This window comes from Stutzerimonas stutzeri (genome assembly GCF_024448985.1).
GTDB lineage: Bacteria > Pseudomonadota > Gammaproteobacteria > Pseudomonadales > Pseudomonadaceae > Stutzerimonas > Stutzerimonas stutzeri_AP.
In genome coordinates this window covers 114,726-170,129 of the sequence record NZ_JAMOII010000005.1, presented here as the reverse complement: position 1 = coordinate 170,129, position 55,404 = coordinate 114,726, and the positions used below count along the sequence as shown (strand labels likewise).

The following is a 55,404-nucleotide window of genomic DNA, read 5'->3' as shown; positions in this document are numbered from 1 at the left end:
AGGCGCAGGAAATAAAGCGTTTTGAAGAATACCTCTCCTACCGCGCCGGCTTCCGTCTGGCGACAGCAATTGCATTACCGTCTCAAAGAGGGTGCGTTGATCGCGCTCGGTGCGTTGTGTGCTTACCTTTGGATGGCTCTGCTGACCTACGATCCGTCCGATCCCGGCTGGACGCATACCAGCAATGTCCAGCAGGTTCAGAATGCGGCCGGTCGCGCCGGCGCCTGGTTCGCCGACGTGCTGTTCATGGCGCTTGGCTATTTCGCGTTCCTGTTTCCCTTGTTACTGGGCATCAAGACCTGGCAGGTATTTCGTGCGCGCCATCAGCCATGGAGCTGGAACGGCTGGTTATTTTCATGGCGGCTGATCGGACTCGTCTTTCTTATTCTGTCCGGCTCGGCGCTGGCCTACATCCATTTCCAGTTCGCCAACAGTCTGCCTGCGTCGGCGGGCGGCGCATTGGGTGAGAGCCTGGGGCAGCTTGCCGAGGCTACGCTTAACGTGCAGGGCAGCACCTTGCTGTTACTGGCGTTCTTCTTGTTCGGTCTTACGGTATTTACCGATCTGTCCTGGTTCAAGGTGATGGATCTGACCGGCAAGATTACGCTCGACTTGATCGAGCTGATTCAGAGCCTTTTTAGCCGCTGGTGGTCTGCGCGCAACGAGCGCAAGCAGATCGTTGCGCAACTGCGCGAAGCCGATGATGTAGTCAACGAAGTGGCCGGTTCGCTACCCGATCGTCGCGAGCGCGCCAAGGTGAAGGAGCGTTTGCTGGAACGTGAGGAGTCGCTGAGCAAGCACATGAGCGAGCGGGAAAAGCGTCCGGCTCCGGTGATTCCGCCTCCCACGCCACCGAAGCCGGTTGAGCAGAGCAAGCGCGTGCTGAAGGAGAAACAATCCAATCTCTTCGTCGATCCGCTGATCGAGGGCAGCCTGCCACCGATTTCCCTGCTCGATGCCGCCGAGAAGCAGCAGAAGCAGTATTCCCCTGAGTCACTGGAAGCCATGTCCCGGCTGCTGGAGATCAAACTGAAGGAGTTCGGCGTCGAGGTCATCGTCGAGTCCGTGCATCCGGGCCCGGTGATTACCCGCTTCGAGATCCAGCCAGCCGCCGGGGTCAAGGTCAGCCGTATTTCCAATCTGGCCAAGGACCTGGCGCGCTCGCTGGCGGTGATCAGTGTTCGCGTGGTCGAGGTGATTCCCGGCAAGACCACCGTTGGCATCGAGATTCCCAACGAGGATCGGCAGATCGTTCGCTTCTCCGAAGTGCTGTCGTCAGCGCCTTATGACGACGCGAAGTCGCCGGTGACCATTGCCCTGGGCCACGATATCGGCGGCAAGCCGGTGATCGCCGACTTGGCCAAGATGCCGCACCTGCTGGTGGCGGGCACGACCGGTTCGGGTAAGTCGGTGGGCGTCAACGCTATGATTCTCTCGATCCTGTTCAAGTCCGGGCCGGAAGATGCGCGGCTGATCATGATCGATCCCAAGATGCTGGAATTGTCCATCTACGAAGGTATTCCGCACCTGCTTTGCCCGGTTGTGACCGACATGAAGGAAGCGGCCAACGCGCTGCGCTGGAGCGTCGCCGAGATGGAGCGTCGCTATAAGCTGATGGCGGCCATGGGCGTGCGCAACCTGGCAGGCTTCAACCGCAAGGTAAAGGAAGCGGAGGAGGCCGGCACGCCGCTGACCGACCCGCTATACCGCCGCGAGAGCATGGAAGACGAAGCGCCGCTACTGAAAAAACTGCCGACCATCGTGGTGGTGGTGGACGAATTTGCCGACATGATGATGATCGTCGGCAAGAAGGTCGAAGAACTGATCGCGCGTATCGCGCAGAAGGCGCGAGCGGCTGGTATCCATCTGATTCTTGCCACACAGCGGCCGTCAGTGGACGTGATCACCGGTCTGATCAAGGCCAACATCCCAACCCGTATGGCATTCCAGGTCTCCAGCAAGATTGACTCGCGGACCATTCTTGACCAGGGCGGCGCCGAGCAGCTCCTGGGGCACGGTGACATGCTCTATCTGCCGCCTGGCACCGGTCTGCCGATTCGCGTACATGGCGCCTTCGTGTCCGACGATGAAGTGCACCGCGTGGTCGAAGCCTGGAAGGCGCGTGGCGCGCCCGATTACATCGAGGAGATTCTGGTCGGTGCCGAAGAATCGGGTAGCGGCTTCGATGGTGGTGGCGAGAGCGGCAGTGGCGAAGGCAGCGAGGAAGATCCGCTGTACGACGAGGCCGTGCGCTTCGTTACTGAAAGCCGCCGCGCGTCGATCTCCGCGGTGCAGCGCAAGCTGAAGATCGGCTACAACCGCGCCGCCCGGATGATCGAAGCCATGGAAGTGGCCGGCGTCGTGACCTCCATGAACACCAACGGCTCGCGCGAAGTGCTCGCGCCGCCACCTATGCGCGACTGAGTCGCACCGAGGAGTTATGCAATTGATTCGTTTGCTGTTCGCCTCCGCTCTGCTGTTCGCTCTGGTTCCGGCCCAGGCCGATCAGGCCGCCTCCGTCCAGCGACTCACCGGCCTGCTGCAGAAGGCCGAGACCCTGACGGGTCGCTTTTCGCAGTTGTCCCTCGACGGCACCGGCACCCAACTGCAGGAAACATCCGGCGAAATGGCACTGAAGCGGCCTGGCCAGTTCCGCTGGAAAACCGACGAGCCGATGGCGCAATTGCTGGTTTCCAATGGCAAGAAGGTCTGGCTGTACGACCCGGATCTGGAGCAGGTCACCATTCAGACCCTGGATCAGCGCCTGACCCATACGCCGGCGCTGCTGCTGTCTGGAGACGTTTCGGCCATCAGCGAGAACTTCCAGGTCTCGCACAAGGAAGCCGGCGAGGTCGTCGATTTCACGCTCGAGCCGAAAGCCAAGGACACGCTATTCGATAACCTTCGCCTGTCATTTCGCAATGGCGTGATCAACGACATGCAGATGGTCGACGGTGTCGGGCAGCGCACCAACATCCTCTTCCATGGCGTCAAGCTGAACGAGTCGCTCAAGGCGGACCTGTTCACCTTCGAGATTCCCGAAGGCACCGATGTCATATCCGAGTGAGTCGTAGAGCCGTCGATGGATCTGTTCAGCCGCGCCCCCGTCGCCCAACCGTTAGCCGCACGCCTGCGTGCTGCCAGCCTCGATGAATACGTCGGGCAGGAACATTTGCTGGCGCGCGGCAAGCCGCTGCGCGAGGCGCTGGAGCAGGGCGCGCTGCACTCGATGATCTTCTGGGGCCCGCCGGGCGTGGGCAAGACCACGCTGGCGCAACTGCTGGCCAAGGTGTCCGACGCGCATTTCGAAACCGTCTCGGCGGTTCTGGCCGGGGTAAAGGAGATCCGCCAGGCGGTCGAGATCGCCAAGCAGCAGGCGGCCCAGTACGGTCGCCGCACGATTCTCTTCGTCGATGAAGTACATCGCTTCAACAAATCCCAGCAGGACGCGTTTCTGCCTTATGTCGAGGACGGCACGCTGATTTTCATCGGTGCGACCACCGAGAACCCGTCCTTCGAACTGAACAACGCCTTGCTGTCCCGCGCGCGGGTCTATGTGCTGAAAAGCCTCGACGAAGCCTCCTTGCGCAAGCTGGTCGAGCGCGCGCTGAGCGAATCGAAAGGCCTGGGTGACCTGCATCTGCGCCTGCCCGAAGAGAGTTTCCAGATGCTGGTGGCCGCAGCTGATGGCGATGGCCGCCGATTGCTGAACCTGCTGGAGAACGCCTCGGACCTGGCCGAAGAGGGCGGCGAGATCAGCGTCGAGCTGTTGCAGGATCTGCTGGGCGACAGTCGCCGGCGTTTCGACAAGGGTGGCGAAGCCTTCTACGACCAGATTTCCGCGCTGCACAAGTCGGTACGTGGCTCCAACCCGGATGCGGCGCTGTACTGGTTCGCGCGGATGCTCGACGGTGGTTGCGATCCGCTCTATATCGCGCGACGCGTGGTACGCATGGCCAGCGAGGAAATCGGCAACGCCGATCCGCGGGCGGTCGGGCTGTGTCTTTCCGCCTGGGACGTCCAGGAACGCCTGGGCAGCCCCGAGGGCGAGTTAGCGGTTGCGCAGGCGATCGTCTATCTCGCCTGCGCGCCGAAAAGCAACGCGGTCTACACGGCCTTCAAGGCCGCCAAGCGCGACGTGGCGGAAAACGGCTCGCAGGAGGTCCCGCTGCACCTGCGCAATGCGCCGACCCGCCTGATGAAGGAACTGGGTTACGGAAACGAATACCGCTACGCCCATGACGAGCCGGATGCCTACGCGGCCGGCGAGGACTACTTTCCCGAGGCGATGGAGCCGCGCCAGTACTATCATCCGGTGCCGCGAGGACTGGAGAGCAAGATTCGCGACAAGCTGGAACATCTGGCCCGGCTCGATCGCGAAAGCCCACGGCAACGGAGAAAGACATGATCCGCCTGATGCTGGCCGTCGCCGCGGGCGGGGTGATCGGTACGCTGCTGCGCTTTGCCCTGTCGACCTGGGTATCGACGCACTGGCCGCGACATTTCTATCTGGCGACGCTTGCGGTCAACCTGCTGGGCTGCCTGCTGATCGGCTACCTGTACGCGCTGTTTCTCATGCGCCCGGACGTGTCGCCGGAACTGCGCGGTGGCTTGATCCTCGGCTTTCTAGGGGCGTTCACCACTTTTTCCAGTTTCTCTCTCGACGGCTTGCGGATGCTCGAGAGCGGCCAGCTTGCCACGGCCTTCGGCTACATCGGCCTGAGTGTGCTCGGCGGCTTGCTGGCGACCTGGGCAGGCCTGGCCCTCGGCAGGTTATGAAGCTGGCCGCTATCGCAGTAAACTCCGCTTCCTCTTCGCCTTTCCTCAAAGCTTTCACAGACGAGACTCACCATGCTTGATTCGAAACTGCTACGCACACAGCTGCAAGACGTTGCCGATCGCCTGGCTACCCGCGGTTATCAGCTGGACGTGGCGCGTATCGAGGCGCTGGAAGCACAGCGCAAGACCGTGCAGACCCGCACCGAGCAGCTGCAGGCCGAGCGCAACGCTCGCTCCAAATCCATCGGCCAGGCCAAGCAGCGCGGCGAAGACATCGCGCCGCTGCTCGCCGACGTCGACCGCATGGCTTCCGAGCTGGACGCCGGCAAGCAGGAGCTCGAAGGCATCCAGGCCGAACTGGACCAGTTGATGCTGACGCTGCCGAACCTGCCGCACGAGTCGGTGCCGGTGGGCAAGGACGAGGACGAGAACGTCGAGGTACGTCGCTGGGGCACGCCGAAAAGCTTCGATTTTCCCGTCCAGGATCACGTCGCGCTCGGCGAGCAACACGGCTGGCTGGATTTCGAGACCGCCGCCAAGCTCTCCGGTGCGCGCTTCGCCCTGATGCGCGGGCCGATCGCCCGCCTGCACCGTGCGCTGGCGCAGTTCATGATCGACCTGCACTCCCGCGAGCATGGCTACGAGGAGGCCTACACGCCTTATCTGGTCCAGGCGCCGGCGCTGCAGGGCACCGGCCAGCTACCCAAGTTCGAGGAAGATCTGTTCAAGATCACCCGCGAAGGCGAGGCCGATTTCTATCTGATTCCGACGGCGGAAGTGTCGCTGACCAACATCGTCGCTGGCGAGATTCTCGATGCCAAGCAGCTGCCCCTGAAGTTCGTCGCCCATACGCCGTGCTTTCGCAGCGAAGCCGGTGCGTCCGGCCGCGATACGCGCGGGATGATCCGCCAGCATCAGTTCGACAAGGTCGAAATGGTGCAGATCGTCGAGCCGGGCCAGTCCTTCGAGGCGCTGGAAAGCCTGACGGCGAACGCCGAGAAAGTGCTGCAGCTGCTGGAACTGCCTTATCGGGTGCTGGCGTTGTGCACCGGCGACATGGGCTTCGGGGCGACCAAGACTTACGACCTGGAAGTCTGGGTGCCGAGCCAGGACAAGTACCGCGAGATTTCTTCCTGTTCCAACTGCGGCGACTTCCAGGCACGCCGTATGCAAGCACGTTACCGGAATCCGGAAACCGGCAAGCCCGAACTGGTGCATACGCTCAACGGTTCCGGCCTCGCGGTGGGTCGTACCCTGGTGGCAGTGCTGGAAAACTACCAGCAGGCGGACGGCAGCGTGCGTGTGCCGGAGGTGCTGAAGCCGTACATGGCCGGTATCGAAGTGATCGGCTGAAAGGGTTCTGGAGCGTTTCCGGTGCGGTAAATTGCCCCGTCAGGTGCCGCTTCAGGGCTCGATCCGGACTCCTTGATTCCCGACAAGGGCCACCATCGGCGTAACGGCTGAGATGGCCCTTACCTTTCATGGACACCAGGACTCGCTGATGGATTTCTTGCCGCTGTTCCACAACCTCAAGGGCCGCTTGGTGCTGATCGTCGGCGGCGGCGATATCGCACTGCGCAAGGCGCGGCTGTTATCCGAAGCGGGCGCGGTGTTGCGTGTGGTGGCGCCCCAGATCGAGGCACAGCTGGCCAAATTGTTGCAACAGAGCGGCGGGCATTCCTTCAAGCGTGGTTATGCGAGCGACGATCTCGCTGGCTGCGTCCTGGCGGTAGCCGCCACCGATGACGAGCCGCTCAACGCGCAGGTGTCACGGGATGCAAAGGCACTCGGCATTCCGGTGAATGTGGTGGACTCCCCCGAACTGTGCACGGTGATTTTCCCGGCCATCGTCGACCGCTCGCCACTGATGATTGCTGTCTCCAGTAGCGGCGACGCACCGGTGCTGGCGCGCCTGGTTCGCGCACGGATCGAAACCTGGATTCCCTCGGCATACGGACAGCTGGCCGGGTTGGCGAAGAAATTCCGTGCCCAGGTCAAGGCGTCGTTGCCAGACGTGCAGCAGCGTCGGGTGTTCTGGGAGGATGTTTTTCAGGGAGCCATCGCCGAGCGCGCGCTCGCCGGGCAGGAGCAGGAGGCCGAGCGGTTACTGCAGGCCAAACTGTCAGGCGCCGCCCCGCGAAGCCTGGGCGAGGTCTATCTGGTTGGCGCCGGCCCTGGCGATCCCGATCTGCTCACTTTTCGCGCTCTGCGCCTGATGCAACAGGCGGACGTGGTGCTCTACGACAGGCTGGTGGCACCCGCGATTCTCGACATGTGCCGGCGTGATGCCGATCGAATCTACGTGGGCAAGCAGCGCGCCGATCATGCTGTCCCGCAGGAGCAGATCAACCAGCAGCTGGTAACGCTGGCCAGACAGGGCAAGCGGGTGCTGCGATTGAAGGGCGGAGATCCCTTCATCTTCGGTCGTGGTGGGGAAGAGATCGAGGAACTGGCGGCCAACGGCATTCCCTTCCAGGTGGTGCCGGGCATCACCGCTGCCAGTGGTTGTGCCGCCTATTCCGGTATACCGCTGACCCATCGCGATTACGCGCAATCGGTCCGTTTCGCCACCGGGCATCTCAAGGACGGCAGTTGCGATCTGCCCTGGGCCGACCTAGTCGCGCCAAGCCAGACCCTGGTGTTCTACATGGGCCTGGTCGGCTTGCCGGTGATCTGCCAGCAACTGATCGCCCATGGCCGTGGCGCTGACACGCCAGCGGCGCTGATCCAGCAGGGCACCACCAGCAAGCAGCGGGTATTTACCGGAACGCTGGCCGATCTGCCCGAGCTTGTCGCGAGCCAGCAGGTGCAGGCACCGACCTTGGTCATCGTCGGTGAGGTCGTGACGCTTCGCGACAAGCTGGCGTGGTTCGAGGGAATGGCCGAGCGGGGGTAATTCAACGCGACCAGATGCCCTTACCGGGCAGTCGCGCACGATCATGCGCGCGGTCCAGCGCCAACTGCGGCCCCTTCGGAACGATGCCGTTGGCGTTGATGTGGCGATGGCTTGCGTAGTAATGGCTCTTGATGTGGGTGAAATCGACGGTTTCGGCGATGCCAGGCCATTGATAGAGTTCGCGCAGCCAGTTCGACAGGTTCGGGTAATCCTCGATCCGCCGCAGGTTGCACTTGAAGTGGCCGTGATAGACGACGTCGAAGCGGATGACGGTGGTGAAGAGCCGCCAGTCAGCTTCAGTGAGAAATTCGCCGGTCAGGTAGCGTCGCTCCGCCAGGCGCTGTTCCAGCCAGTCCAGTTCGCTGAAGAGTTCGTCGAAAGCCGCTTCGTAGGCTTTCTGCGTGGTGGCGAATCCGGCACGGTAGACGCCGTTGTTGACCCTGGGGTAGATCCGCGCGTTGAGGTCGTCGATTTCCGCGCGCAGTGGTTCGGGGCAAAGATCCAGCTTCGAGCCGGTCAATCCGTCGAAGGCACTGTTGAAGATGCGGATCAGCTCGGATGATTCGTTGTTGACGACGCGCTGCTGCTGGCGATCCCAGAGCACCGGTACCGTCACGCGGCCGGTGTAGTTGTCATCATCGATGGTGTAGCGCTGGTGGAGGTACTGCAGCCCATCGAGCGCATCACCGCTAGAACCGGTGCTCTTGTCGAAGGTCCAGCCATGCTCGGCCATCAGCCAACTGACTACAGATACGTCGATCAGCGGCTCGAGCTGCTTGAGCTTGCGGTAGATCAGTGTGCGGTGGGCCCAGGGACAGGCGAGCGAAACATAGAGGTGATAGCGCCCGGCTTCGGCCTTGACCGCCGGCCGACCATCGGGACCGGGCGAGCCGTCCGCGGTCACCCAGTCGCGACGTTGCGCCTGTTCGCGCTGGAATTCGCCGTCATCGCTGTTTTCGTACCACCTATCCTGCCACTGACCATCGACCAGAAGTCCCATGACTGCCTCCTCGTTATGAACGTTAGGGGCACTCTAGGGGACAAGGTTCGATGGATGGGGCCTAATGACGGGACAAATCCATCGTTCAGTTCGATGAATTCCGGTGCTGCCAATACTGCCTTGCCAGCGCGAATGCCTGTTCCCGTGATTGGCCCAGGCCGCGCAGGGCCAGCGCCATGGTCGCCACGACGGCCAGCTCACCATAGGCGTCCTCGGCGCCGTCCCATACGGCCAGCAGATGCTGCGGGTCCAGTTGTGCGGGCTTTACGTGACGCTGTGGCGACAGGGCAGGCCAGTCCTCATCCCAGCTGGCGCCGGTTTCGGTGCCGTATAGATGAGCGATGCCGTCGGGGTTGACTTCGATTTCCCCGCCTTCGCCCTTGATGACGATCGCGGTGTCGCCCAGCAGGCGGCTGGCTTCGCGGTGATTGGCCTGGTAGCCAGGGTGGAAGATGCTCTGCAGGCCGCAGCGGGCGCCGAGTGGGTTGAGAATGCGCGCCAGCGAGTGAATCGGCGAGCGCAGTCCGAGCACGTTGCGCTGTTCGATCATTCGCTGCAGCAGAGGCATCCAGGCACGCAACGGCATGAAGGCCACCTCGCCGCGATCCAGCGTGGCGGCGACCGTTTCCCAGTCTTCGCAGCGGGCCATGCCGAGCAGGTCGAGCAATTGCTCGGTATACATGCGCCCCGCGGTGTGGGCGCCGCCGCCATGCATCAGGATGCGAACGCCATTCTGTGCCAGGCATTTCGCGGCAAGCAGGTACCAGGGCAGGTGGCGTTTCTTGCCGGCATAGGTCGGCCAGTCGATGTCCACGGCAAGGGTGGGCGCCTGGATGCGTTCGCGAACGGCTTCGGTGAAACCGGCGAGTTCTTCGGCGCTTTCCTCCTTGTGACGCAGCAGCATCAGGAAGGCACCGAGCTGGGTGTCCTCGACCTTGCCGTCGAGCAGCATACCCATGGCTTCGCGGGCTTCCTCGCGGGTCAGATCGCGTGCGCCGCGCTTGCCCTTGCCGAGAATCCGCACGAAGACGGCGAAGGGGTGTTCTGCTGGCGTGACGATGCTCATATGCAGTTGCTCGGTTTCGGCAGGCCAGCCAGCTTGGCGGCGAGCTTGGCCGGCGTGCCTTTGAATAGACGGTTGAGGTGCATGCTGTTGCCCTTGTCGGGGCCGAGTTTCAAGGCGGTGTATTTGATCAGCGGGCGCGTTGCGGGTGACAGCTGGAACTCATCATGAAAAGCACGTAGCAGACGCAGGATTTCCCAGTGCTCGTCTTCTAACTTCAGGTCTTCCAGCAGGGCGAGGGCCTCGGCCACCGGCTCGCTCCAGTCGTTCAGGTCAGCCAGATAGCCTTCCTGGTCGATTTCGATGGGTCGGCCGTCGACGATCAAGGTGTTCATAACCAGGCATTGGTCCGGTCATAGCGACAGCAGAGCTCGACGAAGCCGGCATAGTCGATCGCTTGCAATCGTTCGGGTAGCGCCGCCAGGCCGCGCGCGACGACATCTTCCTCCAGGGCGAACAGCGCGATGCTGCCAGGCATCGAGTCCAGGGCTTGTCGCTGGGCCGCGCCGGCCTGCAGCGCATAAACGGCATCGCCACTGAGCAGCAAGGCATCCTCCGCGGCCAGCAGTTGTAGGCAGCTGGCCAGGCGGTTGTCGGCGAAAGGGGAGTGCGAAAGCAGGTGCAAGGTGGCCATTAGAGCGTTATCACCTGGTCGTAGCGGTTGATGAGGGCGCGCAGGGCGGCGTCGTCCAGGACTTCTACCGGTAGCGACAACGCGTTCTGGTCCAGGCCGCGTTCCTGGAGGCTGCGCTGGGCTGCGTACAGCGAGTCGACGCCAAACATGGGCAATGCCTGCAGGTTGGCAGTGAGATCTTTCTGCTGCAGTTGCGCTGATTGCTGCGCCTGCACCAGCTGGAACGCGCCATCATCGAGAAACAGCATGCCCAGGGGTAGCTCGAAGGCGCCTCCGGCCAGCGCGATATCCAGCGCTTCGCGCGCCGATGGGCCGGACCAGGGCGATTGTCGAGTAATGATCAGCATGGAGCGCGCCATCAGTGGCCTCCGAAGCAGACGAGGCGGTCGGCTTGTTGCGCCGCTTCGTGCAGCTGGCCCAGGCCGGAAAGCTCCCAAGCGGGTGAGAGATTGGCAGCGGGCCGCATATGGCGTTTGGCTTCCTGTGCGTCAAGCACGCCACGGCGCAGGCCGGCGGCGATGCAGACGACGCCGTCGAGCGCATGGCTACGAACAAAACACTCCCATTCACCGACCAGGTCGAGCTCATCCTGTGCGGTCACGATATTGGCCGACGCACTGTGCACGCCGTCTTGATAGAGAAACAACCGGGTGATTTCGTGCCCACCGGCAAGCACGGCCTCGGCGAAGCGCAATGCGCGCCGCGAAGCGGGGGAGTGAGCTGGTGAAAACAGAGCGATAACGAATTTCATGGCGCACCTTGCTAGCTGAGCGACATGATACGCCAGCTGCAGAAACGAAAAAGCCCGCCGAAGCGGGCTCGTTCACTGACTAGCGATCAGTCGTCGCCGCCCATGATACCCATCAGCTGCAGCAGGCTGATGAACAGGTTGTACAGCGAAACGTACAGACCGATGGTGGCCATGATGTAGTTGCGCTCGCCGCCATGGATGATGGCGCTGGTCTGGTAGAGGATGCAGACCGAGGAGAACAATACGAAGCCGGCGCTGATCGCCAGTTGCAAGCCGCTGATCTGGAAGAAGAAGCTTGCGACCATCGCGCCCAGCAGGACGAAGAAGCCGGCGGTGATGAAACCGCTGAGGAAACTCATGTCTTTGCGGGTTATCAGCACGAAGGCGGACAGACCGAAGAACACCAGCGCCGTCATCGATAGCGCCGAGGCGATCAGCTCACCCCCGTTGGCGGTACCCAGATACATGTTGAGAATCGGGCCGAGCGTATAACCCATGAACCCGGTCAGCGCGAAAGTTGAAAGCAGACCCCAGGCTGAATTGCGCAGCTTCGCTGTGAGGAAGAACAGGCCGTAGAAGCCGATCAACACCACGAAGATGTTCGGGTAGGCCGCATTGGCCTGCATGGCCATGTAGGCGACTAGGCCACTGAAGCCGAGGGTCAAAGCCAGAAGGCTATAAGTGTTGCGCAAGACGCGGCTGACTTCCCGTTGTTCAACCTGCGTGTGCGTAGATGCGTACTGTTGCTTGAGCATTGCGACACTCCTGTAGATGTCTTCAGCCTGAGGCGAATTGACTCGGATCATAGCAGAGCTTTTGTTGCAGCCTAACAACAGAGTTTGACAGTGTGTTTCGTTCCGGTACTATTGCGCCCGCTCTCTGCGGAGGAGTGGCAGAGCGGTTGAATGCAACGGTCTTGAAAACCGTCGAAGGGGAAACTCTTCCGTGAGTTCGAATCTCACCTCCTCCGCCATATCTAACGTGAAGGCCCCATTTCTGGGGCCTTCAGCGTTTCTGGGAAGACGAAACACCTGTGTGAGTGCTCCATCTTCTTCCCATGCGCGACAGAGCATCAGGCTATGCGTCCTCACCGGCTTTTTGACATTGGTGCGGTAGGAATTCCGAATGTCCATATGGGGTTGCGGCGGGATGCGCGACAAATGTGACCCGCCATAGCGATATGCCGTCTAGATCGGACTGTAGAGAGGTAACCATGCGCGATCCTTTTGAAGAATCCTTGCGTGACATGCTTAACGCTCAGACCGCACATGATGACGACGCTTGTCTGGATCGCGTGTTGAAAACCGCCAACCGCCAGGTTGGCGCCGGCGACCTGTTCGGTCTGATGGGCCATTGTCTGCAGGCCGTGCTGATTGCTTTCAGCAGCGGTGCACCACACGCCTCGACTGTCGCGCGTCGCCGTTCTTCGTCTCATTCTTCTTTCGATAGGGCTGACTGATCATGGAACTCGATCCCTGGAGCCAGAGCTTGCTGGGTGCGATGAGCGCGCTTTGGGCTCCTATTGCTGCATTCATACCGCGTTTGTTTGGTGCGTTATTGGTCGTAGCTGTCGGTTTTGTGGTTGCCAAGTTGTTGGACACCTTGCTATCCAAGGTTCTGGCGAAAGTGGGTGTGGATCGACTCGTTGCTGGCACCGGAGTAACCAAGTTGCTCGGGCGTGCCGGGATACGCCTGCCGATATCGGCCCTGATCGGAAAGATTGTTTATTGGTTCGTGCTGTTGATATTCCTGGTGTCGGCTGCCGAATCTCTGGGCCTCGCTCGTGTTTCCGCGACACTCGATATGCTCGCGCTGTACGTCCCGAAGGTCTTCGGCGCAGGAGTGATCCTCCTTGTCGGTGTGCTACTGGCCCAGTTGGTCAATGGCCTGGTTCGTGGCGCTGCAGAGGGTGTTGGTCTCGAGTATGCCAGCGGTCTCGCGCGGATCGCTCAGGGACTGGTGATCATCATCATCATTTCGGTCGCAATTGGTCAGCTTGAAGTCAAAACCGAGCTGCTCAATTATGTAATCGCGATTGCTCTGATCTCCGTTGGTTTGGCTGCCGCGCTGGCGCTGGGTCTCGGTAGCCGTGAGCTGGTCAGCCAGATCCTTGCCGGCATTTATGTACGCGAACTCTACGAAGTCGGCCAGCGGGTGCGTCTTGAAGGGTCGCAGCTTGAAGGCGAAATAGAAGAAATCGGCACAGCCAAGACATTACTGCTCACCGATGAAGGTGAGTTGGTCTCGGTCGCAAATAGAGTGCTGCTAGAACAGCGCGTAAGCAGCCGTTAGGCCCGGTAATCTGGTAAAGTGCGCCGCCCCTTTTCGATGTCTACCGTGAACGGCGGCCACGACTTTTGCCGGTTCGAAGCGTCTTGACTAAAACCCACCCATCTACCACGAGCTACGATCCGCGCCAGCTTTCCGATGAAGAGCTGGTGCAGCGTGCCCATGCGGAACTGTTCCATATAACGCGCGCCTACGAAGAGCTGATGCGGCGCTATCAACGCACGCTGTTCAATGTATGTGCTCGTTACTTGGGAAACGACCGAGACGCGGATGATGTTTGTCAGGAAGTAATGCTCAAGGTTTTGTACGGCTTGAAGAACTTCGAGGGCAAGTCAAAGTTCAAGACCTGGCTATATAGCATTACCTATAACGAGTGCATTACGCAGTATCGAAAAGAGAGGCGCAAGCGGCGCTTACTTGATGCGCTAAGCCTCGATCCGGTCGAAGAGGCGTCTGAGGAAAAGGCGCCGAATATCGAGGAAAAGGCGGGGCTAGACAAGTGGCTGGTTCATGTGAACCAAATTGATCGGGAGATTCTGGTTCTGCGCTTCGTGGCGGAACTCGAGTTTCAAGAGATCGCCGACATCATGCATATGGGTTTAAGCGCAACGAAGATGCGTTACAAGCGCGCATTGGATAAACTGCGCGAAAAATTTTCGGGAATTGCTGAAACTTAACGGCAACAGGCTGTCTTAGTGAGTAGCGAACAGCTTGGGCCTAGAGACAGCCGGTTTCCTTAGATTGTTCTGATACTCACCACCAGATGGGGATTTACGGATGAAACTTAAAAACACCTTGGGCGTTGTAATTAGCTCTATGGTCGCAGCCACTTCTCTTAGCGCGTTTGCCCAAGGGCAGGGTGCAGTAGAGGTAGAAGCATTCGGCAAACATTATTTTACCGATAGCTCGCGCGACGTTCAGCGTGACGGCGAGCTGTACGGAGCAGGTGTCAGCTACTTCCTGACCGACGATGTTTCGCTTGGCCTGTCCTATGGTGAATACCATGACCTGACGTCCAAGGATCCTGTGGGTGCGGGCGGTCACAAGAACATCAAGGGTAGCCTGACTTCTCTCGATGCTGCTTACCACTTCGGCCAGCCGGGTGTCGGCCTGCGTCCTTACGTTTCGGCAGGCGCCGCGCATCAGAGCATCGGCCAAGCCAACCGTGGCGGTCGTGATCGCAGCACTTTCGCCAATATCGGTACCGGTGTTAAGTACTACTTCACTGAAAACTTCTTTGCCAAGGCAAGCGTAGATGGGATGTACAACATCGATGCTGACGAAGGTGAGTGGATGGCCGGCGTAGGTGTTGGTCTGAACTTTGGTGGCGGTGCGCAGCAACAGGTTGCCCAAGTCGAGCCTACTCCTGAGCCCGCACCGGCTCCGATCGTCGACAACGAGCCAGAGCCGGAACCAGAGCTGGTTCGCGTTGAGCTCGACGTCAAGTTCGATTTTGACCGGGCCCGTGTGCGCGAAGAAAGCTACAGCGATATCAAGAACCTGGCTGACTTCATGCAGCAGTACCCGCAGACCAGCACGACCGTTGAAGGTCACACTGACTCCGTCGGTACCGATCAGTACAACCAGCGTCTGTCCGAGCGTCGTGCTCAGGCTGTTCGCGAGGTCCTGGTCAATCAATACGGTGTAGAGAGCCAGCGTGTTGACTCGGTTGGTTATGGTGAGACTCGTCCGGTTGCCGATAACAGCACCGAAGAAGGTCGTCAGATCAACCGCCGTGTAGAAGCCGAAGTCGAAGCACAGGTTCGTTAATTCGTAGCTGATTTCGAAGAAACCCGGTAGTACCGAAAGGCCGTTCACTCTAGTGGAACGGCCTTTTCGGTTTTGTCAGACGGGTATTTGCTCATCACCGTCCTTTGGTCCTGAGCCTTGAGCGGTGATTCAAGCAGCACGCTGGCTTCTCGCTCCTGCGCCGCTCATCTCGGGCAACCATCGCGATAATTATGGTGCTCGCTCATAGCAAAATCGCAGATCCTCCGGTATTGCCATCACTGTGTTCGTCCCAACTGCTCGCCGAGCCTTTTGAGCTTCAGCAACGAGCGGCAGGTGATTGGCTTCCAATGCTAGGCCGCAACGACGGCGCGTCACGTCTCGCTTCATCCTATCCAATTCTTGAAAAGCCGGTAACGTCGCGCGCGCCGGTCACTGTACGACTGTGCTTTAACAAGGAGCCGATCTGTCCGTGAGTTCAGTGCCGGCCTGGAAGACCGTGTCTATATGGCCAGACCGGAGCGTACTCACTCGCCAAGCCGGGCCACAATATCGGTGATCCCTTCGGCTCGACCAGATGGCCGAGGCGCGACCGGGAAACTGCACCGCTAAACAAAACGCTCACTGTGCTTATTGTCCTCGCTGCGGCTATCTAGAATGGCTGCTCAAATGCCCGCACCACGGTCTTTCTCATGCCTTCGCATCGCTCATCGTTGCTGCTCGTGGGTGCGTTCATCGCGCTCTATCTGGTTTGGGGCTCTACCTATTTCGTGATCAAGATAGGTGTGCAATCTTGGCCGCCTATGCTTCTCGCCGGGCTGCGTTTCGTCATTGCTGGTGGGCTTATGTTTGCCTGGCTGCGGTGGCGTGGTGTGCCTGTGCCGACCGGCAAAGAGTGGCGGTCATGCGCCATCGTCGGTTTCCTACTGCTCAGCTGTGGCAACGGTGGTGTGACCATTGCCGAGCATCTGGGCGTAGCCTCGGCAGTGGCTGCGCTTGCGATTGCAACGGTGCCACTATTTGCGTTGTTGTTCGGGTTGATCTGGGGCCAGCGCACCACTGGACTGGAGTGGGGTGGCATCCTGCTCGGGCTGATTGGGATCGGCCTGCTCAATCTCGGTCATAACCTTCAAGCCAGTCCCTTGGGGGCGATGCTGGTACTGATCGCGGCGGCAAGCTGGGCGTTCGGCTCGATGTGGAGTCGGCATCTCAGCCTGCCGGGCGGTGCGATGGCGAGCGCTGCGCAGATGCTTGTCGGCGGAGTGGTATTGCTTCTCGGCAGCGCCGCGAGCGGTGAGCGCATGCAGCAGGCACCTGATTTATCCGGCTGGCTTGCGCTTGCCTATCTGACGCTGTTTGGCTCCATCGTCGCGTTCAGCGCTTATCTCTACCTGCTCAAGCATGTACGACCCGCCGCAGCTACCAGCTACGCCTATGTCAATCCGGTGGTTGCGGTACTGCTGGGCATCACCTTTGCCGGCGAGCGGATCGGTGCAGAAGAGTGGTTGGCGATGACGGTCATCGTAAGTGCCGTCGTGCTGATTGGATTGCCGCAATGGCGCCGACCGAGGGTTGCAGCGAGCGTGAAGTCTGCCTGACGCGCTGGTGTCACACCAGCGCGCAACGGTTGTATGATGAGTTCGCTTTTCTGTGACTGAGTCTTCCGTGCCACTGTCTGGATAGCACTCACTCATCCGGCTTTGTCACCCAACTCGTGTTTCATCACCTCGACAGGCGAATCGATGCCAGCTGAGAAATCACCCGCCAACGACACGTTTTTCATCCTGTCGCTGGTCGTCTTCAACTTCATTTCCTTCATTTCGATCGGCATCCCACTCGCATCGCTGCCGGCCTATATCCACGAAAACCTAGGCTTTAGCACTGCCGTCGCGGGCATCGTCATCGGTGCTCAGTACCTCACTACTTTGCTCTGCCGTCCCTTGGCTGGACGCCTTGCGGATGAGCGAGGCGCGAAGAAAACCGTGCTGATCGGGATGGCGTCCGGGCTTGTAAGTGGTGTGCTGCTGCTTATTTCGGCGTTGCTCGAATCCTGGCCGGTGGTGGGTATCGGCGTGATGGTCATGAGCCGGCTGGTCCTGGGCTTCACGCAAAGTCTGATCGGCATTTCCGCGATCAGCTGGGGCATCACCCGTCTCGGACCGCAAAGCACGGCACGCATGATTTCCTGGAACGGCATTGCCGCTTATGGCGGCGTCGGTATCGGTGCGCCGCTGGGTGTGTTTCTTGCTCAATCGCTGGGGCTGTGGAGTCTGGGGGCGGTGACCATGCTGTTGGCTGCGCTCGGCTTGGCGCTGGCCTGGCGACGGGACGATGCGCCGCTCAATCCGGGGGTGCGGCTACCGTTTGGCAAGGTGTTGTGGAAGGTCGCGCCGCCTGGCATCAGTCTGGCGTTGGCCACCATCGGCTACGGGACGTTAACGGCTTTCATTGCGCTGTATTACAACGCGCGTGGCTGGGATGGGGCCGCCTGGTGCTTGACGGCCTTCGCCTTCGCCTTCATCGGGACACGGCTGCTATTTCCCAATCTGATCAACCGAGTGGGCGGCTATTCCGTCGCGGTGATCTGTTTAGCCGTAGAGATTCTTGGCCTGGTCATGCTTTGGCTCGCCGAGGCGCCGGGCGTTGCACTCGCCGGGTCGGCGCTGACCGGGTGTGGCCTGTCTTTGCTCTATCCGGCGTTGGGCGTAGGTGTGGTGTCGCGTGTTGGGGTCGCTAACCGTAGTTCGGGGCTCAGTGTGTTCGCCATGTTCTTCGATCTGGCGCTGGGGTTGTCCGGCGCGATCATGGGGGCGTTGGCAATTTACATCGGTATGCAGAGCATCTTTCTCGGTGCAGCTGCCGTGGCAGTCGCCAGCCTGGGGATCGTATGGCTATTGCTGAAGCAGGAGCGCAGGGCAGAGGTCAGCTAGTGCCGGCTTCTCACGGCTCGCTGGCGGATGCCGTCGATACAGCGTCGTGTTCAAGCTGCCCCAGGGCGATGGCTCCGAGATCGGCTTGCAGCTTACTCATGTAGTGCAAAAAGTTGACGCTGTCATCGAAGCTGAAGCCCTTCAACCCCTGCTCATAGAACTCCTGGATGCGTACCTGTAGTGCATCCCAATAGGTCCGGCCTTGGGCCGTCAGCCTGACCAGTCGTGCGCGTCCATCGTCCGGATGTGGCACGCGTTGCACATGTTGATCGCGCTCCATGCGCTTGAGCACTCCATCCAGGCTCTGACGGCTGACCACTAGATACTCGGTGAGCTGGTTGAATGAGATGCCGTCTTCGTAACCTGGTCGCGACAAAGCCCCTAACACGGCCCATTGCACGGTGCTAATGCCCATCTCTTTCTGCACCTGTCGCTGCAACACGTTGCCGGTTTGAAACAACCGGAAGAAAAGCCGGTTGGGAATGCTCTTGGTTTCAATCGCGGTCATTTCGTTTCCTTGCGACCCATGGAAGAACGCGGCAATGCGCATTTCGGCATGAGGCGGGGTTATCGGGGCAAGTATTCGCGGGCGATGATATTTTTCATGATCTGCGCCGTGCCGTCACCAATCTGTAGCCCCAGCACGTCACGCATGCGCTGAGCGAAGGGCAGATCCTCGCCCCATCCGGTGTGGCCGTGGGCGAGCATGCACTGTTTGACCACATCGAAAGCCAGCTTCGGTGCCCACCATTTGTTCATTGCGGCTTCCGCATTGTGCCGTTGGCCGGAGTCCTTCAGCCATAACGCGTAGAAACATTGCAGGCGAGCCGCTTGCACGTAGGTCTGGTACTCGGCGAGCGGGTGAGTCAGTCCCTGAAACGCTCCCAATTGCTGGCCGAACGCCTGTCTCTCGGTGAGCCACTGCCAGGTTTCGTCCAGCGATTGCTGAGCCACTGCGAGGCATTGCAGGCCAATCAAAGCTCGGCTGTAGTCGAAACCCTGCATGACCTGCTTGAAACCTTTGCCCTCGTCACCCAGCCGATGGCCGGCGGGCACTTCGACGTTGTCGAAGAAGATCGAGCCACGTCCGATAGCGCGCTGGCCAGCATCTTCGAAGCGGGTGGTGCTCACGCCAGGGAGATTCATCGGCACGAGAAAGGCGCTGATACCGTTGGCACGTGACTCCTGGCTGCCGGTGCGGGCGAAAACCACTGCGACGTCCGCCTGGTCGGCCATGGAAATGGAGGTTTTTTCGCCGTTCAGGATATAGGTGTCGCCCCTGTTTTCGGCTTTCATGCGCAAGCTTGCCGCGTCGGAGCCACCGCTGGGTTCGGTCAGCGCAATGCAGACGATCCTGCGCCCGGCAGTGATTTCGGTCAGCCATTCGCCCGCCAGCTCGGGGCTGGCGTGCTGGCTGATGATTTGGCCGTTGAGCGAGGCCAGCAGCGGGATATAGCCGACATTGAAGTCGCCACGGGAAACTTCTTCGACGATGATTCCTGCGGTCACGCAGTCCAGCCCGCTGCCGCCGTACTGCTCCGGCAGCTCGCCGCCGAGAAGACCCATGTCGCCCATCTGCTGGATGACTTCACGCCCGATGACGCCAGCCTGGTCGCGTTTGCGATAGCCGGGAGCAAGCACCTCGGCGCTGAAGCGAGCGACGCTTTCGCGGATGGCGTTCTGTTGTTCGTTGAAGGCGAAATTCATGGTGATCTCCGGGGCTGCCGTTCTGTCAGTTAGCTGCCCCGGCGCGATGCTGGGGCGCACCGCGTTACTTGTAGAACTTACGGAAGTCCGGCTTGCGCTTTTCCTTGAACGCGGCGGTACCTTCCTTTGCCTCGTCGGTGTCGTAATACAGACTCAGCGCCTGCATGCCGAGCCCGCCGATACCGGCGATGTTTTCACTATCAGCATTGAACGAGCGCTTGGCGATGGAGAGAGCGGTGGGGCTCTTCTCGAGGATCTCGTCGCACCATTTCTGCACTTCGGCATCAAGCTCTTTGTGCGGCACCACGGCATTCACCAGCCCCCATCCCAGCGCCTGCTGAGCGCTGTATTTGCGGCACAGATACCAGATCTCTCGCGCGCGCTTTTCACCGACGACGCGCGCCAGATAGGCGGTGCCGAATCCTGGATCGACTGAGCCGACCTTGGGCCCGACCTGGCCAAAAATAGCCTGATCCGAGGCAATGCTGAGATCGCAGATCACGTGCAACACATGTCCACCACCAATGGCGAAGCCGTTGACCCGCGCGATGACAGGCTTGGGCACTTCACGAATCAGGCGCTGTAATTCCTCGACCGGCAGGCCTATCAGCCCGCGGCCGTCGTACTGGCCCGCATGAGCGCTCTGGTCGCCACCGGTGCAGAACGCCTTGTCGCCAGCGCCTGTGAAGACGATGACGCCAACGGACTTGTTCCAACCCGCACGGTTGAAGGCGTCGATCAACTCCATGCACGTCTGACCGCGAAAGGCGTTGTAGCGGTCTGGGCGATTGATCGTGATGGTCGCGACGCCGTCGTTTTCGGTGTAGAGAATGTCTTCGTAATTCATGATGAGTCTCCTGTTTAGCCGGCCATGGTCAATCCGCCGGACACGGAAATGACCTGTCCGGTGATGAAATCGGCATCGTCACTGGCAAGCAGACAGACGATGCCTGGATAGTCTTCTGGCTGGCCGAGGCGACGCTTGGGTACGGCGTTCTTGAAGGCTTCAAGCAGTTTTTCCGGGTTGTTTGAAGTTGCTGCCACGCTTTTCAGGAGCGCCGTGTCGGTGGGGCCGGGGCAGACCACGTTGAGATTGATATTCTTGCTTGCCAGCTCGCGGGCAAGAGTCTTCGACAGGCCGATCAGACCGGCCTTGCAGGCGGCGTAGACAGCCTCGCCGGAGGAGCCGACACGGGCGGCATCGGAGGCGATGTTGATGACCTTGCCGCCGCCGGCTTCGAGCATCTTCGGTAGCACCACGTGGTGCATGTTGAGCGCGCCGGTCAGGTTGACGTCGATCAGTTGCTGCCATGAACCGGGTTCGGTCTTGAGGAAGGGCATGAAACGGTCGAAGCCGGCGTTGTTGATCAATATGGTCGGCACACCCAGCTCGCTTTCCACACGGTTCACCGTCTCGACGATGGCGGCGTAATCGGTGATGTCGGCGGCGTAGGCCTTGGCCTGGCCAGCCGCTTCGACAATCAGTTCGGCGGTCGTCTGAGCAGCCGCTGCGTCGCGGTCTAGCACCGCGACACGGCTGCCCTCAGCGGCGAAACGCAGGCACAGGGCACGGCCAATTCCGCCGCCGCCGCCGGTGATGATCACGGTTTTTTCACGTAGGCCTTTCATGTGCGTACTCCAGTTAAACGCGTGTCAGGTCAGGCAGGTTTTGCCGCAGGGAAGGCAGATGTTCTTAGCCTGTTCGCGCAGTTTGAATTTCTGGATTTTTCCCGAAGGTGTGCGCGGCAATGCCGGGAGCACTTCCAGGTATTCGGGCAGGTAGTTGCGGGTGAGTTTTTGCTCGAGGAGAAAACTGACCACGTCCTGCAGGCTCAATGATTGATGGCCTTCATGCAGCGTGACGTAGGCACAAAGGCGTTCGCCCAGACGGTCATCGGGACAACCGACCAGCGCCACGGCGGAAATGGCCGGGTGCTTGTAGAGGAGGTTTTCGATCTCTACCACTGGCACGTTTTCGCCGCCTCGGATGACGACGTCCTTGGTACGACCGGTGATGCGGATGTAGCCATGTGCGTCCATGCGCGCAAGATCGCCGGTGGGAAACCAGCCGTGCTCATCTACGTTGTAAAGGTCCGGGCGTTTCAGATAGCCGATGAACAGACTGGCGCCCCGCACCAGGAGATTGCCTTCCGTGCCGTGCGGCACCGGTTCGCCGCGCTCGTCGACGACGCGCACCTCCATGTAAGGGAGCGCCACGCCATCGGTGCCGATGGCACGTTCCGGCTCGTCTTCCGGGTGCGTCATGGTCACCGCGCCGTTCTCGGTCATGCCCCATGCGGAGACGATCCGGGCATTGATGGCGGCGCCGGCTCGTTCAACCAGTGCGCTCGGAATCGGTGCGCCAGCGGAGACGAAGATGCGCAGCGAAGCCAATTCGTCCTGATGCTTAGGTGCGATCTCAATCAGATCGGCCAGAAAAGGCGTAGAGGCCATGGTGAAGGTCGGGCGCTCTGCCTTGGCGACCTGGACGGCATAAGCCGAATCCCATACGTCCTGCAGCACGCATGCGCCGTTCAGGTAGATGGGCATCATCAGGCCGTACAGAAAGCCGGTCTGATGGGCCATCGGTGAGGCCATGAAGACGATGTCCGCGTTGCTCAGATGCAGGCGATCGGCATAGGGGCGGATGTTGCTCCACAGCGTATTGCTGCTATGCAGGACGCCCTTCGGCTCGCCCGTGGTGCCAGAGGTGTAGAGCAGCTGCACGACATCATCGCCGTGCGGCCGTCGCTCGGCGAATAGCGCCTGGGTATCGAGTTCTTCTTCCCAGGCGCGATCCAGCAAAACCCGTTGGAAGCAGCGGTCCTCATCGTTGCTATCGATTACCAGCACATGCTCGAGCGCGGGAAGGTCGTCGCGCAGGCCGTCCACCATCGCCGCATAGTCGAAGCTGCGGAACGACTGCGGGATTACCAGCACGCGGCTCTGGGCGTAGCTGAGCATGAAGCGCAGCTCTCGTTCGCGAAAGATCGGCATCAGCGGATTGAGCACAGCGCCGATGCGCACGCAGGCAAGGTGCAGCGCGGTCATCTGCCACCAGTTCGGAAGCTGGCAGGACACCACTTCTCCCTTGTTCACGCCAAGCGAAGCCAGGCCGGCAGCCATGCGAGTAACGATTTGATTCAGCTCCCCATAGCTGAGCGCGCGGCGCTCATTTTGACTCACGCGATAGGCGACGACGGCGGGGGAGTCGGCTGCGCTGGCTACGGCTTGGTCGAGATAATCCGTAATGATCGTGTCATTCCAGGCGCCGGATCCGAGCATCGATGCGCGGCGTTCGGCTGACACCGTTGCGGTGATATTCATGGATAAACCACCTCTTGTTTTGGGTAGCGTCGTTCTTGTCGTGGGCGAAAGGAACTACTGATCGCTGAGGGGGAAGATAAGATCGCATAAACAACTATGTCAACATGTTGTCTTTATCCTGGGTGTGGCTAGACTCGCTTCACCGCTCAGCCAAGCCCGTGCGAAGCGGGACAACGGGAGATACTCATGGAATACAACAACATCCTGACCGAACGGCACGGTGCCGTTGGGCTCATTCGATTGAATCGTCCGCAAGTACACAACGCATTGAATGATCGACTGATGACCGAACTGGGTACCGCGCTGCGCGGGTTTGAAAGCAATAGCGAGATCCGAGCAATGGTCATCACAGGTAACGAAAAGGCCTTTGCCGCAGGTGCAGACATCAGCGAGCTGCAGCACAAGACGTTCGCCGAGGCTTACCTGGAAGATTTCGTCACAGCCAACTGGGAGGAGGTCACGCGCTGCCGCAAGCCGGTCATCGCAGCGGTCGCCGGGCTGGCGCTCGGAGGTGGCTGCGAGTTGGCCATGATGTGCGACCTGATCATTGCGGCGGAAACGGCGCGCTTCGGCCAGCCCGAAATCAAGCTGGGCACTTTGCCAGGAGCCGGCGGGACCCAGCGACTGACCCGTGCGGTAGGGAAGGCCAAGGCGATGGACCTGTGCCTGACGGGCCGCACCATGGGTGCCGAAGAAGCCGAGCGCTGTGGGCTAGTCAGCCGTGTGGTGCCGGCAGCCGCCCTGCTGGAAGAGGCCATGCAGATTGCGACACTGATTGCCGGCTACTCGGAAGTAGCCGTGAAATTGAACAAGGAAGCCGTCAACCAGACCTTCGAAACCACCTTGAACCAAGGTGTGAAATTCGAGCGCCGGCTGCTGCACGCAAGCTTCTCCACGGGGGACCAGAAAGAAGGGATGCAGGCGTTCACACAGAAACGAGAACCTCGGTGGGCTCACCGCTGAATCGGCGCCACCCGCTGCCCGAGCAACTGCAAGGCAGCGGATGCGGCAGAGCTATCTTCCCGTCGCGCACATGCCGAGATCCAGAGAGGCGCGTCTGGTCAGCGCTGCGGCGCTCGGGCGGCAGGTGCTCTTGCCTCGTGGCAGTTGCTTCCAGAACTCAAGCGGCTGATTGACGCTCAGGTCCGATTGCTTCACCAGATTTTCCAGGGTCTTGCTGTTCATGCGGCCTCCAATAGCTCAATCCGAGTGGTTGGTGGTCCTTGAAAAAAGTCGCGTCCTTGCGCCAGCCGTCGCGGCTTTCCATTGATGCTGAGGATGCTTGCGGCGGGTTACAGCTTGTTGACAGCGTCATCGGCCTCTTGGCCACCGGATGAACGGTCCGTACGAAAAACGCCTATGCCACGCGGGGAAAGGAGAAGGCATACAGGCAAAGGCTGATCACTTCTGGTATTGCCGTTTCGTTGCTATTGAAATGCAACTAACAAAGTGTCATTTGCATAGGTTCATCTCGCCGGTTGGTTTCGTTTGGCTTATTTAAACCGTTCATCGTTTGTCGTGATCGTTTTCGAACTCTTAAGCTTGTTACGCCCTCCGAGATAGGGAGGCGACTGCACTGCAGGCGTCAGTTTATATAGCGTTTATTCACACTGGAGATAATCTCATGTCGAATGATAAGAGCGGTAATCCGGGTAACTTCGCAAACGATCGCGAGAAGGCTTCCGAAGCCGGTCAAAAGGGTGGTCAGAACAGCGGCGGCAATTTTGCCAACGATCCACAGCGAGCTTCTGAAGCCGGCCAGAAAGGCGGCCAGAACAGCGGTGGCAATTTCGCAAACGACCGCGAGAAGGCGTCCGAGGCCGGCCAGAAAGGTGGCCAGAATAGCGGCGGTAATTTCGCGAACGACCGCGAGAAAGCCTCCGAAGCAGGCAAGAAGGGCGGCCAGAACAGCCACGGCGGTGGCCGTAACTCCTGATTATTGGTATCAGCTAATAGTCGGTAAAGCGGAGCTCGTTAAGCGGGCTCCGCTTTTTTTGCGTATTTAAAAAGGCTGGCGAGAGTTCATAGAGTCAATGCAGTTCGAACTAACTGGCAGCGATCGCGTTATGTATTCGCAGAATATGCTTATGCCCCTTAGTTAATTCGCTAAGTTGTGACGCAGGACGTGGTGCTGTGCATAAAAAGCTCAAAATGTGCTCTTTTTGCAGAAGCTGGCCACGTACCATCCAAAGCAACGCGGCCAGCCAGTTTCAGCGAGGGGCGTTACGGGCACTGGCCCGCTTCGTATAGTCCCGGGCTGGATTCGCGAACCCAGGCATTACTGCCTGATATCTGACCCAGCGCATCGTCACCACCCTGGGTGTAATACCCCATTTGGTAGTAGGCCCGGCCGGCTGATAAATGCTGAAGATTGGTGGTGTACCAGTCTTGGCAAGTGTGGCCGTCGTTCCCGCCTTCGCCAGCACGACAGGCTTCCGATTCTGCGGCGTACCACGTGCCCGGCTCGCCCTGGTACAGCTTGACTGACGTCCAGGTATCGAAGGAGCCACCGATGTCCTGACGGTCGGTCAGCGACAGCGCACGCAGGCTGGAAATACCTCCGGCGACGGCACGGCCGGCGCTGATATGAGCGTTGGGCGATGCACTGGCAACCTCGCAGGTCGCGGTCGGTGCATTGGGGTCGAACACCGAAACAGTGCGGGTCCGGGTGACGGTATTGCTATCCGAATCGGTTACTTCATAGGTGCAGCTGTAGTCGCCAACAGTGTTGGTATCTACGCTGGAGCAGTCGGCGGTAACTGTAAGGTCGCCATCTTCGCGGTCGGAGGCCGTCGCGCCCGGATCGGTGAAGGACTGGCCCAGTGCGACTTTCAGCGGGTTGTCACCCAGCACGGTAATCGTCGGCGTACCGTTCTCGCCGCCGCCATCACGGGCGTGGCGACTGAAGAAGTCCCAGATGATGTCCGGATAACTCGGGCCGGCGCGCACCGCCCAAGGGCCTTCGCTGCCGTTGGTTCCGCCGACCCAGTAATGCCCGTGGTTGGTATCGGTGGTGTTGGCCGTGTTCTGCGGGCCGTTGAAGAACACCGTCTCGACGATAGACCGCCCGGTCCCGGACCCGTAGCGGGTGTGCTGGCAGTTGTAATTGTTCTGATGGTAAGGGCTGCAGGCTGCCTGGCTCTGCTGGGCCTTGGCCGGTGTGTCGTGACTGGTACCGCCGAATACTTTCAGATGGGCGTCGCGAAGGTTGCGGCCGGCTGGCTGGATGACGGTGCAGTCGCTATTGCTCTGTAGAACCATCAGTGGGATCGCGTAGGTGTCGTTCAGCTCCGCCCGCATGTCGTTGGCGACCTGATCAACGTTGTGAAACGTCGCATAGCCGGGGCACTGACCGGACAACGAAACCGATGCGGCATCTTCACCATACGGCAGACCGGCGGCGCTCGCCGCAGCGGCCCAGTACTCGTTATGCGTCGTCGCCGCCACGACCGCCATCGCGCCGCCAGACGACAGGCCGGTGATGAATCGCCGGTTGGTGTCGATGCTGTGCTGCGCCTCGACCGCCTGGGCGATTCTCACCAGATCCTGCGGCTCGCCTGCACCTTCATGCTGGTGCTGGTCGAACCAGAAGCCCCAGCAGTTCTGGTTGCGCAGGCCGTCGTAGCTGGTGATGAATGGCGTCACCAGAATGAAGCCATACTGGTCCGCCGCCGCCTTCAAACCCCACTCGTCAAGTGCATTGGCCTGGGTCTGGCGGCAACCGTGGAGCGCCATCACCATGGGTGCTGGTGTTGAGAGCCCGCTAGGGACATATACCTGATACTGGCGCTCCCGCGAACCGGGATGACTGCCGGCCGGTAGCGAAGCGGAGGTGACGGTGCCCGCCTGTGCGGGCGTTACGGCGGTATTCAGGGCGATCGCTGCGGTGATCGCAAGCAAACCTCGGATCTTCATAGCTTTTCCTTCCATCTTGTTTTTGTAAGGAATCGCGCGGACGGAACATCCCGCAGCGGATCGGGCCATGCGCATGTTGTGCCATGAACAGAAATCTTAGAAAAAACAAGGTGTTGCTATGCCCGCACCACGAGCGCACTCCAGCAATCTAGACATCGATGGGAGCCGCCCCATGCGCGGATGGCCGATCTAGAGCCCGTCAGGCCATTTCACGGTCCGTCCGGATTTCCAGACACCGTCCGCTACGCTGGACAATTCGGCGCTAAGGCAACGAGCGGAAATATCCTAACAGCCAATGCCTTTTGAAAACGACAGGGTTTATGAAACCTTACGGTGACATCCACGTAACGCAGAGAACCTTCTATGACTGAGGCCAAGCAGAACGGGCAGGCGGGTCTGGAGCAGGTGATCGACGGGATCATCGAGCTTGGCAAGAAGCAGGACAACGTCGCCATCAGCGAGATTCAGGACAGCCTCGGGCGCCGTAGCTTCGGGCCCTTTCTGTTCGTTCCGGCAATCATCGAAATCAGCCCGGTCGGCGGGATACCCGGCCTGCCGACGGTGCTGGCTCTGATCGTTGCGCTGTTCTCGATCCAGATGCTGATGGGGCGCGACCATTTCTGGATGCCGGCTTTCCTCGCCAAGCGGACGGTTAGCGGCGCGAAGCTCGACAAGGGCCTGAACAAGGTGCGCCGGGTCGTGCGATGGCTGGACAAGATCAGCCGCGCACGCCTCGGTTGGGCTGTGCGCAAGGGGTTTCTGCGCCTGATCGCGGTGCTTTGCGTGTTGCTCGTTACTTCGGTTCCGCCGCTGGAGGTGATGCCGTTTGCCAGCACGGCGCCATTCGCGGCGATCGCGCTGTTCGGCCTCGGTATCACCACGCGGGATGGATTACTGGTGATCCTGGGACTGATCGTCACAGTCGGCGCGTTCGTACTGGTCGGCATGGGGCTGCTGGGCTGAGCATGGCCACGACAATCCGATGTGTCGCGCTCGCATGCCTCAATTGCGCGCGCGCCTCATACAGGCCAGGTGCCGGTCGTTGACCCGGTTGGCAAACCAGGCGGTGGTCAGGTTGCGGGTGATTTTCGGACTCTCGAGACGGATGCCCGGAAGCACCGCTCGTGGCAGCGGTTTGCCTGCGCGCTTCTCCGCTAGCTCGAACACGCGTTCGTAGAGCCGAGTTTTCTCGAAGCCGTGGGTATCGCCACGTTCCAGCGCGTTGCGTATCGCGGTTTCGCTCATGTCGAGTTTGCCCGCCAGTGAGCGCACCGCCGTCTCGGTCTGTCCAACCTTGCTAGAGCCGTGAATGATGAGGTCACCGTCGAGGGCCAGCTTGATGCCGCTGGCCCGCGCCACCGCATTCTGGAACGCGGCGTTGCGGCTGGCGTACCAGCCGGCATTGAAGTCGGCGAAGCGATAGAGCGGCTGCGTGTAGCTGGTGGGATAGTCCAGCAGGTGCGCGATCCCGAAGTACATGCCGCCACGCCGCGTGAACACTTCGTCGCGGATCGAGCCCTTGCGCTCGTAGGGATATTCCCTGCGGCGCGCTTCGGCGAAGGCGATGCTGACCTGCATCGGCCCGCCGGTCTTGACCGGGTTGAGCGTGCCGAACAACTCTTTGCCAAGCGGCACAATTCCAATGAAGTCATCGAAGATTGCACTTAGCTGTTCTTCCGTGCGCACTGCATCCAGGCGCTCGTTGTAGGTCTTTCCGTTGGGCGAGCGTACATCCAGCGCAGCATTCACTACGAAGCGCGGAACATGCAGGCGGGCGGCGCGGCGATAAATTTCTTCGCGCGAAATCTTGGCCAGGCCGGGCACCGGAGGCGTGGCCTGAAAAGTGGACTCCTGCACGGTGACGGCGAGCACTGCACAGAGATTTTCATCGCTCGGCGGAATCTCCAGCGCATCGAATGCGGCGTAGATGTCGGTGGCCCAGCCTTGGCGATCCGGAATGTCGCCGGGCATCAACCGAACGATCTTCGCCCGTATCGCCTCGGGACGCTGGGTAGGTGTTTCCGGCTGCTGGCTGCCGCAGCCGGCCAGGCTCAACAGTACGACGCTGCCAATAACGGCGAGCGCCCTATGCAAGGCTGCGGTATCGACCCGCCGCACAAGTGCGGTTAGGGGTTCGATGCCAGCTGAAGCCTGCCGGTGAATAAGAAGGTGGAAAGCCATGCCGTTCCGTTTGTCTCGTGCTGTGGGGCTTGGACAATAAAACAGACGAAGCTGCTGACAAAGCTGCGCCGCAAAGGAAGTTTCCTACCAGCCGCTGAGGTTATCCTGAACCCGGCGGTGCGGCCCGCTAGGCATGCTGGCTCTGATTTCAGTCAGGTTTCTGCCGGAACTTGCCCTGTGCGCGTTGTCCCAACCTGACAGATCCGTCCGCACGCCGTGCCCGCACCCGTGCCAATAGAGCGTATTCATGAGCGAAAAGAACTTCGATACTCGGCGGCTTGAGCGCTACGGCAGCGATACCTGCGAGTACCTGCTGGCGATCATCACCGATGAGGACCATGCCTCTCTTGTGGAACTGGACGACGGTGGAACCGGCTGGCAGTCCACGCTGCGTCACGATCGAATCTACCGCGAGGTAGATCCTCATACCGGCCGGCCTCGTTATCGCTTCGAGGACATACCAGAGGATCAGGGCGGTCAGTATCGGCTGATCAGCCAGATCGCCGAAGGCGGGCGGGGCGCCGAGTTTTCCGAGCTCGTGATGTTCGGCAAACGCCTTGTGACCTTCGATGATCGTACTGGCCTTGTCTGCGAGATCCGTGATCAACGCCAGCTGGTGCCGCGGCAGATTCTGATGACTGGCAGCGGTGATGAGGCATTCAAAGGTTTCAAGAGTGAATGGGCGACGCTTTGGAATGATCGACTCGTCGTCGGCAGCCATGGTAAACGGCCGACTGAAGAGTGGGTGAAAATGCTCGACCGCAACTATGGCGTGCGCAGCGTCGACTGGGCTGAGCGCTACCAGCGCATCCGCGATGCGCTCGGAGTAGGGCCGGAGGGCTACGTCATTCACGAGGCGGTCGAATGGCATCCTTATCGCCGCGAATGGCTGTTCTTCCCTCGCAAGATTTCCACCTCGCCGTTCGATCAGGCGATCGACGAATGCGAATGCGGCGCCAATACCCTGATTATTGCCAACGAAGACTTCAGCGAAATTCGTACCGTGCAGGTAGGCGACTGCAATCCCGAACGCGGTATTTCTTCGTTCAAGATCCTGCCGGGGCATCCCGACGAATGCATCGGACTCAAAAGCGTGGAGATCGGCGACCGCACCGAAAGCTACCTGTTCTGCTTCAACCTCGACGGTGAAGTCTTGCAGGACGACATATTCATCGGTGATTACAAATGTGAGGGGTTAGAAATTCTCTGAACTCCGGCTACGCTGATGCTTCCCGAACCAGCTGCAACAGACCTGATCATGAGCCTGCCGAACCGAACGTCCATAGCACCCGCTTCCCAGTTCTGGCGGGACGCGGCGCTGCCGTTTATCGAAGCACGCACCGTAGCTGACGGACGCCGCGTCTGCTACGCCCGACACAGCCACGAAACCTTTTCCATCGGTTTGATCGATAGCGGCAGTAGCACCTATATCAACCGCCATCACCAGTGCCGTCTCGATGCAGGAACGCTGGTATTGATGAACCCGGGCGATGTTCATGCCTGCAATCCGATCGAGAACCAGCCCTGGGCGTATCGCATGCTGTACGTCGATGCCGGTTGGTTGGCTGGTCTGCAGGACGACCTGGGCATGGGCGGCACCGGCTTTCGCCGCTTCTCACCCATCCTGACGCGCGATCCGCTGCTTCAGGCGGGGTTTCGCCATTTTCATGGCGTCTTGACCGATGAGCTTGCCGAACTTTCACATAAGCGCCGCGCCGCGGTGGAGTTCTTCAGCACGCTGCATGAACGGCTGCGGCTGGACGGGGCCGCGCCGGTGAGCGACTCGAAGTTGCGGCGAGCTGCTGAGCTCATCGCCAACAACTATCAGCGCCCGCTCAGGCTTGACGAGATCAGCCATGCGGCCGGGGTGTCGCCGTCGAGCCTGATCCGCTCATTCAAGAAACACTTCGGGATGACTCCGCATGCGTATCTGACCAATCGCCGCGTGCAGTTCGCCCGTGCCGAACTGCGACGTGGCATACCGATCGCCGAGGCGGCGCTGGCGGCGGGTTTTGCCGATCAGGCACATCTGCAGCGTGCTTTCAAACAGTTGCTGGCGGCCACTCCCGGGCACTATCGCTGTCTGCGTCGCGCTCGGTAGCGATCAAAACAACAGCAGATAAGCTGCGCAGCCCGCCAGTAGCGCGGCCATGATGCGGTTGAACAATCGCACCCGCGAGGCGTTGTTCAGGTAGTGCTGCAAAAAGGTCCCGGCATAGGCCCAGCAGGCCAGCGAGGCGTAACAGATCACGAAATAGATCGCCGCGAAGCGCCACACCGAGGGCGCATCGCCGGCCGCCGCGAACAAACCCATTCCAGCCACCGAGGCCAACCAAGCCTTGGGGTTGAGCCATTGCATCGCTGCGCCATAAAGCATGCTGGGGCGCACGGCCGGTTTGTCAGCGTTCAGACTCCCATCGTCGGTAGCCAGCCGAAACGCCATGTACAACAGAAACGCGACGCCGGCCAGCCGGATCGACTGGGTCAACCAGGGCCAGCGCAACAGCAGTTCGCTCAGCCCGAGGCCGATCAACAGCAGCAATAGGGTGAAGCCGATGGTCGCGCCACTGACGTGGCGCATGGCCTGACGCAGACCGAACTGCGCACCGGCACTGAGGGCGACGATATTGACCGGGCCGGGCGAGATGGAAGAGGCCAGCGCAAAGGCCGCCATGGACAGCAACAGACTCATCGGTAACTCCTAATTCACGCAGAGATGTCAGTGCGAAGGCTAGGGGTGGGCGTAGCGCTGGTATTGAACGAAATGCGCACGGTGCTCGGATGATGGTGACTGGCGCGGCGAAGGGCGTGCTGCAAGCACATTTGGCCCGGCTACCGGACGCCGATCGTCATTGGGCTCTGCGCCGGTGCGGATTTGCTGGCATGCGCAACAGCAATGGTTGCGACGCGCAATTGCCATCGAAGCGGCGTAAAACTCGGCATGCTTGGCGCAGTCCAAGCTGGCGCGGCGCTATTGCCGCGCGTCAACCACCAGGAGATCCGATGGCCACTATCGACCTGCTGATCAGCGATTGCGATGGCGTGATCGTCGACAGCGAGATCATCAGCCACCGCGTGCTGTTCGAGGCGCTGAGCCTCCATGTGTCGGCGGACCAGCTGATTGAGGCATTGGAAGGGACGTTCGGCCTGACGGTGCCGAGCATCATCGACCTCATCGAAAAGCGCTTCGATTTGAAGTTGCCGAAGACTTTCGATGACGATCTGCGGCGTCACAGCGAAAAAGCGGTAGCCGAGCAAGTCCAGGCCATCCCGGGCGTACGTGACGCACTGCTTGCCATCGATCTGCCGCTTGCGGTGGCGTCCAACAGCCGTCTGCACAATGTCGAGTCGTCGCTGCACCGCGCCGGACTGACCGAGCGGGTTGCCGGGAATATCTTCTGCGCCGAAATGGTGGCTTCGCCGAAGCCCGCGCCGGATGTCTATCTGCTGGCCGCCGAGCGCATGGGCGTCGCGCCGGGGCACTGTCTGGTGGTCGAAGACAGCCCGACCGGTGTCCTGGCCGCGCGCACTGCGGGCATGCAGGTGATCGGCTTTACCGGCGCGAGCCATATTCCCGCCGGGCATGATCAGGCGCTGCGCGAGCTGGGCGTGGCGACCGTGATCAACGACATGCGCGAACTGCCGGCGGCAGTCGCGGCGCTGGCGGGCTAAAACGAGACGGTCTACGAAGAAACCCCGTTTTTTCGCAACGGTGCGATAACGCTCTTGTCTGTACTGAAACGGACCTGAGCGCGAGTCGCAGATGATCGAGCGTTGGAAGTGGTTTCTCATCCGCATCAGCAAGCGGCCCTGGTTCAGGGCTAGCCTGTTTTCTGTCTTGGGCATCGCGGCTGCGCTGGTGGCATTGGCGGTGGCGCCCTATATCCCCGACGATATCCCGACCAAGATCGGCTCGGATGCGGTCGATAACATCCTTGGTGTGCTGGCATCGAGCATGCTCGCGGTCACGACCTTTTCGCTGAGCATTATGGTGGCCGCCTACGGTTCGGCGACCAGCAACGTCACCCCGCGGGCCATCTCGCTGCTGGTGGAAGACCCCACGACGCAAAACACCCTGTCCACCTTCATCGGTTCGTTCATCTTCAGCCTGGTCGGCATCATCGCTCTGAGCACAGGGCTTTATGGTGATAAGGGCCGGGTCGTAATGTTCGCTGCGACCATCGTCGTCGTGGTTTTGGTGGTCTACGCGTTGTTGCGCTGGATCGATCAGCTGTCGGGGCTGGGTAGGGTCGCAGAGACCACGGCGAGGGTGGAGGACGCCGCAACCCGGTCGTTGTGCCAGCGCATGGAGCAACCCCATCTGGGTGGCTGCCCGCTCGAGGTTGACCCTAAAGCATTGCCAGGCGCGCGTCCGCTGTACGCCGGGAAGATTGGCTTCGTGCAGCACATCGACATGCCGGCATTGGGCACGTTGACCGAGTCGGAGAACAGCTCGGTCTATATCTGTGTGCTGCCGGGTATCTTCGTCGAGCCGACGCAGCCGATCGCCTGGTCCGTGGGTGTAGGCGAAGAGTGTGACGACGCTCTGCGCGCGGCCTTCGTCATCGGTGCACAGCGAACCTTCGACCGCGACCCACGCTTCGGAATGACCGTCTTGGCCGAGATTGCGTCGCGAGCCTTGTCGCCCGGTATCAACGATCAGGGAACCGCAGTCGATGTGATCGGTCGCGGCCTGCGCGTGCTGTCGCATCTATCCAGGCCGACGCCACCGGAGGAGCCCAAATTTGACCGGATATTCGCACCTGGCCTGAGCGTGGCAGACATGCTCGACGACTTTTTTACGCCCATAGCGCGCGACGGCGCGGCGGTGGTCGAGGTGGGCATATGTCTGCAGCAGGCACTGGCATCACTGGGGCGGCTTGGAGATGCAGCGGTCAGAGTCGCGGCCGGCCGACATATCGAGTTGGCGCTCAAACGGGCAGAAGCCGCGCTCGTTTTGCCCGAGGATCATCTGCGTGTACGCCAAGCGGCCGAACAGGCGGGGTTCGAAACGACCGGCCTGGATGCGATCGGATAAGCGATCCTTATCGGAAATTGCCGCGGCGAAACCTTACGGTTCCTTTACGTCCGCTTCACACGAAGCTGACTATACAAGGCGTAGAGTTCTTCACAGGCTGACGGAACAGCTTGCTCCCTTGGGTGGGTTTGCCGTGGCCGGGCTGTTGAACAGCATTCGAGCGCACGGCGGCCCGCTGTTTTTAGGCTGGATGGCCACACCCAAGTTCGTTTAACCAATTTTCCATCGTGGGAGACCTGTCACCATGATCCTTCGTAAAGACCTTCTGGCGGTCGTAGCCGGCGTGGCGCTATTCGGGCAGGCGCTGGTCGCCTATGCGGATCTGCCGGATTTCACGCCGCTGGTCGAAGATGCCTCGCCGGCGGTCGTGAACATCAGTACCAAGCAGAACAAACCCGCGCGTGGCGCGCTGGCGCAGATGCCGGATCTGGAGGGCATCCCGCCCATGTTCCGCGAGTTCTTCGAGCGGGGTATCCCGCAACGGCCCGAGCGCCGAGAGGCTCAATCGCTGGGTTCGGGCTTCATCATTTCCGAAGACGGCTATGTGCTGACCAACAACCACGTGGTCGCCGATGCCGATGAAATCATGGTGCGTCTGCCTGATCGCAGCGAACTTCAAGCCAAGCTGGTCGGAGCCGACCCGCGCAGTGACGTGGCGTTGCTGAAAATCGAAGGCGACGATCTGCCGACGGTCAAGCTTGGCAGTTCCGAAGCATTGAAAGCAGGCGAGTGGGTCGTCGCCATCGGTTCCCCGTTCGGCTTCGACCACACCGTGACGGCTGGAGTGGTCAGCGCGACCGGTCGCAGCCTGCCTAACGAGAGCTATGTGCCCTTCATTCAGACGGATGTAGCGATCAACCCAGGCAATTCGGGTGGCCCGCTGTTCAACCTCGACGGCGAAGTGGTGGGCATCAACTCGCAGATTTTCACCCGCTCCGGGGGGTTCATGGGGTTGTCGTTCGCTATCCCGATCGACGTCGCCATGGATGTCGCCAACCAGTTGCGTGAAGACGGCAAGGTCAGCCGTGGTTGGCTCGGGGTGGTCATCCAAGAAGTGAACAAGGATCTGGCCGAGTCGTTTGGTCTCGAGCGTCCAGCCGGTGCGCTGGTGGCGCAGGTTATGGATGGTGGGCCGGCAGCCAAGGGCGGCCTGAGGGTGGGTGATGTGATTCTGAGCGTCAACGGCAAGTCCATTGACATGTCGGGCGATCTGCCGCACCTCATCGGCGCGATGAAACCCGGCACCACCGCCAAATTCGAGATTGTGCGTGACGGCGACCGAGAGACGTTGAGTATCGATGTCGGTGCCTTACCCGAAGACGGCGATTTGCTGGCCTCGGCTGGTGGCGCGGGCGGCACAACACACAGCGATAACCGCCTCGGTGTTTCAGTGACCGAGCTGACCGACGCACAACGTCAGGCGCTCGAAATCAACGGTGGTGTGGTGCTCAGTGAAGTCAACCAAGGCCCTGCGGCGATGATCGGCCTGCGTCCGGGTGACGTCATCACGCACCTGAACAACCAAGCCATCGATTCGGTAAAAACCTTCAGTCAGGTGGTCGAGGCGCTACCGAAGAATCGCTCCGTGTCGATGCGCGTGCTACGTGACGGACGAGCTAGCTTCATTACGTTCAAGCTGCCGAAATAACGGCCTAGCCCTGAACACGAACTCCGGCCCGCTTTGCGGGCCTTTTTTTACCCATCACTGTTGGGTTGACGAGAGATGGCGAAGTTGGGCCGTCGGGTCTTACCGAACGATAGGGGCCGGGCTGCACCGTTGCGGCTTATAAACGCGTTGTGTGGATGCCGGGTTATTAGCGAGTTTCGAAGCGGGGCGACGAGGACGGGCCACCAGTTCGCCGCCGCAGTTAGGGCAGATGAAACCAAGTTTCGACTCTGCGCACTCCGTACAGAAGGTGCATTCGAAGGAGCAAATCAACGCTTGCGCAGATTCTGGCGGCAAATCAATGTTGCAGCATTCGCAGCCAGGCCGAAGTTCTAACATGCAAATCTCCCAATATCTGGCAGCGCCTTGCCAGCTGAAGGTGGTGAATGAACTGGTCCGCAGCAAATATCCTCCAAGTGCTGATACTCGTCTCGCGGATTGCTTAAACTAATATCTGCTGTTCGGCGACGCACCGTTTCGCCGAGTTTTTTTACGCCTTGATTCCAATCAGGGTGTCAGGGGAAGGACTATTGAATCAGGCAAGAGCGAAACCGACCCGCTCGGTACCGTTGCGCAGCCGTCTGCTGACGATCGCGCTTGCTGGAATTCTGCCCCTGGCACTGGTCGCTGGCTTAGGCCTGGTATCGATAGTCAACGACCAGAAGCTACTGGCGAAGCAGCGCAGTCTGGAAGCTACACGCCTGGCCGCCACGGCAGTCGAGGTCGAGCTCAGGCGGTCACTGGACGTGCTGCAGGCGTTATCGCAATCGACCATGCTCGATGATGACGATATCGACGGCTTCTCTGGTATGGTCCACCGCGTATTGCCTTCGGTGCCCAGCTGGTATGCCCTGCTCATCATCACACCGGAAGGCGAGGTCATCCGGCGTATTTCGCGACACGACCCGCCTGCATCCAAGGCAATTGCCGAACCTCGAAGCTTCGCTGAACTGATGCGCACGGGTGAGCCGCAGGTGGGCAACATGGGGTTGGGCCCCGGCGGGGTGTGGGGGATTCCCATACGCGTGCCGGTCGATATCGAGGGGAACACTCGCTATGTCCTGACTGCGGTGCTAAAGCCTGATTCCATCGTTCAAGTCATCAGCGATCGCCGGTTAGCACCCGGCTGGATCAACATGGTGTTCGATGCCAACGGCATACGCATCGCTCGCTCTCAACGGCACGTGGAAACTATGGGGCAGCCGGCTTCGCCGACGCTCCAGCGCATGCTCGTGGTCAATCCCGCCGACGAAGGCGTCGGTATGTCCAAGACGATGGAAGGTGTTCCGGCCTACACCGCGTTCGTCCGCCTTTACCCGTTCGGGTGGGTCGTCGCCACAGCCGCGCCAACCGAAGCGGTGGAGGCTGGCGCTGCTCGGGCTTTCACTCTCTACGGCGGCGGACTGTTACTGTCCTTGATGTTCGCCGTCGCCGCAGCGTTGTTCGCGACACGGCGAATCAACGTGCCGATGCGTCAGTTGCGCGGGGCGGCGCAGGCCATCGGTCAGGGCCAATCGTTACAACAGGTACCGGACAGCGAAATCGAAGAAGTGCGCGAGGTAGGGCAGGCACTGGCCGCCGCTGCGCAGGCGCGTAGGGCAAGCGAGGCCGAGCGTGACAGCATGTTGTCGCAGCTGGAACTGGCTCAGCAGGACCTGACCGAGCAAATAAGCGATCTGAATTCGCTGCACACACTCGGTAACCGTCTGCAGCAATTGCCGACACTCGATGCTCAGCTGCAGGCGATCATCGACGTGCTGTGCGAGCTGCACGGCGCAACCCACGGCCTGCTGGCGCTCAGCGATGGTCAGTCGCCCTTGCGCATTCATGCGTCGAAGGGTTTTTCGCCGGCCTCGCTGGAGCTTATGGACAACGTAGCGCCCGGACTCGGCGTTTGCGGCGCAGCGGTCCAGGAAGGCTGTCGAATGGTGGTGACGGATACCGAAACCGATCCACGTTTCACCGAGTTTCTCGCCGTATCTCGTATCGAAGGGTTCTGCTCCGTTCACAGCACACCGATCCTCAATAGCGACGGCAGTGTCCTGGGCACTTTGACCGTGCAACTCAAAGAGACGCGGCCCCCGACCGAGCGTGAGATTCGCCTGGCCGATCTCGCGGCTGGCCTTGCTGCGGTATTCATCGACCGGGCACGCGCGCAGAGCAAGGCTGGCATGCTTGAGAGGCGACTGCAGGTGGCGCTGGATTCGTCCACCGTTCCGTTCGCCATTCTTTCTCCGCACCTCAATGCTGCGGGCGAGTTACATGACTTCCGGCTGGACTTCATCAATCCGACCGGTGCCGAGAGCTTGCAGGGAACGGTTGCAGAACTGACGGGGCGGCGCATCAGCGAAGTGCTCGGACCCAATGCCAATCCGCAAGCGATCGGCACGCTGGTGGCGGCGGCGACGCAGCAGCAGCCGCATGACGTAGAGATGCGCAGCACTGCCTTTGCCAGCGAGCGTTGGGTGCGCCTGATTGCCACGCCTTTCGAGCACAGGCTCGCCGTCTGGTTCGCTGATGTGACCAAATCCAAACGTCAGGAGCAGGCGATTCTGGAGGCTGATCGGCGTAAGGATGAGTTTCTCGCGACACTGGCGCATGAGCTGCGTAACCCGCTGGCGCCCATTCGCCTGGCGGCTGGCCTTGTCGGCTCTCCCTCTGCATCCGAAGCGCAGAAGTTGCGCAGCCAGCAAATTATCGAGCGGCAGGTACGACACATGGCACTGCTGCTGGACGATCTGTTCGATATCTCGCGCATCACCCTCGGCAAGCTGGTGCTGCGCAAGGAGTCACTGGATCTCCGAGCGGTGGTCGAAGCTGCCGTTGAGACTGCGCGGGCCAAAATCGAGGCGAAACGACATGAGTTGTTCATCGAGCAGCCGACGGAAGCGATCCTGCTCGAAGCCGATCCGCTGCGGCTCGAGCAGATACTCGTCAATTTACTGAACAACGCCGCCAAGTTCACCGCCCACGGCGGGCAGATCCGCGTGCGCGCCGCGTTGAAAGACGGGTTGGCAACGGTGTCGGTGGCCGATAACGGCTTGGGCATTGCTCGCGAACATCTTCAACTGATTTTCGAACGATTCGCTCAGGTGCCAATGCCCCAATCGCAGGTCAATACGGGTCTGGGCATCGGGCTGGCGCTGGCCAAGGGCCTGGCCAATCTTCATGGCGGCGACATCCGCGTCAGCAGCGAAGGGGTAGGGCTAGGGGCGAAGTTCGAGTTGAATCTGCCGGCGCTGGCCCCACCGCAGCTCGAGGCGCAGCCTGCGGAAGCTGGCAGGCTAGCGGCAAGTACGCGACGGATCCTGGTCGCTGACGACAACCGGGACATCGCCGAAACCATGGCCGAAGTCCTCCGGCTGGAGGGCCACGACGTACATCTGGCCTTCGACGGCGTCGAAGCCTTCGAGCGCTATCGGCAGCTCGAGCCAGAAGTGGTGTTATTGGATATCGGTATGCCCGGTCTGCGTGGCGATGAGGTCGCACGGATGATCCGCTCGTCGGATTCGCGTGTTCGGCTGGTAGCGATCACCGGCTGGGGGCAGCCGAGCGACAAGGAAAATGCGCTGGCGGCCGGGTTCGACGTCCACCTGACCAAGCCCGTCGATATCGCCCAGCTGATAGCGCTGGTCGGCTCCTGAAATCATGCCTGTAACGCGGGTGATGGTTTCATGGCGCGCCGCTGAAGCGGACGAATGCATCGTTCCTTAGTCGTACGGCAGAAAAATTTCTGTTGCAAAGGGGGCGTTTTCTGGCACCTTGAGCACCGACTGCATTACTGGATCGATTTAGATCGGTCCGGCACATGAAGTATGTGGACTCGGGAGAGACTGCAGCGACATCGTCGCCAGCAGCGCCGAAGGAGCAACCGCCCCGGAAACTCTCAGGCAAAAGGACCGCTTCCACAGGTTTGACTCTGAAGAGCCGTCGGGTGTCGTCGCCCGTCGCACCGAAGGAGCAAGCGAACTCTGCCCGTTGGAGCTCGCGAAACTCTCAGGTCCAGAACAGAGGGGGCGTCTGATCCGCATGTCGCGGACGGACTCTGACCCTTGACGTTCTGGAGCGACACAATGAAAACAATCGCTGTTATTGGTGGCGGTATTACCGGCATCACCACCGCCTATGCGTTGGCTAAGCGCGGTTTCGACGTGACCCTTTTCGAAAAGCACCGCTACGCCGCAATGGAAACCTCCTTTGCAAACGGCGGGCAGCTCTCCGCCTCGAATGCCGAGGTCTGGACTCACTGGTCAACGATCCTCAAGGGCATGAAATGGATGCTCAAGAGCGACGCGCCATTGCTGGTCAGCCCCAAGCCCAGCTGGCACAAGTTGTCCTGGTTCGCCGAGTTCATCGGCTCCATTGGGCAATACCGCCAGAACACCATCGAAACCGCACGCCTGGCCATCGCCGCCCGCGAGCATCTGTTTGCCTGGGCCGAAGAAGAGGGCATCGACTTCGACTTGAAGAAGGCCGGCATCCTGCACATTTACCGTGACAAGGCTGGCTTCGAGCACGCTGGCACCGTATCCACACTGCTGGCCCAAGGTGGGCTGCCGCGCCGCAGCGTGACGCCGGACGAGATGCGGGCCATCGAGCCAACGCTGGCGGGGCAATACTACGGCGGCTATTACACAGAGTGCGATTCCACCGGCGACATCCACAGTTTCACCAACGGCCTCGCGGCGGCGGCCATTCGCCTGGGTGTCGAATGCCGTTACGGCCAGGATGTTAAAGCTGTGGCAACCAACGGCAGCCAGGCTAGCGTCATCCTCGGCACGCCAGGCGGCGACGAAACCCTGGAATTCGACGGCATGGTCGTCTGCGCCGGTACGGCAAGCCGGGCCCTGGCTGCGCAACTGGGCGACCGGGTGAACATCTATCCGGTGAAAGGCTATTCGATCACCGTCAACCTCAACGACGAGGCTAGCCGTGCCGCGGCCCCGACCGTGAGCTTGCTGGACGATGAAACGAAGCTGGTGACCAGCCGCCTCGGCGACAACCGTCTACGCGTCGCCGGGACTGCTGAGTTCAACGGCTACAACCGTGACATCCGCGCGGATCGTATCCGTCCGTTGGTGGACTGGGTCAACGAATGCTTCCCTGGCGTCAGCACTCAGAGCGTCGTGCCCTGGGCCGGACTGCGGCCGATGATGCCGAACATGATGCCTAAGGTCGGCCGCGGCAAGTCGCCTTGCATCTTCTACAACACTGGCCATGGCCACCTGGGCTGGACCCTGAGCGCCATTACGGCGGACATGATCGGTGATGTGGTAGGGCAAGCGCTGGGCTCACAGGCGCTCACATCCACCGGAACTGGACAGGCTGCATTGGCCTGACTTCGGCTGGCAGCGGCGCTGTCGCCGCTGCCAGTTGCAATTGTCTGAACGCATGGCCGCGTAGACAGGCTTCTCCCACAAACGCTCTCAACGCAGCAGCTCGATACAACCTGCCCGACAAGCTTCCAATAGCTCGCTAGCTAGTTGCTCATCGGCGATCGCACGCGCTAGCGCAACCCCACCAATCATTCCGGTTGCTACTTGCAAGGCTCGTTGCCGAGAGCTGTTGGGGTGGGTTTTCGCCAACGTGGTTTCCAGTCGAGCAAGAAACCCGTTGAACACCTGCGTATAGCGGTCACGTATGGCTGCGTCCTGCGTGGCTGCATCGTTGATCATGAACGCCAAGGGACAATGCATAGCGTTGCCGTCGCGGTGCTCCATCTGCAAATAGGTTTCCACAACCTGTCGCAGGCCGCCAACGCCGGCTTGCTCAAGTAGCGCGCCGCCTGCTTTTGCGGCGTTGCCGATGGCTTCGTTGTATAGGTCGGTTTTCGACTCGAAGTGACTGTAGAAAGCGCCCCGGGTGAGCCCGGCGTCTTGCATGATCATTTCGATGCTGGCTCGTTCGAAGCCCTCGATGGCAAACAGCCGCGAGGCGCTATCGAGTATCCGCTGGCGAGTCGAGGGGCGTTGTCTGGCAGGCCAAGGCATGACTGTCTCTCGAAGGGGAGTCAATGACAGAATGCCAGACAACCGGAATATGTTCTTGAACATAAGGTTGGCAACGTCACCATCGAGGCTCCCATCTCAGAGGAAATGCCTATGACGCTGCACGTTTTTGGTCCCGCCTTCAGCACGCTGGCTCGAAGCGTTCGCTTGTATTGCGAAGAGAAAGGATTGGCGTATACGCACGGGCTCGTTCTTGACGGAGTGCATGTCCAACTGCGCAGTCCTGAACATATGAGCTTGCATCCGTTTGGCAAAGTGCCGGTGTTGCTTGATGGCGAGGCGAGGGTGTTTGAAACCACGAGCATCTGCCGTTATCTGGACGCGGCTTTTCCGGATACTTCATTGCAGCCATCGGAGCCGCTTTTGCGCGCAGAGGTGGATCAATGGTCCGGCGCCCTGGCGCTCTATATTGATGAGGTACTGATTCGGGGTTACTTGTTGCTGGTGGCCTCTCCGGTTCTGAGAGCTCCCCCAACCCCGTCAGCTATCGCTGAGGCAGCTGATGCCGTTGCGGAGATATTCAAGCTGCTGGAGCGCAGAATCGAAGGACGCAAAAATTTTTTTTGCGGAGCGAACTACAGCATGGCTGATGCGATCCTTACGCCCATGCTGGATTACTTGCAGCAGTTACCGGCCAGCGCTGCGTGGTTCAAAGAAAACGCACAGATTGCTGACTATCTGCAACGGATGCGCGACCGCCCCTCGGCGCGCGCGGTTCTGACGCCGCCGGGGCGGATGTAACCGGCAGCAGTCACTCACCCCGAGTCAGCACTTCCAACAGCTCGATCTCGAACAGCAGGTTCGAGTTCGGTTTGATGTGTTCGCCGATCTGTCGCTCACCGTAGGCGAGGTGGGCGGGGACGAAGAGTTTGCGCTTGCCGCCGACCTTCATGCCCATCAGCCCGATGTCCCAGCCTTTGATGACGCGTCCGGTACCGATCACGCATTGGAAGGGCTTGCCGCGCTCGTAGGATGAGTCGAAGGTGGTGCCGTCTTCCAGCTGGCCTCGGTATTGAGTGGTGATTAGGGCGCCTTTTACCACTCCCTTACCATCGCCGACCTGGATGTCTTCGATCTGCAGCTCGTTGCTCATCGCTCTCTCTTCTCATGCGCTTAACCAGCACCGGGCGGGTGCCGAGTGATCCGGCAGTGGTGGGCTTCATTAGCTACCGATTGGGGGCAGCATATTACCTGTACGCATGGTGAATTCCCGCCTCATCGGTGCTCTTACAAAGCGAGCTAATCTATGATGTCGTCCCAGTCCGGGTGCTTCTTTACATAAGCGGCGACGAATCCGCAAACCGGTACGATGCGCTTGCCGCGCTGGCGGGCATCGTCGAGTGACTGGCGAATCAGTACGCTGCCCATGCCCTGGCCTTCGAGGCTCGGATCCACTTCGGTGTGGGTAAAGACCAGGCGGTCGTCGTCCTCCCGGTACGCGGCAAAGCCGAGCGTTTCGCCATCGATGTCCAGCAGGTAGCGCTGTTGATTTTCGTCGTGTCGAACGTTCGCGTTGTTCTCTCTCATTGGTGGGCTTCCTCGGTGATATGCAGGGAATGGCGCTGCCAGAAGTAGCGGTCAATTCACTCGCGTTCGACTTCGACTACAGCTCATCGACCAGTCGTTTGCCCAGTGACATGCCGCGCTCGAGCGCTTCGTCGAAGCTGCTGTAATGCTGCGTTTGGTCCACGCTCACCGGGACGACGATCTCGCGATCTTTCACGACCTCCGCGCCCACCGCCCATAACGTCTCGCCAAAGGTTTCGTATTCATAACCGGTGAGATGCACGATCACATCGTGGTCTCGATAGATCAGTCGGTGGCTATGCGGAATCTGGTGATTGCTGCCGTTGGGGATGTGAGCAGGGGTTTCGAAGTAGGGTTGTTCGGCGTCCGGTTTGACTGCCTTGGTCATCGCTGGGCCTCCCATGGGTTGTCTGGGTTGGGCCCGATATCGATGTGCATCGTTCCATCGTGAGGAAAGCGAGCGACGGGCGCATCGCTCTGCCGGCGCCCCCCCATCGCGGCAAGTGACCGATGAGTTCTGCAATAACGCATGAGCGATCTGCAGCTTTTCCCTGTTGTTCTGCTGATTCATCCGGTTAGCATCGGGTCAATCGCCGCGCCGCATTGGCCGGAGCGACCCCATTCAGTAGAAGAGAACCCCCATGACTGAACGCGAAATCGTCGTTGTCGGTGCGGTGCGCACGCCAATCGGCTCCTTTGGCGGCGCGCTGAAGGACATCGATCTGACCACCTTGGCGACCACAGTCTGCCGCGCGGCGCTGGAGCGCTCCGGCACGCCAGCGGATGCCGTTGGCCACGTGGTGATGGGCAACGTGATACCCACCGAGCCGCGGGATGGTTATCTGGCGCGAGTCGCTGCGGTGGACGCCGGCATACCGCTGGAAACTCCCGCGTTCAACGTCAATCGCCTGTGTGGCTCTGGCCTGCAGGCAATCATTTCCGCCGCGCAGTCGATCCTGCTCGGCGATACCGATGTCGCCATTGGCGGCGGCGCGGAGAGCATGAGCCGCGGGCCATTCATTGTGCCGAACATGCGCTGGGGCGCGCGCCTCGGTGATAGCGCTGTGATCGACTACATGAACACGCTCCTTCACGATCCCTGGGGCAAATTCCATATGGGCGTGACCGCGGAGAACGTAGCCGAGCGCTACGGCATCAGTCGCGAACAACAGGATGCCTTGGCGTTGGAAAGCCAAGCGCGTGCCGCCCGGGCGTTGGAGAACGGCTACTTTCGGGAGCAGATCGTTCCGGTTGAAATCCGCAGCCGTAAAGGCACCGCTTATTTCGATACCGACGAGCATCTACGCTCGGATCTCACCATGGAGCGTCTCGCGGCATTGAAACCGGTGTTCAAGAAAGAGGGCGGCACCGTGACCGCCGGCAACGCGTCCGGACTGAACGACGGTGCCGCTGCGCTGATACTGGCCGAGGCGGGACGGGCGAAAGCACTCGGCCTGACGCCCATGGCGCGATTGGTCGGTTATGCCCATGCCGGTGTCGACCCGGCTTACATGGGCATTGGTCCGGTGCCGGCGGTGCGCAAGGTGCTGGAGCGCACCGGGATCAGTCTGGACCAGATCGATGTGATCGAGGCCAACGAGGCCTTCGCCGCCCAGGCCTGTGCGGTGATGCAGGAACTCGGCATGGACCCGGGGCGAGTCAATCCCAACGGCTCTGGCATCTCGCTCGGGCATCCAGTGGGTGCGACCGGCGCGATCATTACTGTCAAGGCGATCCATGAGCTGCAGCGCATCCAGGGCCGCTATGCGCTGGTAACCATGTGCATCGGCGGTGGACAGGGCATCGCGGCGATCTTCGAGCGCTGCTGACCGGGCACGCGGCATTTGGCAGAAGCCGTTCTGATGACTGAAGATTTCGCCGCTCCAGCCGACAAGACTCTAGCGAGGTGATATCTACACCACGAGAACGGCTATCCCACAGGACCATCCATGAACAACACATCCGCCACCGACGCCTTATCGCTTCTGCTGTTCACGCTGCGCAGCGGCAAGCAGATGGCGATCAACCTGTTGAAGGTCAGCGAGATCATTCCGACGCCATCGCTGACCCGGCTTCCCGAGTCGCATCCCCATGTGAAGGGCGTCGCCACGCTGCGGGGTCAGCCGTTGACGGTCATCGACCTGAGCCTGGCGATCGGCATGGCGCCGCTGCAAGATCCCAAGGGCGGTTGCCTGATCGTTACCGAAATCAGCCGCTCGAAGCAGGGGCTGCACGTTCAGGCGGTGGTGAAGATCGTGCATATCCAGTCGTCGAAAATCCTGCCTCCGCCATATGGAGCGCGCAGCAGCTCCTTCATTACCGGCACGGCTGAGGTAGACGGCGAGCTGATCCAGATTCTCGATGTGGAGAAGGTAATCCACACCGTTGCGCCTGCGCCCGCAGAGGCCGACATCTCCGATCTAGATAATCAGGACGCGCAGCTGCTTACCGAAACCCGCGCACTGATCGTCGATGACAGCCAGGTGGCCGTGCATATGTCGGTATCGGCCCTGAGCAAGATGGGTGTCACTTGTCATGCGGTGCGCAGCGCCCGCGAGGCTTTCGACAAGCTCGACAGCCTGAAAGACAGCTACGACGCGATCAACGTAGTGGTATCGGATATCGAAATGCCGGAAATGGACGGCTACTCCTTCACCCAGGCGCTGCGTAAGCATCCCGATTACGCCTCTATCTATGTGCTGCTGCATACCTCGCTGGACAGCACCATCAGTACCGACAAGGCCAAGACGGCCGGGGCTAATGACATCCTCACCAAATTCTCCCCGCCGGAGATGGCCAAGTGCATGTTGCGTGCGGCGCGGGTGATCCATCTGGGTGAGGATGCCTCGGCAGGCTAACAAGCCGTTCCGATGTCCGGCCGGTGATTCTAGGTATCCAGCAAATGGGATCGACGCTACGAGACCTCATTGGCGGGATCCGCGACGGCGTGACCCAGATCAGCAGTGTCATGAGTGTGATCAGAGAGGTTGCGGAACAGACCAACCTCTTGGCGTTGAACGCTGCCATCGAAGCGGCCAGGGCCGGCGAGGCGGGGCGTGGTTTTGCGGTGGTGGCTGATGAAGTGCGCGGACTTGCACAGCGCACGCAAAAATCCACCGAAGAGATCGAAGGCCTGGTGGCTGGCTTGCAGAACGGCACCAAGCAGGTCGCGACGATCATGCTGAGCAGCCGTGAACTGACGGACAGCAGCGTGGCGCTTACCCGCAGGGCTGGCGAGTCGCTGGAGAACATCACGCGCACCGTTTCGAACATCCAGTCGATGAACCAACAGATCGCCGCGGCCGCCGAGCAGCAGAGCGCCGTAGCTGAGGAAATCAGCCGCAGCGTATTGAATGTTCGCGACGTTTCCGAGCAAACCGCAGCGGCGAGCAACGAAACCGCAGCCTCCAGCGTGGAGCTGGCCCGTTTGGGTAATCATCTGCAGATGATGGTGAGCCGGTTCAGGATGTGACATCCGGCGTCGGGCCTGCTGGCGCCATGCTGTCAGGCCCGACGCGAGTGGCCGCGTCGATGATTCTCTAGGCATGTTTGCGAGCGTTGCCACGTAGAATGTTGCCTCGCAAAGATGAGGAGGCGAACGGTGGATTTACAGCAGGGCTTCGTCCTGACCCGGCACTGGCGCGACACGGCGGCCGGGACCGAGGTGGAGTTCTGGTTGGCGACCGATACCGGGCCGCGTCGGCTCCGTGTGCCGTATCAGCCTTCGGTGGCGTTCATTCCGGCGACGCAACAGCGCAAGGTCGAGATACTGATCAAGGGCGAACGCGACGTCGAATTGCGACCGCTGAATCTGACCGATTTCCGGCATCGGCCGGTGCTCGGGCTCTATTGCAAGCAGCACCGACAGTTGATGAACCTGGAAAAGCGCCTGCGCGCGGCTGGGCTCGACGTCTACGAAGGCGACATTCGTCCGCCGGAGCGCTATCTGATGGAGCGCTTCATTACCGCGCCGGTTAGCTTCATTGGCCAGCTGGATGCGGAGGGCGTGCTGGTCGATGCGCAGCTCAAGCCGGCGCCGAACTATCGCCCGCAACTGAAGCTGGTCTCGCTGGACATCGAAACCACCATGCGCGGCGAGCTGTATTCCATTGCGCTGGAAGGTTGCGGGCAGCGGCAGGTCTATATGCTCGGGCCGGCCAACGGTGACGCCAGTACGGTTGATTTCCAGTTGGAATACTGCGACAGCCGCAAGCGGCTGATCGAGCGGCTTAACGACTGGCTGATGCTGCACGACCCTGACGCCATCATCGGCTGGAACCTGGTGCAGTTCGACCTACGGGTGCTGCGCGAACAGGCCCAGCGTTATCACGTACCGCTGCGGTTGGGGCGTGGCGGGGAAGAGATGGCCTGGCGCGAGCACGGCAGCCGCGGTAATCACTTCTTCGCCGCGGCGGCGGGCCGACTGATCATCGATGGCATCGAGGCGCTGCGCTCGGCAACCTGGAGCTTCCCCTCGTTCAGCCTGGAGAACGTCGCGCAGACGCTGCTCGGCGAAGGCAAGGCGATCGACACGCCGTACCAGCGCATGGATGAAATCAACCGCATGTTCGCCGAGGACAAGCCGGCGCTTGCGCGCTACAACCTCAAGGACTGCGAGCTGGTCACGCGAATCTTCCACGAGACTGAAGTGCTGACCTTCTTGCTCGAACGCGCCACGGTCACCGGTCTGCCGGCCGATCGCAGTGGTGGCTCGGTGGCCGCGTTCGAACACCTCTACATTCCGCTGATGCACCGCCAAGGCTTCGTCGCGCCCAATCTCGGCGAGCGGCCGCCTGAGGCCAGCCCCGGCGGCTTCGTGATGAATTCGCAGCCGGGCCTGTACGAATCCGTGCTGGTGCTGGACTACAAGAGCCTTTACCCGTCGATCATCCGTACCTTTCTCATTGACCCGGTGGGGCTGGTCGAAGGCATGCGCCATCCCGAGGACAGCGACTCGGTGCCGGGCTTTCGTGGCGCGCGCTTTTCCCGGACGCGTCATTGCCTGCCGGCAATCGTCGAGCGCGTCTGGGAAGGGCGTGAGACGGCCAAGCGCGAGGGCAACAAGCCGCTTTCGCAGGCGCTGAAAATCATCATGAACGCCTTTTACGGCGTGCTCGGCTCCAGCGGCTGTCGCTTTTTCGATCCGCGGCTGGCCTCGTCCATCACCTTGCGCGGGCATGAAATCATGCGCCACACCCGCGAGCTGATCGAGGCCGAGGGCTACAGCGTGATCTACGGCGATACCGACTCCACCTTCGTCTGGCTCAAACGCGCCCACGACGATGCGGACGCGGCACGCATCGGCAAGCGCCTGGTGCGGCTGATCAACGACTGGTGGCGTGAGCATCTGCAGCACGAGTTCGGCCTGCAAAGCGCCCTGGAATTGCAGTTCGAAAGCCATTTCAAACGCTTCCTGATGCCTACCATTCGCGGCGCGGAGGAGGGCAGCAAGAAGCGCTACGCCGGGCTGGTCACGCGTCCCGATGGCAGCGATGGGCTGGTCTTCAAAGGGCTGGAAACGGTACGTACCGATTGGTCGCCACTGGCCCAGCAATTCCAGCAGGAGCTGTACCGGCGCATCTTCAACCGCGAGCCCTATCAGGACTACGTGCGCGACTATGTGCACCGCACGCTGGCCGGTGAGTTGGATGAGTTACTGATCTTCCGCAAGCGATTGCGCAGACGGCTGGATGACTACGATCGCAACGTGCCGCCACATGTGCGAGCCGCACGGATCGCCGATGACTACAACCTGCAGCAGGGCCGTCAGCGGCAGTACCAGAACGGCGGCTGGATCAGGTATCTGATCACCGTGGCCGGGCCGGAGCCGCTCGAGGTGCGGCGTGCGGTGATCGACTACGACCATTACGTGACACGCCAGCTGCTGCCGATCGCCGATGCGATCCTGCCGTTCGTAGGTGACAGCTTCTCAGCGCTGATTGACGACCAGCTCGGACTGTTCTGAGTTGCGCTCTATCGTGGTCAGCAAAGGCAGCTTTAAGTTGGACAGATAATACGTATATGAATTTAATGATTGAAATAATACATATGCGGAGTAATCTGTTCGCTATGCGATAACCAGGCAGAAGTAACGATGAAAACCGAACAGGCAATCAGCAAGCCGGACATCCATTCACCCGATGCGGGGCGAGTTGCGCTGACGTTCTTTTTTAACCTCATGCAACTGTGGGATTGCAGCGCCGAACAGCAGCGCGTGCTGCTCGGGTCAGTGGGCAACACAACTTATTTCAAATACAAGAAGCTCCCCGAAGTTCGTTTGCCGCGCGATACGCTGGAGCGGATTTCCTATCTGATGGGCATCCACAAGGCGCTGCGGATCATTTTCAGCAATCAGGCGGAGCGCGCGTACGAATGGGTGCACAAACCCAATGATGCCGCGCCATTCAATGGCATTAGCGCGCTCGATTACATGCTCGGTGGGCAAGTGGTCGATCTGGCGGACGTACGTCGTTATCTCGATGGGGTTCGCGGCTGATGGCATGGCAGGAGGTTCTGCCGGCCTGGCGGAAGGCGTATCGCATCATCAACAGCTCGTTCCCGCCGCTGACCGTGTTCGAAGACACCCTCAGCCCGGAGGATCTGGAAATTGCCTTTGCGCTCGAGGCCATGACCAACGACCGTTTGCGCGAAGAGGCGGGGCTATTGCAGCGCGTGGCGCCCGGTGACCGAGTCAGCGGGCCGGGCTCGACGCCGGTGATGGCGGCCTTCACCCATATCGGCAATGCCAGTCGGTTCAGCGATGGCAGTTACGGTGTCTATTACTGCGCCAGTTCCATCGATGCGGCTATCGCCGAAACCAAGTTCCATCTGGAGCGTTTCCTGGCGGCCACCCGTGAGGCGAATGTCGAAATCACCATGCGCGCGTACGTGAACAAAATCGTCAAGCCGGTGATCGACGTGCGCGCCATGCCCGAGTTGCATCAGCCCGATCCGGCCGCCTATGGCAACAGCCAGGCATTCGCTCGCGAACACCGTGACGGCAAGGCCTGGGGCCTGCTTTACCGAAGCGTGCGGCTGGACGGGCATGAGTGTGTCGCTGCATTTCGCCCGCAAACGGTCTCGCTGCCGGTGCAAGGCCCGCATTTTCGCTACGTGTGGGATATGCGTGCGGGCGCGATCACCCACATTCTGCAGATCAGCGAAGTGCTGGTTTGAGCCTCCAGCGGGGCGTTGTTGATCATGATCAAGTCCGCGCGGGGGATGGCCGAGTAGCCTGAGCGCTCAGCTGGCACCCAGACGAGGCCCGAACATGGCCAAGAAATTCCCGATGAATCCCCCACACCCTGAACGTATCTGCTGGGGCTGCGACCGCTACTGCCCGGCGGACTCGCTCGCCTGCGGCAACGGTGCCGGTCGTACTCAGCACCCGGCGGAAATGATGGGGGACGATTGGTATTTGTACGGCGATTGGGGTTTCGATCTGATCGCGACCGACAAGCCGGACGAAAAGGCGGGTTGAGCGACCGAGCGAGTCGTGTCCAGGTTATCGGCCTAGTTACGATTGAGCCGATTCACCGAGGCCGTATCGAGCACTCGGCGCACCTTGGCAAGCAGCTCGCTGATTTGAAACGGCTTGACCACCATATCCATACCTTCGGCCAGAAAACGGTCGCGACGCACCGCATTTTCCGCATAACCGGTCATGAACAGCACCGGCAGGGCGGGACGATGAGTCCGCGCAACATCGGCTAGCTCACGCCCCGAGAGTTGTGGCAGGCCCACATCCGTCAACAGTAGATCGACGCTTGGATCGTCCCGCAACACCGATAACGCCGTCGCGACGTCTCCCGCTTCGCTGCATCGATAGCCCGCTTCGCTGAGCATCTCGAGCACCAGCATGCGCACCGCCGGCATATCTTCGACGATCAGCACATGCTCGCTGTTGCCCTTTGGCGTGTCGCCGATGGGTGCGGCGGTGTGGCCGACATCAGTAGCCGCGGGCAACACCAGCGTCACTTCGGTGCCCTGGCCAACGATACTGTCGATCCGCGCCTCGCCACCTGATTGACGGGCGAAGCCATAGATCGAAGACAGGCCCAGGCCGGTGCCCTGGCCGAGCGGCTTGGTTGTGAAGAAGGGGTCGAATACCTTGCCGATAACCTTTGCGGGGATCCCGGTGCCATCGTCCTTTACGCTCAGCGCGACGTAATCACCATCGGCTAGTTCGGTATTGCCGGTGGATCGCATGGAAGTCGTACGGATGACGATATGGCCGCCGTCAGGCAATGCGTCCCGGGCGTTGATCACCAGATTCAGCACAGCGCTTTCCAGCTGATTGGCATCCACCTGGGCGATCGCACCTTCCTCACAGAGGTCGAGCTTCAGCTCGATGCGCTCGCCGATGGTGCGCTGTAGCAGCTCTTCGAGGGAGCGGATCTGATCGTTGATATTGGCGGGGCGGGCGTCCAGCGGTTGCTGGCGGGCAAAGGCCAATAGCCGATTGGTCATCGAGGCGGCGCTGCGTGCGGAGCTCAAGGCGGTGTCGGCGAAGCGTAATACCGCGTCGCTGCGGCCTTCCTGAAATCGCTGTTTGAGCAGCTCGATGCCGGTGATGATGCCGGTCAGCAAGTTGTTGAAGTCATGTGCGATGCCTCCGGTCAGCTTGCCCAGAGCGTCCATCTTTTGTGCCTGCATCAGCTGCGCTTCGGTGCGCACACGTTCGGCTACCTCGCGTGCGAGTTCGCTGTTCACGCTGTCGAGTTGTTGCAGTTGCGAGCGTTCGCGTTGGCGTTGCTCGGTGACGTCCTCGACGAACACGAGGCCAAGGTCGACGGCGCGATAGGGCGAAACCTGCCATTTGGTTTCACGCAGCTGACCCGCGACGTGCATGCTCAGCGTGCCCTGCCAGCGCGCACCGCTGGCCAGGCTCTGTCGAAGCTGCTGCAGCTTGTCTTCCTGGTTATCGGCAAGGCGGGCGAGCAATGCCGAAGCATCGTCACCATCCCCCAGCAGCAGTTCGAATGCCGGGTTGCATTCATGGATCTGCAGCTGCGCATCGATCACGACAATCGGTGCGGCCACGCTAGTAAAGATCTCACGAAAGCGCGCTTCGCTTTCGCGCAGCGCGTGCTCGGTGTCACGGACGCGCAATAGCGTGCGCAACGTGGCGAGCAATACGTCCGGGTCGACCGGATGAATGAGATAGGCATCCGCCCCGGCATCGAGCCCGGTGATGATGTCTCCGGTCTGGATCGACGCGGCAGAAACGTGAACCACGGGCAGCAACTGGGTGCGCTCGTCGGCACGCAGCTGCCGGACGATATCGAAACCGCTCATGTCGGGCAGGTTCACGTCGAGAATCAGCGCATCGATTGCTTGCTCGGCGATGAGTGTCAGGCCTTCGTCGCCGGTTCCGGCTTCGAACACGTCGTAGCCGTGCCGCTCCATCACTCGACGTATCGCGTAACGCGTCGCGGCGTTGTCATCGACCACCAACAGTTTGCACTTACGCTCCATCGACCGGCTCCGTGGCAATAGATAGCGGAATGATGACGAAGAAGGTCGAGCCGATACCCGGAGTGCTTTCCACTCCGACACGCCCACCGAGCAGTTCGGCGAATCGCTTGCACAGCGACAGTCCCAGACCGGTGCCGCGCAGACGCTTCTGCAGAGGCGTGTCGATCTGCACGAAATCTTCGAACAGGTTGCCGTGCAGGCCATGCGGTATGCCGATACCGCTGTCGGTGACGGCGAAACAGACTTCGTGCTCGCCTTCGCGGCGTGCCGAAATACGTACCTCTCCGCGCTGCGTGAACTTCAATGCGTTGGAAATGAAATTTCGCAGAATCTGAGCCAGCTTCTTGTCATCGGTGTACAGGCGCGGGATGTCTTGTGGCTCTTCGAAAATCAGGTCCACCGTCTCGGCATCGACGATGGGGCGAAACATGCCGCGCAACGCGGCGAACAGATCAAACATGTCGAACCACGCTGGTGAAATGCTGATGCGACCCGCCTCGATCTTCGCCAGATCGAGCAGATCATCCACCATATCGCTCAGTTCAGAGGCGGCACCACTGATGAACAAGACCTGCTTGTGCTGCTCCTCGCTCAGTGGACCGTCCAGCTCGTCGCTGAGAAGACGCGTGATGCTGCGAATCGAGCCCAGCGGCGTGCGGAACTCGTGGCTCATGTAGGACAGAAAGCGGCTTTTGAGATCGGAGGCCTGGCGCAGCTGCTCGGCTTGAATGTCGAGCTCGGCATACAAAGCAAGAACGCCCTGATTGGTTTCGTCGAGCTCGGCGCGTAGCGACTCGTTCTCGCTGCGCAGCCGTTCCAGCTGGCTGAGGTCGGTATCGTTAACACCGTTCGAATCAGTCACGCGTTGCCTCCAGAGCGATTACCAGAACGGTCGCATCGTCGCGTCCGCGACAATAATCACGGTGCAGCACTGCGGCAATAATAGCGGGGTGGCGATGCACCAGCCCCGGGTAGTCACGCAGGGTCCAGCGAGATTGCAAACCATCGCTATACATGACTAGTAATTGATGTTCTTCAACCGGGTAGTCGAATGCGCGCGCTTTGCGAAATTGCGATCCAACGATCCCTGGATGCGAGGCGAGGCCCCGGCTTTTTTCCACATTGAGCAGGCTGGCGCCGATGTTGCCAATTCCGGCAAAGCGCAATACCCCGAGGCGGGGATCGAACACCGCGACGGCTGCAGCGCCGCCACGGGTTCCGCACATCGCCTGATGCATGTCGGCAATGCTGGTTTCCGGGTCGGCGAAGGGGGCTGCGGCGAATGCGCTGGCACCACACTTGGCGGCGTGCTCCGCATCTTCGCCGTGGCCGATGCCGTCGATCACCAATGCGCTGATCCGTTGCTTATCGCAGGCCACATGCCAGACATCACCACATGCCGGGTCGTTATTCAGCGAATGTTGGCTGACGCCAAAGCGCAGAAACGGCACTGCAATGCCGCGTCGAAATAACTGCACGAGTACGACCGAGCCTTTGTCGTCCGAGTAAGCGTCGAATACCTGTGCCTGGCGCCTTAGTGCACCCAGCCCTGTTCCCTGGGTGCCACCAGTGGAAAACCCATCGGCCAGGCATTCGTTGAGGTTGAAGCCCGGCCCGCTATCCACAGCGACGATCTCGACACCGCTTCCGGTTTCTGCCGCGATCGAACGCAGGTGCAGGGAGCCTTGGCCTGCGTGCTTGAGCAGATTGGTGGCGAGCTCGGTAGTTGCCAGGGCCACGCGTCCGGCATCGGTTTCGTCGAAACCCAGTTCCGTGGCCAGGCGCTGCGCAACGCGGCGGGCGTGGCCTACCTGGCTGCTGTCTTCGATGGGTAACACCTGCGTCATTGAGCCGGGGATATTCATGCCCATCGGACGATACTGATTCGAGTACCGATGCCTGGCGTACTCTCGAGTTCAAACTCATCCACCAGCCGTTTCGCGCCGGTCAGTCCAAGACCGAGCCCACCGCCCGACGTCCAGCCATCGGTCATGGCCAGCTTGATATCCGCTATTCCAGGACCTTCGTCACGGAACGTCAGGCGGATACCGGTGCGGGCGCTTTGCTCGATGACCGCCCAGTCCATGTCGCCACCACCGCCGTACACCACCGTGTTACGGGCCAGCTCGCTGACGGCGGTCACCAGCTTGGTCTGATCGATCAGGCGCATGCCGCAATCCTGCGCGATGCGGCGGACTGCCTGGCGCGCCAGTACCACATCCTGTTCGATGCGTACCGGCAGGCTGCCACTTTCGCGCACGGTCATTTTTCGGCCATCCGTTTATGCAGCAGCTGCATCCCTCGTTCAACGTTCAACGCCGTGCTGACGCCTTGTAGTGTCAGACCCAGTTCGACCAGCGTGATTGCAACGGCCGGCTGCATGCCGACCACGACGGTCTCTGCGTCCATGATGCTGGAAAGGCCGGAAATCGAGCTGATCATCCGGCCGATGAACGAGTCGACCATGTCCAGTGCGGAGATATCGATC

General features: G+C 60.6%; 55 protein-coding genes, 1 tRNA gene, 1 pseudogene and 1 riboswitch (1 of these 58 cut by a window edge). Of the genes and pseudogenes, 31 read left to right on the top strand and 26 right to left on the bottom strand.

Annotated features, from left to right (window positions below; all coding sequences use genetic code 11):
- Window positions 1-21: 21 nt before the first annotated feature.
- The 6 genes from ftsK (at window position 22) to cysG (ending at window position 7,675) form a co-directional block, all read left to right on the top strand.
- Complete coding sequence (gene ftsK / locus NA647_RS09360; RefSeq protein WP_256057435.1) at window positions 22-2,424, top strand: DNA translocase FtsK; 2,403 nt, start codon at window positions 22-24, stop codon at window positions 2,422-2,424.
- A gap of 16 nt (window positions 2,425-2,440) precedes the next feature.
- Window positions 2,441-3,067, top strand: a complete 627-nt coding sequence (gene lolA, locus NA647_RS09355; protein WP_256057434.1) for an outer membrane lipoprotein chaperone LolA — start codon at window positions 2,441-2,443, stop codon at window positions 3,065-3,067.
- Window positions 3,068-3,082: 15 nt separating this feature from the next.
- Entirely contained in the window at window positions 3,083-4,408 is a 1,326-nt protein-coding gene (locus NA647_RS09350; RefSeq protein WP_256057433.1) for a replication-associated recombination protein A, read from the top strand.
- Complete coding sequence (gene crcB / locus NA647_RS09345; protein ID WP_256057432.1) at window positions 4,405-4,779, top strand: fluoride efflux transporter CrcB; 375 nt, start codon at window positions 4,405-4,407, stop codon at window positions 4,777-4,779. The genes NA647_RS09350 and crcB overlap by 4 nt, the downstream gene beginning before the upstream one ends.
- Before the next feature lie 72 nt (window positions 4,780-4,851).
- A complete protein-coding gene (gene serS, locus NA647_RS09340; protein ID WP_256057431.1) occupies window positions 4,852-6,132 on the top strand; it encodes a serine--tRNA ligase in 1,281 nt (426 codons plus the stop codon).
- A gap of 148 nt (window positions 6,133-6,280) precedes the next feature.
- Window positions 6,281-7,675 (top strand): siroheme synthase CysG, encoded by a 1,395-nt coding sequence (gene cysG, locus NA647_RS09335; RefSeq protein WP_256057430.1) that lies wholly within the window; start codon window positions 6,281-6,283, stop codon window positions 7,673-7,675.
- A gap of 1 nt (window position 7,676) precedes the next feature.
- Here cysG and NA647_RS09330 read toward each other — a convergent pair whose 3' ends face one another.
- The 7 genes from NA647_RS09330 to NA647_RS09300 all read right to left on the bottom strand — a co-directional run bounded on the left by NA647_RS09330 (window position 7,677) and on the right by NA647_RS09300 (window position 11,878).
- Complete coding sequence (locus NA647_RS09330; protein ID WP_256057429.1) at window positions 7,677-8,675, bottom strand: glutathione S-transferase family protein; 999 nt, start codon at window positions 8,673-8,675, stop codon at window positions 7,677-7,679.
- A gap of 85 nt (window positions 8,676-8,760) precedes the next feature.
- On the bottom strand, window positions 8,761-9,741 hold the full coding sequence (locus NA647_RS09325; protein ID WP_256057428.1) for a glycosyl transferase family protein: 981 nt from the start codon (window positions 9,739-9,741) through the stop codon (window positions 8,761-8,763).
- Window positions 9,738-10,073 carry a TusE/DsrC/DsvC family sulfur relay protein gene (locus tag NA647_RS09320; RefSeq protein WP_256057427.1) on the bottom strand — a complete coding sequence of 112 codons (336 nt, stop codon included), beginning with the start codon at window positions 10,071-10,073 and terminating at the stop codon, window positions 9,738-9,740. The genes NA647_RS09325 and NA647_RS09320 overlap by 4 nt, the downstream gene beginning before the upstream one ends.
- Complete coding sequence (gene tusB / locus NA647_RS09315) at window positions 10,070-10,372, bottom strand: sulfurtransferase complex subunit TusB (RefSeq protein ID WP_256049411.1); 303 nt, start codon at window positions 10,370-10,372, stop codon at window positions 10,070-10,072. The genes NA647_RS09320 and tusB overlap by 4 nt, the downstream gene beginning before the upstream one ends.
- Window positions 10,372-10,731 carry a sulfurtransferase complex subunit TusC gene (tusC, locus tag NA647_RS09310; protein ID WP_256057426.1) on the bottom strand — a complete coding sequence of 120 codons (360 nt, stop codon included), beginning with the start codon at window positions 10,729-10,731 and terminating at the stop codon, window positions 10,372-10,374. The genes tusB and tusC overlap by 1 nt, the downstream gene beginning before the upstream one ends.
- Window positions 10,731-11,123 (bottom strand): sulfurtransferase complex subunit TusD, encoded by a 393-nt coding sequence (gene tusD, locus NA647_RS09305; protein ID WP_256049409.1) that lies wholly within the window; start codon window positions 11,121-11,123, stop codon window positions 10,731-10,733. Before tusD ends, tusC begins: the two co-directional genes overlap by 1 nt.
- 86 nt (window positions 11,124-11,209) lie before the next feature.
- A complete protein-coding gene (locus tag NA647_RS09300) occupies window positions 11,210-11,878 on the bottom strand; it encodes a Bax inhibitor-1/YccA family protein (protein ID WP_125863907.1) in 669 nt (222 codons plus the stop codon).
- 128 nt (window positions 11,879-12,006) lie between these two features.
- On the opposite strand from NA647_RS09300, the gene NA647_RS09295 reads away from it, so the two are divergent.
- The 7 genes from NA647_RS09295 (at window position 12,007) to NA647_RS09265 (ending at window position 18,070) form a co-directional block, all read left to right on the top strand.
- Window positions 12,007-12,096 (top strand) — tRNA-Ser (locus tag NA647_RS09295).
- A gap of 240 nt (window positions 12,097-12,336) precedes the next feature.
- Window positions 12,337-12,582 (top strand): CrfX protein, encoded by a 246-nt coding sequence (locus tag NA647_RS09290; RefSeq protein ID WP_256049407.1) that lies wholly within the window; start codon window positions 12,337-12,339, stop codon window positions 12,580-12,582.
- Between the two features lie 2 nt (window positions 12,583-12,584).
- The gene (locus tag NA647_RS09285) at window positions 12,585-13,415 is read left to right on the top strand and encodes a mechanosensitive ion channel family protein (RefSeq protein ID WP_256049406.1); all 831 of its coding nucleotides are present in this window, start codon (window positions 12,585-12,587) and stop codon (window positions 13,413-13,415) included.
- An 83-nt stretch (window positions 13,416-13,498) separates the two neighbouring features.
- On the top strand, window positions 13,499-14,089 hold the full coding sequence (gene sigX, locus NA647_RS09280; protein ID WP_256057425.1) for an RNA polymerase sigma factor SigX: 591 nt from the start codon (window positions 13,499-13,501) through the stop codon (window positions 14,087-14,089).
- A gap of 100 nt (window positions 14,090-14,189) precedes the next feature.
- Complete coding sequence (locus NA647_RS09275; RefSeq protein WP_256057424.1) at window positions 14,190-15,182, top strand: OmpA family protein; 993 nt, start codon at window positions 14,190-14,192, stop codon at window positions 15,180-15,182.
- A gap of 650 nt (window positions 15,183-15,832) precedes the next feature.
- Complete coding sequence (gene yedA, locus NA647_RS09270) at window positions 15,833-16,738, top strand: drug/metabolite exporter YedA (RefSeq protein WP_256057423.1); 906 nt, start codon at window positions 15,833-15,835, stop codon at window positions 16,736-16,738.
- A gap of 144 nt (window positions 16,739-16,882) precedes the next feature.
- On the top strand, window positions 16,883-18,070 hold the full coding sequence (locus tag NA647_RS09265) for an MFS transporter (RefSeq protein WP_256057422.1): 1,188 nt from the start codon (window positions 16,883-16,885) through the stop codon (window positions 18,068-18,070).
- Window positions 18,071-18,080: 10 nt separating this feature from the next.
- Here the strand turns inward: NA647_RS09265 and NA647_RS09260 are convergent, their stop codons facing one another.
- The 5 genes from NA647_RS09260 to NA647_RS09240 all read right to left on the bottom strand — a co-directional run bounded on the left by NA647_RS09260 (window position 18,081) and on the right by NA647_RS09240 (window position 23,104).
- On the bottom strand, window positions 18,081-18,578 hold the full coding sequence (locus tag NA647_RS09260; RefSeq protein WP_256057421.1) for a MarR family winged helix-turn-helix transcriptional regulator: 498 nt from the start codon (window positions 18,576-18,578) through the stop codon (window positions 18,081-18,083).
- A gap of 59 nt (window positions 18,579-18,637) precedes the next feature.
- The gene (aliB, locus tag NA647_RS09255; RefSeq protein ID WP_256057420.1) at window positions 18,638-19,777 is read right to left on the bottom strand and encodes a cyclohexanecarboxyl-CoA dehydrogenase; all 1,140 of its coding nucleotides are present in this window, start codon (window positions 19,775-19,777) and stop codon (window positions 18,638-18,640) included.
- Window positions 19,778-19,841: 64 nt separating this feature from the next.
- Complete coding sequence (gene badI / locus NA647_RS09250; RefSeq protein WP_256057419.1) at window positions 19,842-20,624, bottom strand: 2-ketocyclohexanecarboxyl-CoA hydrolase; 783 nt, start codon at window positions 20,622-20,624, stop codon at window positions 19,842-19,844.
- Between the two features lie 14 nt (window positions 20,625-20,638).
- Window positions 20,639-21,406: an SDR family NAD(P)-dependent oxidoreductase gene (locus NA647_RS09245; protein WP_256057418.1), complete on the bottom strand. Its 768-nt coding sequence runs from the start codon at window positions 21,404-21,406 to the stop codon at window positions 20,639-20,641.
- Between the two features lie 24 nt (window positions 21,407-21,430).
- A complete protein-coding gene (locus NA647_RS09240) occupies window positions 21,431-23,104 on the bottom strand; it encodes an AMP-binding protein (protein ID WP_256057417.1) in 1,674 nt (557 codons plus the stop codon).
- Window positions 23,105-23,290: 186 nt separating this feature from the next.
- Between NA647_RS09240 and NA647_RS09235 the strand changes: the two genes are divergently transcribed.
- Entirely contained in the window at window positions 23,291-24,067 is a 777-nt protein-coding gene (locus NA647_RS09235; protein ID WP_256057416.1) for an enoyl-CoA hydratase, read from the top strand.
- 51 nt (window positions 24,068-24,118) lie between these two features.
- Here NA647_RS09235 and NA647_RS09230 read toward each other — a convergent pair whose 3' ends face one another.
- Window positions 24,119-24,289 carry a hypothetical protein gene (locus tag NA647_RS09230; RefSeq protein ID WP_256057415.1) on the bottom strand — a complete coding sequence of 57 codons (171 nt, stop codon included), beginning with the start codon at window positions 24,287-24,289 and terminating at the stop codon, window positions 24,119-24,121.
- Between the two features lie 439 nt (window positions 24,290-24,728).
- Between NA647_RS09230 and NA647_RS19600 the strand changes: the two genes are divergently transcribed.
- Window positions 24,729-25,040, top strand: coding sequence for a general stress protein (locus NA647_RS19600; protein WP_272889622.1), 312 nt, complete (start codon window positions 24,729-24,731; stop codon window positions 25,038-25,040).
- A 287-nt stretch (window positions 25,041-25,327) separates the two neighbouring features.
- Here the strand turns inward: NA647_RS19600 and NA647_RS09215 are convergent, their stop codons facing one another.
- On the bottom strand, window positions 25,328-27,019 hold the full coding sequence (locus tag NA647_RS09215; RefSeq protein ID WP_256057414.1) for an extracellular catalytic domain type 1 short-chain-length polyhydroxyalkanoate depolymerase: 1,692 nt from the start codon (window positions 27,017-27,019) through the stop codon (window positions 25,328-25,330).
- Window positions 27,020-27,382: 363 nt separating this feature from the next.
- Between NA647_RS09215 and NA647_RS09210 the strand changes: the two genes are divergently transcribed.
- Window positions 27,383-27,982, top strand: coding sequence for an exopolysaccharide biosynthesis protein (locus tag NA647_RS09210; protein ID WP_256057413.1), 600 nt, complete (start codon window positions 27,383-27,385; stop codon window positions 27,980-27,982).
- A gap of 39 nt (window positions 27,983-28,021) precedes the next feature.
- On the opposite strand, the gene NA647_RS09205 is transcribed toward NA647_RS09210, so the two are convergent.
- Window positions 28,022-29,200 carry a DUF1615 domain-containing protein gene (locus NA647_RS09205; RefSeq protein WP_256049392.1) on the bottom strand — a complete coding sequence of 393 codons (1,179 nt, stop codon included), beginning with the start codon at window positions 29,198-29,200 and terminating at the stop codon, window positions 28,022-28,024.
- Window positions 29,201-29,447: 247 nt separating this feature from the next.
- On the opposite strand from NA647_RS09205, the gene NA647_RS09200 reads away from it, so the two are divergent.
- Window positions 29,448-30,410, top strand: a complete 963-nt coding sequence (locus NA647_RS09200) for a hypothetical protein (RefSeq protein ID WP_256049391.1) — start codon at window positions 29,448-29,450, stop codon at window positions 30,408-30,410.
- Between the two features lie 48 nt (window positions 30,411-30,458).
- Window positions 30,459-31,301, top strand: a complete 843-nt coding sequence (locus NA647_RS09195; protein ID WP_256057412.1) for an AraC family transcriptional regulator — start codon at window positions 30,459-30,461, stop codon at window positions 31,299-31,301.
- Window positions 31,302-31,304: 3 nt separating this feature from the next.
- Here NA647_RS09195 and NA647_RS09190 read toward each other — a convergent pair whose 3' ends face one another.
- Window positions 31,305-31,892, bottom strand: coding sequence for a LysE family translocator (locus NA647_RS09190; RefSeq protein WP_256057411.1), 588 nt, complete (start codon window positions 31,890-31,892; stop codon window positions 31,305-31,307).
- 311 nt (window positions 31,893-32,203) lie between these two features.
- On the opposite strand from NA647_RS09190, the gene NA647_RS09185 reads away from it, so the two are divergent.
- The 3 genes from NA647_RS09185 to NA647_RS09175 all read left to right on the top strand — a co-directional run bounded on the left by NA647_RS09185 (window position 32,204) and on the right by NA647_RS09175 (window position 35,886).
- A complete protein-coding gene (locus tag NA647_RS09185) occupies window positions 32,204-32,872 on the top strand; it encodes an HAD family hydrolase (RefSeq protein WP_256057410.1) in 669 nt (222 codons plus the stop codon).
- 91 nt (window positions 32,873-32,963) lie between these two features.
- A complete protein-coding gene (locus NA647_RS09180; RefSeq protein ID WP_256057409.1) occupies window positions 32,964-34,238 on the top strand; it encodes a DUF2254 domain-containing protein in 1,275 nt (424 codons plus the stop codon).
- A gap of 244 nt (window positions 34,239-34,482) precedes the next feature.
- Window positions 34,483-35,886, top strand: coding sequence for a DegQ family serine endoprotease (locus tag NA647_RS09175; RefSeq protein ID WP_256057408.1), 1,404 nt, complete (start codon window positions 34,483-34,485; stop codon window positions 35,884-35,886).
- 99 nt (window positions 35,887-35,985) lie between these two features.
- Here NA647_RS09175 and NA647_RS09170 read toward each other — a convergent pair whose 3' ends face one another.
- Window positions 35,986-36,243 carry a DUF1272 domain-containing protein gene (locus tag NA647_RS09170; protein WP_256057407.1) on the bottom strand — a complete coding sequence of 86 codons (258 nt, stop codon included), beginning with the start codon at window positions 36,241-36,243 and terminating at the stop codon, window positions 35,986-35,988.
- A gap of 191 nt (window positions 36,244-36,434) precedes the next feature.
- On the opposite strand from NA647_RS09170, the gene NA647_RS09165 reads away from it, so the two are divergent.
- Window positions 36,435-39,548, top strand: a complete 3,114-nt coding sequence (locus NA647_RS09165) for an ATP-binding protein (protein WP_256057406.1) — start codon at window positions 36,435-36,437, stop codon at window positions 39,546-39,548.
- Window positions 39,549-39,718: 170 nt separating this feature from the next.
- Window positions 39,719-39,816, top strand: a riboswitch (glycine riboswitch).
- A gap of 161 nt (window positions 39,817-39,977) precedes the next feature.
- Window positions 39,978-41,243, top strand: coding sequence for a D-amino acid dehydrogenase (locus tag NA647_RS09160; RefSeq protein WP_256057405.1), 1,266 nt, complete (start codon window positions 39,978-39,980; stop codon window positions 41,241-41,243).
- A gap of 87 nt (window positions 41,244-41,330) precedes the next feature.
- On the opposite strand, the gene NA647_RS09155 is transcribed toward NA647_RS09160, so the two are convergent.
- Window positions 41,331-41,894: a TetR/AcrR family transcriptional regulator gene (locus NA647_RS09155; protein WP_256057403.1), complete on the bottom strand. Its 564-nt coding sequence runs from the start codon at window positions 41,892-41,894 to the stop codon at window positions 41,331-41,333.
- A gap of 111 nt (window positions 41,895-42,005) precedes the next feature.
- On the opposite strand from NA647_RS09155, the gene NA647_RS09150 reads away from it, so the two are divergent.
- On the top strand, window positions 42,006-42,653 hold the full coding sequence (locus tag NA647_RS09150) for a glutathione S-transferase family protein (RefSeq protein WP_256057402.1): 648 nt from the start codon (window positions 42,006-42,008) through the stop codon (window positions 42,651-42,653).
- 10 nt (window positions 42,654-42,663) lie between these two features.
- On the opposite strand, the gene NA647_RS09145 is transcribed toward NA647_RS09150, so the two are convergent.
- The 3 genes from NA647_RS09145 to NA647_RS09135 form a co-directional block, all read right to left on the bottom strand.
- Entirely contained in the window at window positions 42,664-43,005 is a 342-nt protein-coding gene (locus NA647_RS09145; RefSeq protein WP_256057401.1) for an FKBP-type peptidyl-prolyl cis-trans isomerase, read from the bottom strand.
- 146 nt (window positions 43,006-43,151) lie between these two features.
- Window positions 43,152-43,481 (bottom strand): GNAT family N-acetyltransferase, encoded by a 330-nt coding sequence (locus NA647_RS09140; protein ID WP_256057456.1) that lies wholly within the window; start codon window positions 43,479-43,481, stop codon window positions 43,152-43,154.
- 34 nt (window positions 43,482-43,515) lie between these two features.
- Window positions 43,516-43,827 (bottom strand): hypothetical protein, encoded by a 312-nt coding sequence (locus NA647_RS09135; protein ID WP_256057400.1) that lies wholly within the window; start codon window positions 43,825-43,827, stop codon window positions 43,516-43,518.
- Between the two features lie 253 nt (window positions 43,828-44,080).
- On the opposite strand from NA647_RS09135, the gene NA647_RS09130 reads away from it, so the two are divergent.
- From NA647_RS09130 to NA647_RS09100, 7 genes and pseudogenes are all read left to right on the top strand, one after another.
- Entirely contained in the window at window positions 44,081-45,268 is a 1,188-nt protein-coding gene (locus tag NA647_RS09130) for an acetyl-CoA C-acyltransferase family protein (protein ID WP_256057398.1), read from the top strand.
- Between the two features lie 120 nt (window positions 45,269-45,388).
- Window positions 45,389-46,297: a chemotaxis protein CheV gene (locus NA647_RS09125; protein WP_256057397.1), complete on the top strand. Its 909-nt coding sequence runs from the start codon at window positions 45,389-45,391 to the stop codon at window positions 46,295-46,297.
- A gap of 95 nt (window positions 46,298-46,392) precedes the next feature.
- A pseudogene (locus NA647_RS09120) lies at window positions 46,393-46,911 on the top strand (methyl-accepting chemotaxis protein); the annotation flags it as partial.
- A 129-nt stretch (window positions 46,912-47,040) separates the two neighbouring features.
- Complete coding sequence (locus NA647_RS09115; protein ID WP_256057395.1) at window positions 47,041-49,404, top strand: DNA polymerase II; 2,364 nt, start codon at window positions 47,041-47,043, stop codon at window positions 49,402-49,404.
- A 129-nt stretch (window positions 49,405-49,533) separates the two neighbouring features.
- Window positions 49,534-49,935: an MbcA/ParS/Xre antitoxin family protein gene (locus NA647_RS09110; protein WP_256057394.1), complete on the top strand. Its 402-nt coding sequence runs from the start codon at window positions 49,534-49,536 to the stop codon at window positions 49,933-49,935.
- Window positions 49,935-50,615, top strand: coding sequence for an RES family NAD+ phosphorylase (locus tag NA647_RS09105; protein ID WP_256057393.1), 681 nt, complete (start codon window positions 49,935-49,937; stop codon window positions 50,613-50,615). Before NA647_RS09110 ends, NA647_RS09105 begins: the two co-directional genes overlap by 1 nt.
- A 94-nt stretch (window positions 50,616-50,709) precedes the next feature.
- The gene (locus NA647_RS09100) at window positions 50,710-50,919 is read left to right on the top strand and encodes a DUF3079 domain-containing protein (RefSeq protein ID WP_131651633.1); all 210 of its coding nucleotides are present in this window, start codon (window positions 50,710-50,712) and stop codon (window positions 50,917-50,919) included.
- Between the two features lie 32 nt (window positions 50,920-50,951).
- Here the strand turns inward: NA647_RS09100 and NA647_RS09095 are convergent, their stop codons facing one another.
- The 5 genes in view from NA647_RS09095 to NA647_RS09075 are tightly spaced (each overlapping or abutting the next) and all read right to left on the bottom strand, a layout consistent with a single transcriptional unit that may run on beyond the window.
- Window positions 50,952-52,916, bottom strand: coding sequence for a response regulator (locus NA647_RS09095; RefSeq protein ID WP_256057391.1), 1,965 nt, complete (start codon window positions 52,914-52,916; stop codon window positions 50,952-50,954).
- Window positions 52,906-53,778, bottom strand: coding sequence for a sensor histidine kinase (locus NA647_RS09090; RefSeq protein WP_423836464.1), 873 nt, complete (start codon window positions 53,776-53,778; stop codon window positions 52,906-52,908). Before NA647_RS09090 ends, NA647_RS09095 begins: the two co-directional genes overlap by 11 nt.
- Window positions 53,771-54,781 (bottom strand): ATP-binding protein, encoded by a 1,011-nt coding sequence (locus tag NA647_RS09085; RefSeq protein ID WP_256057455.1) that lies wholly within the window; start codon window positions 54,779-54,781, stop codon window positions 53,771-53,773. Before NA647_RS09085 ends, NA647_RS09090 begins: the two co-directional genes overlap by 8 nt.
- Window positions 54,778-55,182: an ATP-binding protein gene (locus NA647_RS09080; protein ID WP_256049374.1), complete on the bottom strand. Its 405-nt coding sequence runs from the start codon at window positions 55,180-55,182 to the stop codon at window positions 54,778-54,780. The genes NA647_RS09085 and NA647_RS09080 overlap by 4 nt, the downstream gene beginning before the upstream one ends.
- Window positions 55,179-55,404, bottom strand: the 3' portion of a protein-coding gene (locus NA647_RS09075) for an STAS domain-containing protein (protein WP_256049373.1). It continues 137 nt past the right edge of the window; only the last 226 of its 363 coding nucleotides appear in the window; its start codon lies off the right edge, out of view; the stop codon is at window positions 55,179-55,181. Before NA647_RS09075 ends, NA647_RS09080 begins: the two co-directional genes overlap by 4 nt.

What these genes read in the sequence shown, in the direction of transcription:
- cysG (WP_256057430.1), top strand. Translation starts at nt 6,281, where the DNA reads ATGGATTTCTTGCCGCTGTTCCACAACCTCAAGGGCCGCTTGGTGCTG.
- NA647_RS09095 (WP_256057391.1), bottom strand. Translation starts at nt 52,916, where the DNA reads ATGGAGCGTAAGTGCAAACTGTTGGTGGTCGATGACAACGCCGCGACG.
- NA647_RS09205 (WP_256049392.1), bottom strand. Translation starts at nt 29,200, where the DNA reads ATGGCTTTCCACCTTCTTATTCACCGGCAGGCTTCAGCTGGCATCGAA.
- lolA (WP_256057434.1), top strand. Translation starts at nt 2,441, where the DNA reads ATGCAATTGATTCGTTTGCTGTTCGCCTCCGCTCTGCTGTTCGCTCTG.
- NA647_RS09190 (WP_256057411.1), bottom strand. Translation starts at nt 31,892, where the DNA reads ATGAGTCTGTTGCTGTCCATGGCGGCCTTTGCGCTGGCCTCTTCCATC.
- tusB (WP_256049411.1), bottom strand. Translation starts at nt 10,372, where the DNA reads ATGGCCACCTTGCACCTGCTTTCGCACTCCCCTTTCGCCGACAACCGC.
- NA647_RS09100 (WP_131651633.1), top strand. Translation starts at nt 50,710, where the DNA reads ATGGCCAAGAAATTCCCGATGAATCCCCCACACCCTGAACGTATCTGC.
- NA647_RS09350 (WP_256057433.1), top strand. Translation starts at nt 3,083, where the DNA reads ATGGATCTGTTCAGCCGCGCCCCCGTCGCCCAACCGTTAGCCGCACGC.
- NA647_RS09180 (WP_256057409.1), top strand. Translation starts at nt 32,964, where the DNA reads ATGATCGAGCGTTGGAAGTGGTTTCTCATCCGCATCAGCAAGCGGCCC.
- NA647_RS09085 (WP_256057455.1), bottom strand. Translation starts at nt 54,781, where the DNA reads ATGAATATCCCCGGCTCAATGACGCAGGTGTTACCCATCGAAGACAGC.
- NA647_RS09195 (WP_256057412.1), top strand. Translation starts at nt 30,459, where the DNA reads ATGAGCCTGCCGAACCGAACGTCCATAGCACCCGCTTCCCAGTTCTGG.
- NA647_RS09210 (WP_256057413.1), top strand. Translation starts at nt 27,383, where the DNA reads ATGACTGAGGCCAAGCAGAACGGGCAGGCGGGTCTGGAGCAGGTGATC.
- NA647_RS09110 (WP_256057394.1), top strand. Translation starts at nt 49,534, where the DNA reads ATGAAAACCGAACAGGCAATCAGCAAGCCGGACATCCATTCACCCGAT.
- NA647_RS09185 (WP_256057410.1), top strand. Translation starts at nt 32,204, where the DNA reads ATGGCCACTATCGACCTGCTGATCAGCGATTGCGATGGCGTGATCGTC.
- NA647_RS09125 (WP_256057397.1), top strand. Translation starts at nt 45,389, where the DNA reads ATGAACAACACATCCGCCACCGACGCCTTATCGCTTCTGCTGTTCACG.
- NA647_RS09080 (WP_256049374.1), bottom strand. Translation starts at nt 55,182, where the DNA reads ATGACCGTGCGCGAAAGTGGCAGCCTGCCGGTACGCATCGAACAGGAT.
- NA647_RS09330 (WP_256057429.1), bottom strand. Translation starts at nt 8,675, where the DNA reads ATGGGACTTCTGGTCGATGGTCAGTGGCAGGATAGGTGGTACGAAAAC.
- NA647_RS09240 (WP_256057417.1), bottom strand. Translation starts at nt 23,104, where the DNA reads ATGAATATCACCGCAACGGTGTCAGCCGAACGCCGCGCATCGATGCTC.
- NA647_RS09200 (WP_256049391.1), top strand. Translation starts at nt 29,448, where the DNA reads ATGAGCGAAAAGAACTTCGATACTCGGCGGCTTGAGCGCTACGGCAGC.
- NA647_RS09265 (WP_256057422.1), top strand. Translation starts at nt 16,883, where the DNA reads ATGCCAGCTGAGAAATCACCCGCCAACGACACGTTTTTCATCCTGTCG.
- crcB (WP_256057432.1), top strand. Translation starts at nt 4,405, where the DNA reads ATGATCCGCCTGATGCTGGCCGTCGCCGCGGGCGGGGTGATCGGTACG.
- tusC (WP_256057426.1), bottom strand. Translation starts at nt 10,731, where the DNA reads ATGGCGCGCTCCATGCTGATCATTACTCGACAATCGCCCTGGTCCGGC.
- NA647_RS09300 (WP_125863907.1), bottom strand. Translation starts at nt 11,878, where the DNA reads ATGCTCAAGCAACAGTACGCATCTACGCACACGCAGGTTGAACAACGG.
- serS (WP_256057431.1), top strand. Translation starts at nt 4,852, where the DNA reads ATGCTTGATTCGAAACTGCTACGCACACAGCTGCAAGACGTTGCCGAT.
- NA647_RS19600 (WP_272889622.1), top strand. Translation starts at nt 24,729, where the DNA reads ATGTCGAATGATAAGAGCGGTAATCCGGGTAACTTCGCAAACGATCGC.
- NA647_RS09150 (WP_256057402.1), top strand. Translation starts at nt 42,006, where the DNA reads ATGACGCTGCACGTTTTTGGTCCCGCCTTCAGCACGCTGGCTCGAAGC.
- NA647_RS09320 (WP_256057427.1), bottom strand. Translation starts at nt 10,073, where the DNA reads ATGAACACCTTGATCGTCGACGGCCGACCCATCGAAATCGACCAGGAA.
- NA647_RS09260 (WP_256057421.1), bottom strand. Translation starts at nt 18,578, where the DNA reads ATGACCGCGATTGAAACCAAGAGCATTCCCAACCGGCTTTTCTTCCGG.
- NA647_RS09155 (WP_256057403.1), bottom strand. Translation starts at nt 41,894, where the DNA reads ATGCCTTGGCCTGCCAGACAACGCCCCTCGACTCGCCAGCGGATACTC.
- NA647_RS09275 (WP_256057424.1), top strand. Translation starts at nt 14,190, where the DNA reads ATGAAACTTAAAAACACCTTGGGCGTTGTAATTAGCTCTATGGTCGCA.
- NA647_RS09170 (WP_256057407.1), bottom strand. Translation starts at nt 36,243, where the DNA reads ATGTTAGAACTTCGGCCTGGCTGCGAATGCTGCAACATTGATTTGCCG.
- aliB (WP_256057420.1), bottom strand. Translation starts at nt 19,777, where the DNA reads ATGAATTTCGCCTTCAACGAACAACAGAACGCCATCCGCGAAAGCGTC.
- NA647_RS09175 (WP_256057408.1), top strand. Translation starts at nt 34,483, where the DNA reads ATGATCCTTCGTAAAGACCTTCTGGCGGTCGTAGCCGGCGTGGCGCTA.
- NA647_RS09325 (WP_256057428.1), bottom strand. Translation starts at nt 9,741, where the DNA reads ATGAGCATCGTCACGCCAGCAGAACACCCCTTCGCCGTCTTCGTGCGG.
- NA647_RS09290 (WP_256049407.1), top strand. Translation starts at nt 12,337, where the DNA reads ATGCGCGATCCTTTTGAAGAATCCTTGCGTGACATGCTTAACGCTCAG.
- NA647_RS09130 (WP_256057398.1), top strand. Translation starts at nt 44,081, where the DNA reads ATGACTGAACGCGAAATCGTCGTTGTCGGTGCGGTGCGCACGCCAATC.
- NA647_RS09245 (WP_256057418.1), bottom strand. Translation starts at nt 21,406, where the DNA reads ATGAAAGGCCTACGTGAAAAAACCGTGATCATCACCGGCGGCGGCGGC.
- NA647_RS09145 (WP_256057401.1), bottom strand. Translation starts at nt 43,005, where the DNA reads ATGAGCAACGAGCTGCAGATCGAAGACATCCAGGTCGGCGATGGTAAG.
- NA647_RS09215 (WP_256057414.1), bottom strand. Translation starts at nt 27,019, where the DNA reads ATGAAGATCCGAGGTTTGCTTGCGATCACCGCAGCGATCGCCCTGAAT.
- NA647_RS09160 (WP_256057405.1), top strand. Translation starts at nt 39,978, where the DNA reads ATGAAAACAATCGCTGTTATTGGTGGCGGTATTACCGGCATCACCACC.
- yedA (WP_256057423.1), top strand. Translation starts at nt 15,833, where the DNA reads ATGCCTTCGCATCGCTCATCGTTGCTGCTCGTGGGTGCGTTCATCGCG.
- badI (WP_256057419.1), bottom strand. Translation starts at nt 20,624, where the DNA reads ATGAATTACGAAGACATTCTCTACACCGAAAACGACGGCGTCGCGACC.
- NA647_RS09235 (WP_256057416.1), top strand. Translation starts at nt 23,291, where the DNA reads ATGGAATACAACAACATCCTGACCGAACGGCACGGTGCCGTTGGGCTC.
- NA647_RS09230 (WP_256057415.1), bottom strand. Translation starts at nt 24,289, where the DNA reads ATGAACAGCAAGACCCTGGAAAATCTGGTGAAGCAATCGGACCTGAGC.
- NA647_RS09285 (WP_256049406.1), top strand. Translation starts at nt 12,585, where the DNA reads ATGGAACTCGATCCCTGGAGCCAGAGCTTGCTGGGTGCGATGAGCGCG.
- NA647_RS09105 (WP_256057393.1), top strand. Translation starts at nt 49,935, where the DNA reads ATGGCATGGCAGGAGGTTCTGCCGGCCTGGCGGAAGGCGTATCGCATC.
- NA647_RS09135 (WP_256057400.1), bottom strand. Translation starts at nt 43,827, where the DNA reads ATGACCAAGGCAGTCAAACCGGACGCCGAACAACCCTACTTCGAAACC.
- tusD (WP_256049409.1), bottom strand. Translation starts at nt 11,123, where the DNA reads ATGAAATTCGTTATCGCTCTGTTTTCACCAGCTCACTCCCCCGCTTCG.